A 54,220-nucleotide genomic window follows, 5' to 3' on the forward strand; every position below is an offset into this window, starting at 1 on the left:
GAAGATCAGCTCGTAGCACGGATGCGCGAGCCGGAAGCCCGAGGCCAGGGTCTCCTCGCTGAAGCGCTCCAGGCCGCAGAGCGGCCGCACGATCGAGACCGGCGCCGCCGCGTCCCGCCCGCCGCGGCGGGCCCGGCCGATCCGCCACAGGCCGATCGCCAGGCTGATGAGGTTGATCGCCGTCAGCGCGAGGCAGAGGGCGGCGAGCCAGGAGCCGGTCATGGATGTCCCGTCGGCACGAAGGCCGGTCCGCGCGCGGCGGCAGCCGGACGCAGCGCGTTCAAACCGCCGGCGTGTTTCAACCGTGTGACGGCGCGGATCGGTTGCAGGCCGGCCGCGGTCCGCGGCGCCGGGCCATCCCGCTCAACTGCGGGGATCTGGACGGCGCGCGGCGGGCGGTTAGGCTCGGGCGCGACGCCCTCTGCCGGACCCCGCCATGACCCCCACGCCCGATCCCCGCCCGACCCTCGCGGCGCCCGACGACGATCCCTACCTGTGGCTGGAGGAGATCGACGGGGCGCGGGCCCTGGCCTGGGTCGAGGCGCAGAACGCCGCCACCCTCGAGGCGCTCGCGGACGGGCGCCTCGCCGCCGACCGGGACGGGCTCAAGGCCGCCCTCGACCGGCCCGACAAGATCCCGGGCGTCACGCGGCGGGGCGGGCTGCTCTACAATCACTGGCAGGATGCCGACCATCCCCGCGGCCTGTGGCGGCGCACCACCCTCGCCTCCTACCGGGCGCCGGACACGGAGTGGGAGCTCCTCCTCGACCTCGACGCCCTCGCCCGCGAGGAGGGCGAGGACTGGGTCTGGGCCGGGGCCATCAGCCTGCCGGGATCGCACGACCGGGCGCTGCTCAAGCTCTCCCGCGGCGGCGGCGACGCCGCCGTGGTGCGCGAATTCGACCTGCCCTCCCGCGCCTTCGTGCCGGACGGCTTCGTGCTGCCGGAGGGCAAGAGCTATCCGGCCTGGCTCGACCGCGACACGGTGCTGCTGGCGAGTCCCCTCGGTGAGGGCATGGCGACCCTGTCGGGCTACGCCCGCACCGTCCGGCTCTGGACCCGCGGCGGCGATCCCCTGGCGGCGCCGGTCATCTTCGAGGCGCCGCCCGAGAGCATGGCGGTCCATGCCAGCCACGACCGGGAGGCGGCGCCCGAGCGCGTCGTCTTCGTCGAGCGCACCGGCTTCTTCGACGGCGTGACCCATCTCGGCGACCGGTCCGGCGCCAAGATCCGCCTCGACCTGCCGACCGATGCCGACGCGCAGTGGAGCCGGGGCGTCCTGGTCGTGCGGACCCGCTCGCCCTGGACCCTCGGCGGCACGACCCACCCGCCCGACACCCTGCTCGGCATCGGCCTCGACGCCTTCCTGGCCGGCGCGCGCGATCTCCGCGTGCTGTTCGAGCCCGGTCCCCGGCGGGCGCTGCAGGGCTTCTTCTGGTCCGGCCCCTTCCTCGTCCTGTCGGTGCTCGACGACCTGCGGGCGCGGTTCCCGGTCTTCCGGCCGGACGAGGACTGGGCGCGCGGCGAGGTCGGGGGCCTGCCGGAACTCGGGATGGTCGGCGTCTGGTCCCTCGACGCCGAGGAGGACGAGGCGAACGGCGACCTCCTCGCCGCCGCCAACGACCCGGTCACGCCGGCGACCCTGATGCTGACCCGGCCCGGCCCCGGCGGGCCGACGATCCTGCGGCAGGCGCCCGCCACCTTCTCGGCCGAGGGGCTGGTGGTGACCCGGCACGAGGCGGTCTCGGTCGACGGCGAGCGCATTCCCTACGTGCAGGCGGGGCCGCCGGGCGAGACCGGCGAGGCGCCGGTCCACCTCTCGGGCTACGGCGGCTTCCAGGTCTCGAACCTCGCCGGCTACTCGGCGGTGCTCGGCCGGCTCTGGCTGGAGAAGGGCGGCACCCGCGTGGTGGCCAACATCCGCGGCGGCGGCGAGTTCGGCACGACCTGGCACGAGGCCGGCCGCCGCGAGGGCAAGGCGCGCTCGCACGACGATTTCGCCGCGGTCGCGGCCGACCTCGTGCGCCGCGGCGTGACCCGGCCCGACCGGATCGCCGCCGAGGGCGGCTCGAATGGCGGCCTGCTCGTCGCCAACATGCTGACCCGCTACCCGGAGCGGTTCGGGGCGCTGCTCTGCACGATCCCCCTCATCGACATGCGCCGCTACCACCGGCTGCTCGCCGGGGCGAGCTGGGTGGCCGAGTACGGCGACCCGGACGCGGCGGAGGATTGGGCCTTCCTCCGGCACATCTCCGCCTACCACGTCGCCGCGCCCGGGCGGCCCTACCCGCCGATCCTGATCGCCACGACGCGGCGGGACGACCGCGTCCATCCGGGCCACGCCCGCAAGATGGCGGCGAAGCTGCAGGCCATGGGCTATCCGGCCCGCTTCTACGAGCCGGAGGCGGGCGGGCATTCCTACGGCAAGAACAGCCAGGAGACCGCGACCTTCGCGGCGCTCGGGGCGGCCTTCCTGCGGCGCGCCATCGGCTGGGAGCCGGAGGTGGCCTGAATCTCCTCCCGCGCCGGCCCGTCAGTGGTGGGTGCGGCGCAGGGCGGCCTCGACGGCGCCGCGATGCCACGCGCCGCCCCGCGGGCCCGGCACCCCCCGGGCGGTGAGCGCCCGGGCGATCCCCGCCACGCTGGTGATCCCCTCCGCCCGGATCGCCGCCAGGACGGGGGCGACCTCGCTCGCCCGCTGATCCGCGAGGGCGCGGGTCGTCGCCATGGCCTTCGCGGCCGAGGCCTTCCGGATCCGATTCAGGCTCATCGCCGCCTCACGACTCCCACCGCGAGAGGGGCGGCTCGCGGCCGGCGGGCCCGGGCGAACCGCGCGAGATGCCGGACCGGCTCGCCCGGCCCGGCCGGTGAGGAGTCGCGCCGGCTTGGTTAAAGGGGCGTTAACGACCGGGTCCGCTTCGGGACGGGCGAATACAAGGGCGTGTTCCTTGGAACAGTGTCGCTGACCGTGCGATTGCCCGGTCTGCGAAAAGGAGCAATCCCAGCGTTGCCCTCCACGGGCTTCCCGGTCACGCACCGGGCCAGGCTGCACGCGACCGACCCGCCGGAGTGGCGCGACGGCGAGATACCGCGGCGCACCGAGGTGATCGGCACTTCCCCGACAAGGCGGCGATCCGGCGGCGCGCGGGGGGCGCTCCTGCAGGAGCGGACCGACAAGTCGGTGGTGCGATGCCGCCGCTCCATGACCACGGAAAGCACCGACCTGATCGGCGAGAATTCTGACCGAGCCGGTCCGGCCGTTGCCCTGGTGGATGATCTACCAGCGACACCACGCTCCGGGTGACGATCGTGAGTGCGTCTGAAAGCAGGGTGTTGGCCAGATACATATGTGGAGTATATGGAATTTTTCGAGGACGTATGCTTTTTTCTTTGCCGCTCCACAATTCGGTTATACGGTCTCCATCACAGCAGGATATCTCATTGTAAATCTTGGGCGACATGGGTGCATCTTGGCTCGCTGTGCGGTTGTATTATCGATACTTTTCATATCACTCTCTATGTTTCTCGGCAGAGTTTATGCGGACGTTGGTGCAAACGCCTTGTCATCCAATTCATCATGAACAAACGCAGGAAATGGCCAAAGTTCGACTTCATATTTCCTCGTTTCAATCTCTGAAGACAGGGTGAACTGTTGTCAGTGAGCCGCACGACAATCATTCGCAATCCGCAGCGAGGAGTATTTCTGGAAGATGTTTTTTAGGACTCTTTTTTTGGCAAGATGTCTTCTCACGGAGATCGTTGGTTATGCGATTCCCGAAGTTCGAACATGCCGCCGACAAATCCTGCTGTCTGAATGGCGCGATATGATCAAATCGCTCGGATTGCTACTAACGCTTATTATTGCCGTTTTGGCTCTGTGGTTCGCAGTGCGCCCCAATTTTAGTGAGAAGACACCTTATATATCGGCACCGGTGCGCCGCGGAAATATCGCGCAGACCATTGCTGCAAGCGGTTCAATCGAACCCGTGCGCATCGTCAGTGTCGGCGCGCAGGTCTCCGGCCGTGTCGTGGCGCTCCACGTCCGGGTCGGACAGCAGATCGCCCGAGGCCAGATCATTGCAGAAATTGATTCCCTTCCCCAGATGAATGACTTGCAGCGTAGCGAGGCAGCCCTGAACGCCCTGCGGGCCCAGCGCGACCGCGCAGGGGTGATGCTGCACCAGGCCGAGCTCGCGTTCCACCGCCAGCGGGAGATCGCCGCGGGCAAGGCCGGAGCCCGTGCGGATTACGAGGCGGCCGAGGCCGCCTACGGGAGCGCCCAGGCCGACCTCGCGGCCCTCGACGCGCAGATCGAGGGGGCGGCGGTCAGCGTCCGCAGCGCCCGCACCAACCTCGCCTACACGCGGATCACCGCCCCGATCGACGGCACCGTCGTGGCGATCGTGACCAAGGAAGGACAGACCGTGATCGCGTCGCAGACCGCGCCGACGATCATCCGCCTCGCCGATCTCGGCACGATGTCGGTCAAGGCCAGGATCTCGGAGGCGGATATCGGCCGCGTCAGGCCCGGCATGCGGGTCCGTTTCACCACCCTGGCGCAACCCGAGCGACTCTACGAGACGATCCTGCAATCGGTCGATCCGGCCCCGGACCAGATCGCCGTCGAGACCAACGGCGCCGGTCAGGCCCTGGGCAGCGCCTCGGCCGCGAACGAGAACCCGGCCATCTCCTTCAACGCGCGCCTCGCGGTCGCGAACGAGGACGGCGCCCTCAAGCCCCTGATGACGGCGCTCGTCAGCATCGTGCTGGACGAGGCGCGGGACGCCGTCCTGGTGCCGGCCGCCGCGGTGACGCGGGCCGGGGCGCAGCAGGGGCGCCTGAGGATCCTGAACCCGGATGGCCGGCCCGAGGAGAGGCGGGTCCGCACCGGCCTCGCGAACGCGGGCGAGATCCAGATCCTCGACGGCGTCGCCCCCGGCGAGGCGGTGATCGTCGCAGGGCCGGAGGATGGCGCGCGCTTCGCCGCGTCGCGGGACCGGGCGCGATGATCCGGGCCGGCTCCCGCCACGGCGCCGAGACCGTCGACGGTCCGGGCGATTCGGCCCTGATCGAGCTGCGGGGCGCGCACCGCACCTACCGGATGGGCGACCAGGTCGTCCGGGCGCTCGACGGCGTCGACCTCGCGATCGCGGCCGGCGAGTTCGTGGCCATCGTCGGGCAATCCGGGTCCGGCAAGTCGACCCTGCTCAACCTTCTCGGCTGCCTCGACCGGCCGAGCCTGGGCCACTACCGCATCGACGGGCGCGACACGGCCGGGATCGACCCGGACGGGCTGGCGGCCCTGCGCCGCCACAGCTTCGGCTTCGTCTTCCAGAGCCACAACCTCCTGCCCCGCCTCTCGGCCGTGGCCAACGTCGCGCTGCCCGCGGTCTTCGCCGGGGAGGCCCCGGCGGAGCGCCGGAGGCGGGCCACCGCCCTGCTGACCGGGCTCGGGCTCGGCGAGCGCCTCGACCACCGCCCGGCCCAGCTCTCCGGCGGCCAGCAGCAGCGCGTCGGCATCGCCCGCGCGCTCATGAATGGCGGGCGGATCATCCTGGCGGACGAGCCGACCGGCGCCCTCGACAGCCGCACGAGCGCGGACCTCCTCGGCCTGCTCCGGGGCCTGTGCGACGAGGGCCATACGGTGGTGATCGTGACGCACGATCCGCAGGTCGCCGCGACGGCCGACCGCGTCGTCGAGATCGCCGACGGGCGGATCCGCTCCGATCGCCGGCAGCGGATCCGCCGGGACGCCCGTCCGTCCCTCCCCCGGGCTTCGGGCGGAACGCGCCGCCGGACCGATCAGGTCCGGGACGCGGCGACGAGCGCGGCCGCCACGCTGATGGCCCACCGCCTGCGCAACCTCCTCACCATGCTGGGGATCGTGATCGGGATCGCCGCCGTGATCCTCGCGGTGGCGATCGGCCAGGGCGCGCAGCAGGAGGTGCTGGCGCGGATGAGGGATCTCGGCAACAACCTCACGGAGGTGATGTCGCAATCGGCCTTCCTCGCCGGGCCGGCCGCGCAGAGCGGAGGGCTGCGGCAGGAGGATGTCGAGCGGCTCGCGGCTCTGCCCTTCGTCACGGGCGTCAGCCCGGACGCGCAGACATCGATCCTCCTGCGTCATCGCGGCCGCGGCGCCTACGCCTCGGTCTACGGCGTGGCGCCGGCCTTCTTTCGCCTCCACCAGCTGCCGATCACCTCCGGTCGGCCTCTGGAGGAGGCGGCGGCGCGCGGGGCCGATGTCGAGATCGTCATCGACGCGGCCGTGCGCGCGGCCTTGTTCGAGCCCGATCAGGATCCGCTCGGGGCCGTCATCCTGATCGGGACGGTTCCGGCGCGGGTCGTCGGCGTCGCCCGGGTCGCCGATTCGTCGCGGTACGGGCGCCGGCCCTTCGCGGCCCTATCCTACGCGGCCTTCGGCCAGCGCATCTCCGGCCAGCCCTCCTTCGCGAGCGTCACGCTGCAACTCGCCGAGGACGTGGATCGCGACGTCGCCCTGGCCGCCGTGGAGAAGCTGCTCTCGGCCTGGCGCGGCACCCCGGACGTCGTCCTGTTCGACAACGAGACGCAGCGCGAGACGATCCTGCGGGCCAGGACGGTCCTCGGGCTGGTGACCATCTCGATCGCGGGGATCGCCCTCGTCATCGCGAGCGTCGGCGTGATGAACATGATGCTGATCGCGGTGACCGAGCGCACCCGCGAGATCGGCCTGCTCATGGCGCTCGGGGCACGCCGCTCGGACGTGATGCTGCACTTCTTCGTCGAGGCTTTCACGCTCTGCGCCCTGGGCGGGGCGCTCGGGGCCGCGCTCGCCCTCGGGCTCGGCGAGGCGGGCCAGGCCCTCGGGCTGCCCTTCTCCCTCGTCTTCGGCTGGCGCAGCGTCGCGGCCGCGATCCTGAGCGCCGGCCTCTCGGGCCTGGTGGCCGGGCTCGTGCCGGCGCGCCGCGCCGCGCGGATCGACCCGGTCGAGGCCCTGGCCCGATGAGCCGGGCCGGTTCCGGCCTCGCCCGCATCCTCGCGCGGGCCCGCCGCCTCGCCCGGCGCGCGCACGGCCGTGGCTGGGCCGCCCTGCTCCTCTGCGGCGGCTGCGTGGCGGGGCCCGATTTCGTGCCGCCCGCCGCCCCCGTCATCCTCCGGTACGGGGAGCGGGCGCCCCCGCGCCGCCTGCCCGCGCCGGGCCCGGACGGGACGCAGGTCCTGCGGCCCGGGGCCGACGGCCCGCATGCGTGGTGGCGCCCGTTCGGCTCGCGCCGGCTCGACCGGCTCGTGCGCCGGGGGCTGGCGGCGAGCCCGACGGTCGAGCAGGCCGAGGCCGCCCTGCGCCAAGCCCGGAGCGACACCGAGGCCGCGCGGGCCAGCCTCCTGCCGAACCTGTCCCTCGACCTCGCGCGCCGGGGCGGCGGGGGCATCGGCCCGGCGGGGGGCGCGCTCTACGGGCTCTACGGCGCCAGCGTCGCGGCGAGCTACACGCCCGACCTGTTCGGCGGCATCCGCCGCGCCGTCGAGGCCCAGGAGGCCCGCGAGGCGGTGGCGGCCGCGCATCGCGACGCCGCCGCCCTGGCCCTGAGCGGCAACATCGTGGCGGGCGCGATCCAGGAGGCGATCCTGTCCGAGGAGATCGCCGTCTCCGAGGCGATCCTGCGCCAGGACCGGGACCAGCTCGCCCTGGTGAAGGTCCGCCACGCCGCCGGGTCCGAGCGCATCGTCAGCGTCCTGAACCAGGAGAGCCTGATCCGCTCGCAGGAGGCGGCTCTCATCGCGAGCCGGATGGCGCGGGTGCAGGCGCGCCACCGGCTCGCCGTGCTGATCGGCCTGCCTCCGAGCGCCTATGCGGAGCCGAGCTTCCGCCTCGGCGAGCTGACGCTGCCGCGGCGGGTCCCGCTCAGCCTGCCCTCCCGGCTGCTCGCGCGGCGGCCGGACATCCGCGCCGCCGCGGCCCAGCTGCACGCCGCCTCGGCCGAGATCGGCGTCGCGGCCGCGGACATGCTGCCGCGCGTCACCCTGACGGCGAATCTCGGCGCCAGCGCCGCGACGATCGCGGCCCTGGCGGCGTCGAGCGCCTGGGGGGCCGGGCTCGGCCTCGCGCAGCCGCTCCTCGACGGAGGCGCCCAAGCCGCCCGCCGCCAGGCCGCGGTCGAGGCCTACGCCGCCGCGGCGGCCGCCTATCGGGCGACGGTGCTGGCGGCGCTCCAGACCGTCGCGGATGCGCTGGCCGCGCTCGAAGCCGATGCGGGGATCCTGACCGCCGTGCTGGAGGCCGAGGCGCTGGCCCGCGACGCCCTCGCGGCCGCCCGGGTGCAGTACGAGGCCGGCGCGGTCACCTATGCCGACCTGCTGCTGAGCCAGACGCGCGCCGCCTCCGCGTCCCCGACGCGCATCGCCGCGCAGGGCCGGCGCCTCGTCGACACGGCCGCGCTGCAGCAGGCCCTCGGATGGGAGCGGGATGGGGGCGAGGCCGGACCCATGTCGCCGAAGGAAATTCGGGAGGGAGTCGAGGAGCCGGGCTGATCCGGGATCCGCTCGATCGAAGCGGATCCCGGATCACCAGCCTGCGCGGCGCCTGAGCGCGGCGCCTGAGCGAAGCCGACATCCGCATGGCCGAAATGGGAGACGGCGACGCCATCAATCGGATGCCGTATGACCCATCCGCGGTCCCGATCCCGCCTCGGGTTGGCTCGGCCGCGACGATTCGTCGAGGGGCGGGCGCCGCTCACCCGCGCGGGAAGTCCAGCCCCATCTCGCGGTAGCGCTCGGGATCGTCGGCCCAGTTCTCGCGCACCTTCACGTAGAGGAACAGGTGCACGGGCGCCTCCGCCGCCTCGGCGATCTCGACCCGGGCCGCCTGCCCGATCGCCTTGATGGTCTGGCCGCCCTTGCCGAGCACGATCTTGCGCTGGCTCTCGCGCTCCACGAAGATCGTCTGCTCGATCCGCACCGAGCCGTCGGGCCGCACCTGCCACTGATCGGTCTCGACGGTCGAGGAATAGGGCAGTTCCTCGTGCAGGCGGTCGTAGATCTTCTCCCGCGTGATCTCGGCCGCGAGCATGCGCAGGGGCGCGTCCGAGACCTGATCCTCCGGGTAGAGCCAGGGCCCCGGCGGCATCAGCCCGGCCAGCACCCGCCGCAGGTCCGCCACCCCGTCGCCGGTTAGCGCCGAGACCATGAAGGTGTGGTCGAAGGGCAGCCGCCCGTTCAGGGCGGCGGCGAGGTCGAGCAGCCGCTCCCGGGCGATCACGTCGATCTTGTTGAGCACCAGGATCTTGGGCCGGCGCAGCTCGGGCAGCCGGCCCAGCACCGCCTCCACCTCCGGGTCGACGCCCTTGCGGGCATCGACGAGCAGGCAGACCGCGTCCGCGTCCGCCGCCCCGCTCCAGGCCGAGGTCACCATCGCCCGGTCGAGGCGGCGCTTGGGCGCGAAGATCCCGGGCGTGTCCACGAACACGATCTGGGCCGCCCCTTCGATGGCGATGCCGCGCACCAGCGCCCGCGTCGTCTGCACCTTGCGGGAGACGATCGAGACCTTGCTGCCGACGAGGCTGTTGAGGAGGGTCGACTTGCCGGCATTCGGCACCCCGATCAGGGCGACGAAGCCCGCCCGGGTCTCGGCGGGGCCCCCGGACGGGTCGGGGGCGGGGGAAGGCGCGTGGGTCTCGGACATGGGATCACTCCGTAGCCGGCGTCCCCTCCTCGCGCCAGACGCCCTCGCGCCTCAGGAGGAGGCGCGCGGCCTCCTGCTCGGCGAGGCGCTTGGAGCCGCCGACGCCGAGGCTCGGCGCCACGCCGGCGACCCGCGCCTCGATGCGGAAGATCGGCGCGTGGTCGGGGCCCGCGCGCTCCACCACCGCGTAGGTCGGGGTCGGCAGGCCGAGACCCTGCGCCCATTCCTGCAGGGCGGATTTGGGGTCGCGCCCGCGCGGGCCCTCGGCCTCCTCCGCCGCCGCGAAGGCGCGGTCGATCACGGCCTTGGCCGCGGCGTAGCCCGCGTCGAGGAAGATCGCCCCCAGGATCGCCTCGCAGACGTCGGCCAGGATCGCCGGGTTGCGTCGGCCGCCGCCATGCACCTCGCCGGCCCCGAGCCGCAGGTGCGGCCCGACTTCCCAGGCCTGGGCCACCGCCGCGCAGCTCTCCCGGCGCACGAGGCCGGAGAGGCGGCGCGACAGGTCGCCCTCGTCGGCCCCGGGCAGCGCGCGCAGGAGCCCCTCGGCCACCGCCAGCCCGAGCACCCGGTCGCCCAGGAATTCGAGGCGCTGGTAGCTCTCCTCCCCGGCCCCCGCGCTCACGTGGGTGAGCGCCCGCGCCAGCAGGTCCTTGTCGTCGAAGGCGTGGCCGATCCGCCCCTCCAGGGCGGAGAGGTCGGGCCGCTCGGCCCTGCGCCGGCCCCGGCGGAGCGCGCCCATGGCGGCGGTCAGTGGATCGTGTGGAACAGGCGGCTCCAGCGCACCGTCCAGGGCCAGTTCCAGATCTGGAGCGGCGAGGCGCCCTCGTCGATCGAGAAGAAGATCACCTCGGCCCGCCCGACCAGGTTCTCGAAGGGCACGTAGCCGACGCTGCCGAGGTCGCGCGAATCCGTGGAATTGTCGCGGTTGTCGCCCATCATGAAGAAGTGGCCGGGCGGCACCGTGTAGACGTTGGTGTTGTCCCACAGCCCGCGGTCGCCGTCGCGCTCGATGATCTGGTGCGACACCCCGTTCGGCAGGGTCTCGACGTATTGCGGCACCTGGGTGGGCTGCCCGAACGCGTCGGTGGTGACGTAATCCTGAACCTGCTCGCGCTTCACCGGCTTGCCGTTGATGTTCAGGAGGCCGTTGATCATCTGGATCCGGTCGCCCGGCAGCCCGATCACCCGCTTGATGTAGTCGGTCGCGTTGTCCTTGGGCAGCTTGAACACCACGATGTCGCCGCGCTTCGGCTCGGCGCCCCAGATCCGGCCGTGCATCTCGAAGGGCAGGTAGTCGCTCAGCGGCAGCGAGTACTTCGAGTAGCCGAGAGAGTATTTCGAGACGAAGAGATAGTCGCCGATCAGCAGGGTCGGCACGAGGGAGCCGGAGGGGATGTTGAAGGGCTGGAACAGCAGGGTGCGCACCACGACCGCGATCAGCAGCGCCTGGAGGCCGACCTTCACGAACTCCTTGACCGACTCCCAGGGGCCCGCCTCCTTGGCGGGCTTCAGGTCCGGGTTGATGCGCACGCGATCCATATTCCTCGTCTCCGGCGGTCCGTCATCTCGCCGTGGCGACCGCCGAGACGCGGGCGAGCTAGCCGCGGTGCGCGGGGTCTAGACCAACGCCCGACCGCCCGCAACGCGCCGCGCGCCGCGGGTGAATCGCCTCAACACGATTCGTCCCGCAGGGCCTCGATCACCACGAAGGCCTGGGCGAGGGGCGGGTCGTCGGTCAGGCTGACGTGGAGCCGCGCCCGGTGCCCCGGCGGGACGAGGGCGGCGAGGCGCGCCGCCGCGCCGCCCGTGAGCCGCAGCGTGGGCGCCCCCGAGGGCAGGTTGACCACCTCCATGTCGCGCCAGAACACGCCCTGGCTCAGGCCGGTGCCGAGGGCCTTGGCGCAGGCCTCCTTGGCGGCGAAGCGCCGCGCGTAGGAGGGCGCGCGGGCCGCCCGGCGGTCGCTGCGCGCCCGCTCGCCCGGCGTGAAGACCCGTTGCGTGAAGCGCTCGCCGAACCGCTCCAGGGAGCGCTCGATGCGGCGGATGTCGCAGAGGTCGGAGCCGATGCCGACGATCACGCCGCCGCCCCGGCCCGGGCCGCGTCCATGGCGGCCCGCATCGCCCGCACCGCCTCGGCGAAGCCGACAAAGACGGATTCGGCCACGATGGCATGGCCGATGTTCAGTTCGCGCAGCTGCGGGATCGCCGCGACCGGCCCGACGCTGTCGAGGGTGAGCCCGTGCCCGGCATGGACCTCCAGGCCGAGGTCGCTGCCATGGGCCGCGGCGCGGGCGAGGCGGGCGAGTTCGCGCCGGGCCTCCGCGGCATCCCCGGCCGCGACCGCCTCGCAGTAGCGGCCGGTATGAAGTTCGACCACCGGCGCCCCGAGGCCGCGCGCCGCCTCCATGATGTGCACGTCCGGCTCGACGAAGAGCGAGACCCGGATGCCGGCCTCGCGGAGCCGCACCACCGCGGCGCGCACCGGCTCGCGGGCCGCGACGATGTCGAGCCCGCCCTCGGTGGTGCGCTCCTCGCGCCGCTCGGGCACGAGGCAGGCGGCGTGGGGGCGAAGCCCGACCGCGATCCCGACCATCTCCTCGGTGATCGCCATCTCCAGGTTCAGCGGCCGGTCGATCTCGCGCTTGAGGCGTTCCACGTCCTCGTCGCGGATGTGGCGGCGGTCCTCGCGCAGATGCGCGGTGATCCCGTCCGCCCCGGCCGCGACCGCCAGGTGGGCGGCGCGCAGGGGATCCGGGATCACGCCGCCGCGGGCGTTCCGCAGGGTGGCGATGTGGTCGATGTTGACGCCGAGGCGAAGGGGGGACGGGGACATCGGTCGCGGGCTCCCGGGATCGGCGCGGTGTAGCGGAGCGCGGGCGGCGGGGCCAGGGCTCCTCTCCCTGCCTTTCGTCTCCCGGCCCCCCGAATCCGGGCGCGCCGCCTGGACACCTCGCGAGGGCCTCGCCAAGGATGGCCGTGCGGCGGCGCGGGAGGACGGCTCATCCGAGATTCCTTCGGCGCGCGCGAGACGCCACGATGAGGCTGGGCCGGCCGCATGCCCGCCCCGGAGACGGTATCACCATGCTTGCTCGACGGCCCGGCCGCGGCGGTCGCCCGAATGCCCGGCTGCCCCGACCCCACAACTTCGCCCCGATCACCGGCTACGCACTATCCGTCGGCACCGCCGCGGAACCGAACGGAACCGTGGCGGTTGCCGGTCGAACGGCGGCCGCAGCCAGACGAGGAGCACGCGTGGTCACGATCCTGAGGATGGCCGTCCCGGCGCTCGCGGCCCTCTGGGCCGTGGCCGCTTCGGCACAGACCGGGTCAGCGCCGCAGGCCCCGCTCCCCTCGGCGCCCGCTGCCCCTGCCCAGGTGGCGCCTGCCCAGGTGGCGCCTGCCCAGGTGGCGCCTGCCCAGATGGCCCCTGCCCAGATGGCCCCTGCTCAGGTGGCCCCTGCCCCGGCTTCTCCGCCTCCGGCCGCCCAGGTCCAGGAGGCGCCCGCCCCGGCCAAGGCCCCGGAGGCCGGCCCCGGGGCGCCGTCCCCGGCCGCGCCGCCCGCGGCTCCGGCCGCGCAGGCTCCCGCCGCGCCGGTGCCGGCCCCGCCTCCGGTTCCGGCCGGGACGCCCGCGACCGTCCTCGATACCAAGGATTACGACGGCGTGCTGGGCAAGCCGGTGCGCAGCGCCGCCGGCGAGGACATGGGCCGCATCATCGACATCATCGTCGACAAGGACGGGCGTCCCCGCGCGGCGATCATCGATTTCGGCGGCTTCCTCGGCGTCGGCTCGCGCAAGATCGCGGTCGACTGGCGCGCCCTGCACTTCGCGGCCGACAACAAGCCGGGCCGCGCGGTGCTGCAGCTCACCCGCAACCAAGTGCGCGTCTCCCCCGAGTACAAGCCCGGCGATCCGATCGTGGTGCTGGGGCCGGCCTCGCCGGCGCCCGACCCCGACCAGGCCGCCGCACGCAATCCCCCCGAGAAATGACGGCGGCGCGACGATCCCAGCGCCGGGCCGCCGGCCACCGGGAGGTGCCCCGCTACGAGCCGCGGCCGGAGGCGGGCCGCGAGCCGGCGCGCGCGCCCTCGCCCGCGCCGCTCCCGGCCACGCGGCGGGAGAAGCACGCCCCCTCGGCGGCGAGCGCGCGCGGGCTCGACGCCTTCACGTTCTTCGTGGCCAACCTCCAGACCGGCTTCGGACCCTTCGTGGCCGTGCACTTCACGGCCCACCAGTGGACGCAGGCCGATATCGGCCTCGTCCTCACCATCGGCGGCCTGTTCAGCCTGCTCGGGCAGGTGCCCGGCGGCGGCTTCGTCGATTGGGTGCGCTCGAAGCGCGCCGTGGCGGCCCTCGCGGTGGGGGTGATCGGGGCGAGCGCGGCGGGCCTCGGCCTCTACCCGACCTTCCTTGTCGCGGCCCTCGCCATGGCGGCCCATTCGCTCGCCAGCTGCGTGCTCACGCCCGCCATCGCGGCGATCAGCCTCGGCCTCTCCGGCCATGCCCGGCTCGGCGAGCGCCTCGGCCGCAACGCCCGCTTCTCCTCGATCGGCAACGCCCTGGCGGCGGCCGGCATGGGGGCCTGCGGCTACTACCTGTCGAACGCCGCCGTGTTCTACGTGACCGCGGCCCTGGTCGTGCCGACGCTGGTGGCGCTCTCCACGATCCGCGCGGGCGAGATCGAGGTGGTGCGGCCGCAGGGGCGCGACGGTGCCCCGCCCCCGAGCGGATGGGCGGGCCTGCGGCTCCTCCTCACCAACCGGGCCCTGCTCTGCTTCGGCGCCTGCATCCTGCTGTTCTACGTCGCCAACGCGGCGATGCTGCCCCTGGTCGGCAGCGTGCTGACCATGCGGGCGAGCCAGACCGCCACCATCCTGATCGCCGCCTGCATCATGGCGCCCCAGATCGTCCTCGCGCTGATCGCCCCGGCGGTCGGCCGGGCGGCCCAGACCTACGGGCGGCGCCCGCTCCTCGTCCTGGGCTTCGCCGCCCTGCCCCTGCGCGGGATCCTGTTCGCCTACGCGCAGGAACCCGAGGTGCTGGTGCTGATCCAGGTGCTCGACGGCGTCTCGGCGGCGGTGATCGGCGTGATGGTCCCGCTCGTGGTCGCGGACGTGACCCGCGGCACCGGGCGCTTCAACCTCGCCCTCGGGGCGGTCGGCACCGGCATGGGGATCGGCGCGGCGCTCAGCACGACCCTGTCGGGTGCGATGGCGGACCATCTCGGCACCCATGCGGCCTTCCTGGGGCTCGCCGGCGTGGCCGTCCTGGCCCTGCTGCTGCTGCTCCTCGTGATGCCGGAGACCCGGCGCGGGCGCGGGGCCTGAGCGTCTCCGGCCGGAGGGCGCCTCGCCGGCGCCGCGTCGCCCGACCGCTGCGTGGCCCGCGCGTCACAGGAGAGCCCGGTTCGCTGCCCTGCGGCAGCGCCTCCCGCATCGCGGCGAGCCCGCTCAACTCCCGTTCATGTAGGCGCGCTATAAAACCGGACGGCCGATATTTTTTGCCTGCAACATAAGGCGACGCTTCCGCGTTGCGGCTTTGGCGGATGGCCGGGAGCGCCCGGCCCATTCCCGTCCGTTTCACGACCGGCCGCACGCGGGCGAAGAACCGGGATCGATCGTCACGATGGATGACCTCTGCGCCTACGCTGAACGGCCCTGGGCCTTCGTGGCCCGCTACCTTCGCCGCCGCGTGGTTCCCCACGCGGCCATCGTCGTGTCGGTGCTCGCCGCCGTCGCCTGCTCGGTGAGCACGCAGTACGGGCTCAAGGGCGTGGTCGATGCGCTCGGCAAGGGGCCGCAATCGGGCGAGATCTGGGGGGCGCTCGCCGTCCTGATCGCCTTCATCGGCGCCGACAACATGCTCTGGCGGGTGGCGAGCCTGATCGCGAGCTTCACCTTCGTGGCGGTGACCGGCGACATCCGCCGCGACCTGTTCCGGCACCTGACCGGCCACTCGCCCTCCTACTTCGCCGACCGGCAGCCCGGCACGCTGGCGAGCCGCATCACGGCGACCTCGAACGCGATCTTCACCGCCGAGAACATGTTCGTCTGGAACGTGATGCCGCCCTGCGCGGCCGCCTTCGGGGCGATCCTGTACGTGGGCGCGGTCTCGCTGCCGATGGCGGCGGGGCTCCTGGTGATCTGCGGCGGCGTCGTGGTGCTGATGTTCCGCATCGCCGCCGCCGGCAAGCCGCTCCACCACGAATTCGCCGAGAAGGCGGCCGCCGTCGACGGCGAGATGGTCGACCTCGTCAGCAACATGCCGCTGGTGCGCGCCTTCTCGGCCTTCAAGCGGGAATTCGTGCGCTTCGACGGCACGATCGGCACCGAGATGCGGGCGCGCCGCCGCAGCCTGCTCTACCTGGAGAAGCTGCGCATCATGCACGCGGTCATCACCGTGGTGGCGGTGCTCGGCCTTCTCTACTGGGCGGTGCGGATGTGGGAGGTGGGTTCGGCGACCGCCGGTCAGGTGGTGCTGGTCTGCACCCTCGGCATCACGATCCTGGCCGCGACCCGCGACCTCGCGGTCGCCCTGGTCGACGTCACGCAGCACACCGCGAGGCTCTCGGAGGCGCTCACCACCCTGCTGCAGCCCCACGACCTGCGCGACCACCCGGAGGCGAAGCCCCTCGTCGGCGAGGGCGCGCGGCTGGATTTCGAGCACGTCGGCTTCAGCTACCCGGACGGGCGCGAGGTCTTCAGCGACTTCAACCTCACGATCGAGCCCGGGCAGAAGGTCGGCCTGGTCGGGCGCTCGGGGGGCGGCAAATCGACGCTTTTCACCCTGCTGCAGCGCTTCTACGACCCGCAGAGCGGGCGCATCCTGATCGACGGCCAGAATATCGGCCGCGTCACGCAGGAGAGCCTGCGCGAGGCGATCACCGTGGTGCCGCAGGACATCTCGCTGTTCCACCGCTCCTTGCGCGAGAACATCCGCTACGGCCGGCCGGATGCGACGGACGAGGAGGTCTGGGCGGCGGCCGAGGCCGCGCGCTGCACGGATTTCATCAGTGACCTGCCGCAGGGCTTCGACACGATCGTGGGCGACCGCGGCGTGAAGCTCTCGGGCGGCCAGCGCCAGCGCATCGCGGTGGCCCGCGCCATCCTCAAGGACTCGCCGATCCTCCTCCTCGACGAGGCGACCTCCGCCCTCGACACCGAGTCGGAGGAGGCGATCCGCGAGGCGCTGCACAACCTGATGCAGGGCCGCACGGTGATCGCCATCGCGCACCGCCTGTCGACCCTGAAGGATTTCGACCGGATCGTGGTGCTCGACGGGGGCCAGGTGATCCAGGACGGCTCGCCCGAGCGGCTGATCCATCTCGACGGCTTCTACCGCGACCTGATCCAGCGCGAGACGCTCAAGCTGTCGCGCGAGGCGGCCTGAGCGGGGCGGCGCGAGGGCGCGCTGCGAATCGCGAGCGGCCGCAACCGGTTCGGGGGCGGTCCGCATCCGTTTGATCAATCCCGGCCCGTGACGGTCGCGTGCGCGGCCCCTTTCGCGCGCAGCGCCGGAACACCGGCGCAAGTCCTTGGCGCAAGTCCCTGGCCCAAGTCCCTGGCTCAAGTCCCCGGGCGCGTCGCGCTCCGCCCCTACGCCGCCCCGGCGAGTTCCTGCGCCAGCATTCGCACCCGGCGCAGATCGTCCACGAAACCCGCATAGGCCTCGGCCTTCGCCTCCTCGGGCAGGCGCAGCAGGTAGGAGGGGTGCACGGTGACGAAGCCCGCATAGGGTTTGCCGTCGAACCGGGCCGGGCCGCGGGCCCGGGTGATCGGGATCGCCTTGCCGGTCAGCGCCAGCACCGCCGTCGCCCCGAGCGCGACGACGAGGCGCGGATGCACGAAGCCGAGCTCCCGGTCGAGCCACCAGCGGCCATGCGCGACCTCCCCGGCGGTCGGCTTCTGGTGGATGCGCCGCTTGCCGCGCTCCTCGAACTTGAAGTGCTTGACCGCATTCGTGAGATAGCAGGAACCACGCGCGAGGCCGGCCTCCTCCATCGCCCGGGTGAGGAGCTGCCCCGCCGGGCCGACGAAGGGCCGCCCCAGCCGGTCCTCCTGGTCCCCGGGCTGCTCGCCCACGAAGGCGATCGCGGCGCCGACCGGTCCCTCGCCCAGCACCGCCTGCGTCGCCCCCGGCACCAGCGGTTCGGAGCGCCGGATCAGGGCGTTCAGGGCCTCGAGATCCTCCGGTCCCTGCGCCGCCATGGCGTCGAGGGCGCGGGTGGGCGTGCGTTTCCGCGGCATGGCGGGCTCCCTCTCGATCATCGCGGCGACGCGGCGGCGCGCGTTGCGCACGAGGTCGGGAATCGCCGCCGCCTCGGGCAGGTTGCGCCAGTACTTCTTGGGCATCTCCGCCCGCATCGCCGCGAGGTTGGTCCGGGCCGGGTTGAAGGTGCTGGCGTAATAGGCGCTCCAGCCGGCCTCGAAGGCGTCGCCGGCGGGCAGCGCCTCGCGCCGCTCGGGTGGGCCGAAGCGCAGGCGCGCGCCGTCCCAGTGGGCCGAGCCCTCGGGCGTCAGGATCAACCAGTCGAAGCCCGGGAAACGCGCCACGAAGAACGGCGCGGCCGCCTCCAGGATGTGGTGGTCGGGCTCGAACCACGCGGCGAAGCGCTCCCGCTCTCCCTCGCCGGGCACGCGCCGGAAGCGCAGGAAGGCGTGCATCTTGTGCAGGTCGCGCGCGACCGCTCGGCGCATGCGCGTCAGCCGGTGGACCAGGGGATCGCTCGCCACCTCGGGGAGGTGGCGCTCGCCCCGCCGCACCCGCCAGATCAGCTGGTAGAGCAGCGCGTAGCGCGCCTCGTCCCGGTGGGGCACGATCGCGGGCACCAGCGCCGCCACGGCCCGCGGCAGGGCGAGCGGGGGCGCCGGCCCGGCCTCCTCGGACGCGCGCGCCGCCTCGGCCCCGAACAGGCCGGGCTCGGCCCCGAACAGGCCGGGTTCGGGCCCGAACAGGCCGGGGGCCCCGCCCTGCGTGAAGGTCACCGCCTCGGGAGGGCACTCCTCCGCCGCGAGGCGGCGCACCGCGGCCCGGAACCCTTCGAGGTCGGCGCCGGGCCTCAGCGGGATGCTGCGCACGGCCTCACCCGAACAGGGAGAGCTGGCGCGGCGGCTCGGCGAGGCGCGCCCGCAGGTCGGACCGGTCGGTCAGCCGGGTCGGGGCATGGTCGGCGGCGATCAGGAAGGGCCGCGCGCGCTTCAGGCCCGAGGTCAGCCGCGCCACGTCCGCGAGGCGAAGCCGGGTGTGGCGGCGCGCCGCCACGATCCGGTCCACCGCCCGCACGCCCAGGCCCGGCACCCGCAGCAGCAAGTCCCGGTCGGCCCGGTTGACGTCGACGGGGAACCGCTCGCGGTGCTTGAGCGCCCAGGCGAGTTTGGGGTCGATGTCGAGGGCGAGCATGCCCGCCTCGGTGGCGTCCGCCACCTCCTCGGGGGCGAAGGCGTAGTACCGCAGGAGCCAATCCGCCTGGTAGAGCCGGTGCTCGCGGGCGAGGGGCGGCGCCTGCGGCGGCAGGATCGCGGAGGCGTCCGGGATCGGGCTGAAGGCCGAGTAGTAGATGCGCCGCAGGTCGTGGCTGGCGTAGAGGGCGGCGCTGCGGCGGATCAGGGCGGCGTCGGTCGAGGAATCGGCCCCGACGATGACCTGGGTCGATTGCCCGGCCGGGGCGTAGCGGCGCTTCTCCGCCCTGCCCTGCGCGATGCGCTCGCGCATCTGGCCCATCGCGGCCTCGATCGCGGCGCCGTCCTTCTCGGGGGCGAGCCGCTCCAGGCTCGCCTCGGTGGGGAGTTCGAGGTTGATCGAGAGCCGGTCGGCGTAGAGGCCCGCCTGCTCGATCAGCCAGGGGCTGGCCTCCGGGATCGTCTTGAGATGGATGTAGCCGCGGAATCCGTGCCGCTGGCGCAGGCCCTTCGCCGCCCGGATCAGCTGCTCCATCGTGTGGTCGGGCGAGCGGACGATCCCCGAGGACAGGAACAGCCCCTCGATCATGTTGCGCTTGTAGAACTCCACCGTGAGGGTGATCACCTCCTCCACCGTGAAGGCGGCCCGCCGCACGTTCGAGGAGCGCCGGTTCACGCAATAGGCGCAGTCGAACAGGCAGTAATTGGTGAGCAGGATCTTCAGCAGCGAGACGCAGCGCCCGTCCGGCGTGTAGGCGTGGCAGATCCCCGCCCCCGTCGTCGAGCCGAGTTCCCCGGCCGCGGCGCGGCGCTTCGGCGCCCCCGAGGAGGCGCAGGAGGCATCGTACTTCGCCGCGTCGGCGAGGATGGTGAGCTTCTTGGCGAGCCGGTCGTCCATGCGCCGAGACTGCGCGCTGTTCCCTGTTTGTTCAAGGCGACCTTTTGGCGCCCGCGCCGCGGGCGCGGTCGCGCGGCGCTGCGGAACCGGCCGGCCGCGGCGTCCGTTCTCTGGAAGAATTCCAATCACGGAGATGCAGATGGCGAGTTCCGAGACCGGCATGGCCTGCCAGAGCTGCCGCTACTACGACACCCGCAAGCTCAATGCGGGCCGGCCCCAGGGCGACGAGGGCCTGTGCCGCTTCAACCCGCCGGTGAGCCAGCCCGAGCCGCAGGGGCACGGCCTCTGGCCGGTCGTCTCGGCCTCCGACTGGTGCGGCCACTACTCGCCCCAGATGATGGCCGGCGAGTAGGCCGCCCGCCCGCGAAGCGGAGTTGCGCCCGGCAACTCCGCTCAGCTCTTGTTCTTGCAACATTTTTGCTGACGCGGTCCTTCGGTTCGCCGCCGAAAAGGTGACCGCTCCGGCGCATGATGCTCAGGACCGAAGGACCGCCCCCGGGCGGTCCTTCGCGCGTCCGGAGCGGCGCTCCGCGCGGCCGGAACCGCGCCCGTCGGGGGGACGTTGGCCGCCGATCCCGCAACCACCATGGCGAGCCGCATGCCGGACGACCTGACCCTCCTCTCGCGCCGAACCCTGATGCTGGCCGGGGGCGCGACGCTCGCCGCGATGGGCGGCGCGCAGGGCGCCGAAGCCCCCGTCGATACGGGGCGGGTGGAGAACGGCCGCGTCACCTTCCCGAACTGGCGCGGGCCCTCCGACCGGCCGGGCGCACCGCCGCGCGCGCCGCTGCTGCCCGCCGAGCGGGTCGGATTCGCGGTGGTCGGCCTCGGGCGACTCAGCCTGGAGGAGATCCTGCCGGCCTTCGGCGAGACCCGGAAGGCGCGGCTGGTGGCGCTGGTCTCGGGCAGCCCCGACAAGGCCAAGCTCGTCGCGGCCCAGTACGGCGTCCGGCCCGAAGCCGTCCACGGCTATGACGGGTTCGCGGCGCTGCGGGCCAATCCCGAGGTGCAGGTGGTCTACGTGGTGACGCCGAACGGGCTCCACCGCGACCACGTGCTGGCCGCCGCCGCGGCCGGCAAGCACGTCCTGTGCGAGAAGCCGATGGCGGCCTCCTCGGCCGAGGCCCGCACCATGATCGACGCCTGCGCCACGGCCGGCGTCAAGCTGATGATCGCCTATCGCTGCCAGTACGAGACCCACAACCGCGAGGTCACGCGCCTCACCCGCGGCGGCGCGCTCGGCCGGCCGAAGCTGATCGAGGCGATCAACACCCAGACCATGAGCCTGCCCGAGCAGTGGCGCCTCAGGCGGGCGCTGGCGGGCGGCGGGGCGCTGCCGGATATCGGCCTCTACTGCCTCAACGGGGTGCGGGCGCTCACCGGCGAGGAGCCGGTCTCGGTCCAGGCGCAGATCCACTCGCCGCCGGACGATCCCCTCTACCGCGAGGTCGAGGAGACGGTGGCCTTCACCCTGCGCTTCCCGTCGGGCGTGATCGCGCAATGCACGACGAGCTACGGCGCCCACGAGACCCGCCGCCTCTCGGTCCAGGGCGAAACCGGGGCGATCACCCTCGAGAACGCCTTCGCGTATGAGGGCCAGCGCCTGATCCTCCACCATCGCGAGGGCCGCGCGGAGGCCCGCGAGGAGCGCGCGCTGCCGGTCCACAACCAGTTCGCCCGCGAGATCGACCACATGGCGACCTGCGTGCGCGAGAACCGCACGCCGCACACGCCCGGGGAGGAGGGTTTGCAGGACCACCTCCTGATGGAGGCGATCTACGAGGCGGCCCGCAGCGGCGGGACGCTGACCCTGAAGCCGCCCGAGCGCCCGCTGCGCAAGGGGCCGCTCGACCTGACCCGCGGGCCGGAGCCCGACGAGGCGAGCTGAGGCGGGCGATCGCGGCTCCCCCCGTCGCCGGACCGCCGGGCGGCGGTCGCGCGCGGCCGCCCGCATGCCTATATTCCGCTCATGCTCGTCGCGCCCCCCGCCCGCCCGGTCGTCCGCCGCCTCGATCCGGTCCTCGTCGACCGCATCGCGGCCGGCGAGGTGGTCGAGCGGCCCGCTGCCGCCGTCAAGGAACTGGTCGAGAACGCCATCGATGCCGGCGCCACCAGCATCGAGGTCACGATCCAGGCCGGGGGGCGCCGCCTGATCCGGGTCGTCGACGACGGCATCGGCATGAGCGCGGAGGATCTCGCCCTCGCGGTCGAGCGCCACGCCACCTCGAAGCTGCCGGACGGCGACCTCGACCGCATCGACACGCTCGGCTTCCGCGGCGAGGCCCTGCCCTCGATCGGCGCCGTGGCGCGGCTCTCCCTGGTCTCGCGCACGGCGGAGGCCGCGAGCGGCCACGGCCTGGTGGTCGATGCGGGGATCAGGGGGCCGGTGCGGCCGGTCGCGGCCGAGCGCGGCACCCGGGTCGAGGTCACGGACCTCTTCGCCGCCACGCCGGCGCGGCTGAAATTCCTGAAATCCGACCGCGCCGAGGCCGGCGCCGTGGCGGAGATCCTGCGGCGCCTCGCCGTCGCCCACCCGCAGATCCGCTTCACCCTGCGGGGCGAGAGCGGCGGAGGCGGCTTCGTGCTGCCGGCCGAGACCGGGCCGGGCTCCTGGCTCCGGCGCCTCGCGGCCGTGCTCGGCCCGGACTTCGCCGAGAATTCCGCGCCGCTCAGCCTGGAGCGGGAGGGCTTCGCCCTCGACGGCCATGTCGGCCTGCCGACCTTCCACCGGGCGGCGGCGACCCACATGCATTTCGTGGTGAATGGCCGGCCCGTGCGCGACCGCCTGCTCCTCGGCGCCGTGCGCGGCGCCTACGCGGACGTGATGGCCTCCGACCGCCACCCGGTGCTGGCGCTCGCCCTCACCTGCGACCCGACGCAAGTCGACGTGAACGTGCACCCGGCCAAGACCGAGGTGCGCTTCCGCGAGCCGGGACTGGTGCGCGGCCTGATCGTCAACGCGATCCACGAGGCGCTGCGCCGCGAGGGCGGGCGCAGCGCCGCCAGCGTCGCGGCCAGGACCCTGGAGAGCCTGCGGCCGGCCCAGACGCCGCTGCCGATGCAAGCGCCGCTGGCGGCCCGCAGCGCGTCCCCCGACGCCCGCCGGTCGGATCCGCCGCGCGGCGGCCGGGCCGAGCCCTTCGCCCAGGACGGGCCCTTCGCCCAGGACGGGCCGGGCCCGAGCCCCGACGGTCGGGAGCCCTTCGGCGCACAGGCCGGGCCGCCGCCCGGCTTCGCGGAGGCCGCCCAGGCGAGCTTCGCCGCCGAGGCGCTGCCGCCCGCCGCCGAGGCCCGGCCGCCCGCGCCGGAGACCCCCGCCCATCCCCTCGGGGCCGCCCGGGCGCAGCTGCACGAGACCTACATCGTGGCGCAGACGAGGGACGGCATCGTCATCGTCGACCAGCACGCGGCCCATGAGCGCCTCGTGTACGAGCGCCTCAAGCGCGAGCGCGAAGCGGGCGGCATCGCCCGCCAGCTCCTGCTGATCCCCGAGGTGGTGGAACTCGACCCCGCCGAGGCCGACCGCCTCGCCGAGGCGGCCGAGGACCTCGCGGCGCTCGGCCTGGTGCTCGAGGGTTTCGGGCACGGGGCGGTGCTGGTGCGCGAGGTGCCGGCGGCTCTGGCCGGGGGCGGCGTGCGGGCGCTGCTCACCGACGTGGTCGACGTGCTGCAGGAGGGCGGCGCCGACCCGCTGGCGCGCCGCCTCGACGCGGTGCTGTCGCGGATGAGCTGCCACGGCTCGATCCGGGCCGGGCGGCGCCTGCGGCCCGAGGAGATGAACGCGCTCCTGCGCGAGATGGAGGCGACGCCCCTGTCGGGCCAGTGCAACCACGGCCGCCCGACCTACGTGGAGTTGAAGCTCCACGACATCGAGCGCTTGTTCGGGCGGCGCTGATCCGCGCGGCGCGTGAGCGACGCCGACATCCGCATGGCGACGCAATCCGTCGGATCTCGGATCACGGGATCACCCGCGCCCGCCGCAGGGCCGCGAAGAGGTCGAAGAAGGAGTCGTCGCTCGGCTGGTAGTCGAGGAAGCCGAGGCGGCGGCTCTTCGCCATGTCGGTCACGACCTCGATCGGCCGGCCGAGATCGGCATCCGTGTGCCAGGCCGAGGCCAGCCGCCCGAGATCCGGCTCGACGAGGTCGTGCCGGCGGGCGATCTCGGCCCAGAGCGGGCCCGCATCGGCGAGCTGGCGGGCGAGGGGCGTGACCTCGCCGGGGAAGGGCGCCGGCGCGATCCCGAACCAGCCGGCGATGCGCTCCCACATCCAGCTCCAGCGGAAGACGTCGCCGTTCACGACGTTGAAGGCTTGGTCGCGGGCGGCCGGGTTCGTGGCGGCCCAGGCGAGGTGACGGGCGAGCAGCCGGGCGTCGGTCACGTCGGTGAGCCCGTTCCACTGCGCGGCCGAGCCCGGGAAGACGAAGGGGCGGCCGGTCTCGCGGCAGAGCGTGGCGGTGACCGCGAGCGTCACGCCCATGTTCATGGCGTTGCCGAGGGCGAAGCCGATGATCGTGTGCGGCCGGTGCACGCTCCAGCCGAACCCGTCCCGCGCGGCGGCGGCGAAGACCTCGTCCTCCTGCGCGTAATAGAAATTCTCGACGGGAAGCCGCGGCTGCTCCTCCCGGAAGGGCGTTGGCGGCAGCCGGCCCGTCCCGTAGGACTCGAACGGGCCGAGATAGTGCTTGAGGCCGGTGACGAGGGCGACGTGCCGCAGGCCCCCCGCGGGGCGCAGCGCGTCGAGGAGGTGGCGGATCATCGCGGCGTTGACCCGGATATTCTCGGCCTCGGTCGCCTGCCGCAACCAGGTGGCGAAGAAGACGTGGCTCGGGCGCAGATCCGCCACCGCCGCCGCGAGGCCGCGCGGGTCGAGGAGGTCGGCGGCGACGGGGCGCAGCCCCGCGATCTCGCCCGGCGGATGGCGGGCGAGGCCCGCCACCGACCAGCCCTCGCCGAGGAGGTGCCGCGCGAGGTTGCTGCCGACGATGCCGCTGGCGCCGACCACCAGTGCCGAATGGGTCATGGATCCTGCCGAGCGTTCGGGGGAATGCCCCGACAACGCGGGGTGCGGCGGATGGGTGCCGGGTCCGCGGCCGGAACGGGGCCGCCCGCCTGCGGTTGCCCGTCACGACCTCACGGAGTCCCGCAGATGACGAAGCCGATCCTCGTTGCCCTCGCCGCCCTCCCCCTCCTCGCCGCGCCGGTCCTGGCGCAGGGCATCAACAACGGCTCGGGCGCCGCCCCGGCGGCGCCGAGCCACACGGGTTCGGGCATGTCGAGCCAGCCGCCGGGCAGCGGCATCGGCGGCAACAATCCGGGCAGCATGGGCTCGACCGGCACCCAGGGCGCGAGCGGCGGCAATATGGGGCCGAACAGCACCTCGGTGAGCCAGCACCCGACCGGCAGCGGTGCCCCGGGCACCGGCCCGGGCAGCGCCTCGGGCAACCCGCACAAGTAGGCGGCGGCCCGCGCGCCGCGGGGGGCTTGCCCTCCCGGCGCGGGCCTCGTCCCGGCGTGAGCGGAGCCCGCGCTCACGCAAACGCGTCCCCCCGCCGCCTCGCCGCGGCCACGGAGTCCGGCTATCTGAACCGCGGAAGGTTCCGATGCACCGTCTCCCGTCGCTGCTCCTCGCCCTCGCGGCCCTCACCCTCCCCGCCGCCGCCCAGGCGCCGCGGGCGAACCCGCGATACGCCGACCTCGTGCGGGCCGAACTCGTGGCCGAGCCGAGCGCCGTGGCGCCCGGAGAGCCCTTCACGGTGGGCGTGCGGCTCACCATGAAGCCGCACTGGCACGTCTACTGGCGCAATCCCGGGGATTCCGGCCTCGCCCCCGAGATCGCCTGGACCCTGCCGGAGGGCTTCGAGGCCGGGCCGATCGCGTGGCCGGCGCCGTCCCGCATCCCGGTCGGCGACCTCGTCAATTTCGGCTACGAGGGCGAGACCGTCCTGACCACGACCCTGACCCCGCCCGCGCGCCTCGACGGCGCCGGCGTGACGGTGCGGGCGAAGGTCTCCTACCTCGTCTGCGAGCGGGAATGCATCCCGGGCGAGGCGCTCGTCGCCGCGACCCTGCCGGTGGCCCCGCCCGGCATCAGCCCGCGGCCCGACCCGCGCCAGCGCGACCGGTTCGCGGCCGCCCGCGCCGCCCTGCCGAAACCCTCGCCCTGGCCCTCCCGCCTGACCGAGGACGGCGACGCCCTCACCCTCCACCTCGACGCGCCCGGCCTGAAGCCGGGCTCGATCCGCGACCTCGCCTTCTTCCCGTACGCGGAGGCCGCGATCACGCACGCCGCGCCCCAGAAGGTCGCGGTCGACGCGGCCGGGCTCCACGTCGCGCTGACGCGCAGCAACCTCGCGCCCGCCGGGCCTCTCGGGCGCCTCGACGGCGTGCTGACCCTGACCGAGGACGCGCCGGACGGCCCGGTCCGCCACGCCTTCGCCCTCGGGGAGGCGCCCGCCGCGCCCGTCAGCGCGGCGCCCGCAAGCGCCGGGCCCGCCCCCGCCGCCCCGCCCGAGGCGGCGCCGCGGCCCGCCGGGGAGGCGCCGGCCGGCCTCTGGCAGGCGGCCCTGCTCGCGTTCCTCGGCGGCCTCCTCCTCAACCTGATGCCCTGCGTCTTCCCGGTCCTGTCGATCAAGGTGCTCGGCCTCGTGCGGCAATCGGGCGAGAGCGCCGCGCAGCTGCGCCGGCACGGGCTCGCCTACACGGCGGGCGTGCTCGGGGCCTTCCTGGGCCTCGCCGGGCTCCTGATCGCGCTGCGGGCCGGCGGCGCGCAGATCGGCTGGGGCTTCCAGCTGCAATCGCCCCTGGTGGTGGCGGGCCTCGCCTACCTGCTCTTCGCGATGGGCCTGAGCCTGTCGGGGGCGCTGCCGATCGGCGGCGGCATCGTCGGGCTCGGCGACGGGCTGACCCGGCGGGCGGGGCTCGAAGGCTCGTTCTTCACCGGCGTCCTCGCCACGATCGTCGCCACGCCCTGCACGGCGCCGTTCATGGCGGCGGCGGTCGGCTTCGCGCTGACCCAGGGCGCCGCCCTCGGCCTCGCGATCTTCGCCGCGCTCGGCCTCGGCCTCGCCCTGCCCTTCCTGCTCCTCACCCTGTGGCCCGCCGGCCTGCGCCGCCTGCCGCGGCCCGGCGCCTGGATGGAGACCCTCAAGGGCTTCCTCGCCTTCCCGCTCTACGCGACGGTGGCGTGGCTGGTCTGGGTGCTGAGCCAGCAGGTCGGCCCGGCCGGGCTGTTCCTCGCGCTCATCGGCTTCGTGCTGATCGGCTTCTGCGCCTTCGTCCTCGATCGCGCCCGCGCCGCCGGGCCGGTCGGGCGGAGGCTGGCGCAGGCGGCGGCCCTCGTCGGCGTGGTTGCCCTCGGCATGATCGCCGCCGCCCTCGACCGGGACCGGGCGGTGGCCGCCCCGGTGACGGTCGCCGGCGGGCCGGAGCCCTTCACCCAGGCGCGGCTCGACGGGCTCCTCGCCGAGGGACGGCCGGTCTTCCTCAACGTGACGGCGGCGTGGTGCATCACCTGCCAGGTCAACGAGCGCACCTCGCTCGCCACCGCCGCCGTGCGGGAGGCCTTCCGGGCCCGGAACATCGCCTACCTGAAGGGCGACTGGACCAACCAGAACCCCGAGATCACCCGCGTGCTGGAGGCCCATGGCCGGTCGGGCGTGCCGCTCTACCTGCTCTATCGCGGCCCCGGCGACGCGCAGGTGCTGCCGCAGATCCTGACCGAATCCAGCTTGCTGGCGGCCCTCGACGGGGTCGCGCCGCCGCGGCGCGCCGCCGCCCTCGGCGCCGCCTCGCCCGCCAAGGAGTGACCCGACCGATGCAGCCGACGACCCGCTTGGCCGCCTGCGCGCCGGCCGCTTCCGCGGTGCCCGCTCTCGCGGCGGCCGCCCTGACGGCCCTGCTGACCCTGGCAGGCCCGGCCGCCGCCGCCCCGGTGGTGGACAGGCCCGCCCCCGCCTTCCAGGCGAGCGATGCCGACGGGCGCACCGTCTCCCTCGACGACTTCAAGGGCAGGACGGTCGTCCTCGAATGGACGAACCACGAATGCCCCTTCGTGCAGAAGCACTACGGGGCGAAGGCGATGCAGGCCCTGCAGAGGAAGTGGACCGGCCAGGGCGTGGTCTGGCTCGCGGTGATCTCCTCGGCCCCCGGCGAGCAGGGCGCGCTGGACGGTGCCGGCGCCAAGCGCCTGAACGCGGAGCGCGGCGCCGTCCCGACCGCCGTGCTGCTCGATCCGCAGGGGCGGATGGGGCGCGCCTACGGGGCGCAGACGACGCCCCACATGTTCGTCATCCGGGGCGACGGCGAGCTGGCCTACATGGGCGGCATCGACGACAAGCCCTCCGTGAACCCCGCCGATCTCGGGACCGCGCACAACCTCGTCGACGCGGCGCTCACCGAGATCGCGGCCGGCAAGCCGGTCACGGTGAAGTCCGCGCGGCCCTACGGCTGCTCGGTCAAGTACGCCTCCTGAGGTGACGCGCCCGCGGCGATGACGGCCTGGGTCGCGGGCGTCGACGGCTGCCCGGGCGGCTGGATCGCCGCCTTCCAGCCCCTGGCGGCCGGCGCCCCCGTGCGCCTGCGCGTGCTGCCGGATCTCGCGTCGCTCTGCGACGGGCCCGAGGCGCCCGCCATCGTCGCCATCGACATCCCGATCGGCCTGCCGGAGCGCGTCGGCGCCGGCGGCCGCCTCGCCGAGCAGCTGGTCCGGCCGCTGCTCGGGCCCCGCCGGGCCTCGGTCTTCCCGACCTCGTCCCGCGCGGTGGTCCAGGCGCCGGACTACGCGGCGGCGATCGCCCTGTCCCGGCAGGGGGATCGCCAGCCCTTCGCGCCCTCCCCGCCCGCCAACGCCCTGTTCCCGCGCATCCGCGCCGTCGACGCGCTGCTGCGGGCGCGGGCGGAGCTGCGCGAGCGCGTCCGCGAGGTGCATCCCGAACTCGCCTTCGCGGTGCTCAATGGCGCGCCCCTGCCGGAGGCGAAGCGCACGAAGGGCGGCGCGGCCCTCCGGCGGGCCCTCCTCGCCCGCGCCGGGCTGCCGGAGGCGGCGATCGCCGGCCCGCCGCCGCGGGGCGCCAGGGCCGACGACCTCCTCGACGCGCTGGCGGCGCTCGTGGTGGCGCGGGGGATCGCGCGCGGGCGCGCCCTGTCCTATCCCGATCCGCCGGAGCGCGACGCGCACGGCCTGCCCGCCGCGATCTGGACCCTCCTGCCCGACGAGCCCTCGCCATGACCCTGCCGACCCGCGACATCGCCCGCGCCCTGGTCTTCGACCCGCAGGACCGCCTGCTGCTCATCGCCTACCAGGCGGTGCGGGACGTCGATCCCGCCCGGCCCGGGGAGCGCCGCTTCTGGTTCATGCCGGGCGGCGGCATCGAGCCCGGCGAGACGCCCGAGGAGGCCTGCCGGCGGGAGCTGCACGAGGAGATCGGGGTCGAGAACGCCCCGCTCGGCCCCCTCGTCGCGCGCTGCGACGGGCCCTTCACCCTGTTCACCAAGCCGCGCATCGCCCATGAGCGCTACTTCGTGGTGCGGCTGCCGAGCGACGCGATCGACACCGCGCGCCTCGCCGAGACGGAGGACAACCCGGTGCTCGGCACCCGCTGGTGGTCCCTCGACGCGCTGGAGACGACGCGCGAGCGCGTGGAGCCCGCCGGCCTCGCGGCCCTGGCCCGCCGGATCCTGGCGGGCGAGGCGGTGACGGAAGTCCACCTCGCCTGGGGGCCGGGGGCCGCCTAGTTGGGTTTGGACAGGGAGAGATCCCTCCGCCGGGTCCCGGGGCGGCGCCCCGGGCAGGCGTGCCACTTGCATCCCCCTCTTCGACGACGAGCCCGCCCATGCTTCCCGAAATCCTCACCCAAGGCTACCGCGCCTTCCTGGACGACCGCTTCGCGCGGGAGCGGGGGCGCTACGAATCCCTCGCGGAGGGCCAGAGCCCCGAGATCATGGTGATCAGCTGCTGCGACAGCCGGGTCTCGCCCGAGGTGGTCTTCGACGCGCGCCCGGGCGAGCTGTTCGTGGTGCGCAACGTCGCCAACCTCGTGCCGCCCTTCGAGACGGGCGGCGAGTATCACGGCACCTCGGCGGCGCTCGAATACGCCGTCCAGGCCCTCAAGGTGAAGCACATCGTGGTGCTGGGGCACGCCCGCTGCGGCGGCGTGCGGGCCTTCGCGGACGACGCGGCGCCGCTCTCGCCGGGCGACTTCATCGGCCGCTGGGTGTCGCTGATCGCCCCGGCCGCCGAGCGGCTCGGTCCCGGCGACGGGGGGGATTACCTGGAGCGGCTCGAATACGCCACGGTGGCGAACAGCCTCAAGAACCTGATGACCTTCCCTTGCGTGAAGATCCTGGTCGAGCGGGGACGGCTCCAGCTGCACGGGGCGCATTTCGGCATCGCGACCGGCCAGCTGCGGGTGCGCGACCCCGAGACCGGCGCGTTCCGGCTGGCGGTGCCGGAGGCGGAGGTGAGCCCGACGCGGCTGATCCGCTGCCAGGAGACGGAGACCGGCGCCTGAGCGCAACGGCTCGCGGGGATCTGGCTGAGGCTCGCGTTCCCGCCTCAATCCTGCCGCCGGACCGGTGATCCCCTCGGCGGACGATGCTTGGCCGGCGGGGGCTGGCCGGCGGGGGCTGGCCGGCGCGGGCTGGCCGGCGCGGGCTGCCCGGCGGCGGGCCGCTCCCAGGTGTCGCGAGAGCGTTTCGGCGGAGGACCGAGCGATGCCCCAGCTTCCCGTGGCGGTGATCGGTGCCGGCTTCAGCGGCACCATGGCGGCCCTGCACCTGAGCCGGCTGCTGCCGCCGGGGCGGCAGGTGCTGCTCTGCGAGCAGTCGGCGGTCTTCGCCCGCGGCCTCGCCTACGCGACGGGCTGTCCGGACCACCTCCTCAACGTCCGCGCCGCCAACATGAGCGCCTTCCCGGACGCGCCGGAGGATTTCTCGCGCTGGCTCGAACGCTGCGGCCTCGACGACCTCGCCTGCATCCGCGCGACGCCGGCGGGGGTGTTCGCCGCGCGCGGCCTCTACGGGCGCTACCTGACCGAGCTCCTCGTCGGGGCGCTGACCGGGGAGGCGTCGCCGCGCCTGCTCCTGGAGAACGACGCGGTAGTCGACCTCGCCCCCGCCCCCGAGGGTTTCCGCCTGACCCTGGCGGCCGGGCGGGTGAGGGCCGTGAGCGGGGTCATCCTCGCCTGCGGCAAACTCCGCGGCGGCCGCGACTGGACCACGCGCTACCGCCTCGATCCCTGGGACGAGGCTCCCCTCGACGGGCTGCGGGCGGACATGCCGGTGCTCGTCGTCGGCACCGGGCTCACCATGGTGGACGCGGTGGCGGCGCTCCGGCGGCGCGGCTTCCCCGGGCCGGTCCTCGCCCTCTCCCGCCACGGCTACCTGCCGCAGGTCCACGCGCCGGCCGCGCCCTGGCCGGCCCCCGCCCTGAGCGAGGCGGAGCGGCTCTCCGCGCGGCTCCTGCTCCGCCGCCTGCGCGCCGAGGCGGCGCGGGCGGCCGCCGCGGGCAGCGACTGGCGCGGCGTGATCGACGGGCTGCGCGCCGGCAGCGTCGCGCTCTGGCGCGGCCTGCCGGAGGCGGAGCAGCGGCGCTTCCTGCGCCACCTGCGCAGCGTCTGGGACGTGCATCGCCACCGGATGGCGCCGCCCGCGGCCGAGATCATCGCGCGGGAGCGCGAAGCCGGCGGGCTGTCGATCCTGCGGGGCCGGGTCGAGGCGGTGGCGGATCAGGCCGGCTTCGCGCTGGTGCGGATTCGGGAGCGGGGCGCGCCGACGCCGCGCGACCTGGCTGTGCAGCGGATCCTCGACGCGTCGGGCGTCGCCAGCGTGGCGCGCAGCGACGACCCGCTCCTGCGCCGCCTGATGCAGCGCGGCGTCGTCCGGCCCGACGCGCACGGCCTCGGCCTCGCCGCCGCGGAGGATCTCGCGCTCATCGGGGCCGACGGCACGGCCGGGCGACCGCTCTGGACCCTGGGACCGCTCCTGCGCGGCACGCTCTGGGAATGCACCGCCGTGCCCGACATCCGCGGCCAGGCGGCGGCCCTGGCCGCGACCGTGGCGGCGCGGCTCGCGGCCGAGGCCGCGCACGAAAAACCCCTCGCCCGGGCGGGAGAGGGGTGATGCGGGATCCGCGTCGATCAAGCGGATCCCGGATCAGAACTTCAGCGTCTCCTTCGACTCCCGCAGCTGCGCGATCTGCATGTCGAAGTCGCGGCGCTTGTCGAGGTCGTCCGTGGCGTCGCGCAGGGTCTCGACGTTGGCGATCTCCGCGTCGATGCTCTCGGGCGTGAGCTCCTCCACCGGCGTCGCGCGCTCGGCGATCACGATCAGGCCGGTCGCGTTGATCTCCGCGAAGCCCCCGCGCACCAGCACGCGCTTGCCGTGCTGAGGGCCCTCGGTGATGACCAGCACGCCGGTCTTGAGGGTGGTCAGGACCGGGGCGTGGCCCGGCAGGACGGTCATCTCGCCCTCGGAACCGGGCAGCTGCACGGCGTCGACCGCGCCCGAATAGATGACCCGCTCGGGGCCGACGAGATCGAACTGGAAAGTGGCCATGGGATGAGGTCAGTTCCGGTTGGGGCGGGCCCGGGTTTCGGTCGCGGAACGGGGACCGGGCGCGAGCCCGATCCCCGTTCGGTCAGGCGAACCGTGGCGATCAGGCCGCGGCGAGGCGCTGGGCCTTCTCGACCGCCTCCTCGATCGTGCCCACCATGTAGAAGGCCGCCTCCGGCAGGTGGTCGTACTCACCCTCGACCAAGCCCTTGAAGCCCTTGATCGTGTCCTCGAGGGCCACGAGCTTGCCGGGCGAGCCGGTGAAGACCTCGGCCACGTGGAAGGGCTGGCTGAGGAAGCGCTCGATCTTGCGGGCGCGGGCCACCGTCAGCTTGTCCTCCTCGGACAGCTCGTCCATGCCCAGGATCGCGATGATGTCCTGGAGCGCCTTGTAGCGCTGCAGCACCTGCTGCACCCGGCGGGCGGTGGCGTAGTGCTCCTCGCCCAGGATGGTCGGCGAGAGCATGCGCGAGGTCGAGTCGAGCGGGTCCACCGCCGGGTAGATGCCCTTCTCGGCGATCGAGCGCGACAGCACGGTCGTGGCGTCGAGGTGGGCGAAGGAGGTGGCCGGGGCCGGGTCGGTCAGGTCGTCGGCCGGCACGTAGATCGCCTGGACCGAGGTGATCGAGCCCTTCGTCGTGGTGGTGATGCGCTCCTGCAGGGCGCCCATGTCGGTGGCGAGCGTCGGCTGATAGCCCACCGCCGAGGGGATGCGGCCGAGCAGCGCCGACACCTCGGAACCCGCCTGCGTGAAGCGGAAGATGTTGTCGACGAAGAACAGCACGTCCTGGCCCTCGTCGCGGAAATGCTCCGCGACGGTGAGGCCGGTCAGCGCGACGCGGGCGCGGGCGCCCGGGGGCTCGTTCATCTGGCCGTAGACCAGGGCGCACTTGGAGCCCTCGGCGGAGCCGTGCTCCTTCGGGTCCATGTTGACCTTGGACTCGATCATCTCGTGGTAGAGGTCGTTGCCCTCGCGGGTCCGCTCGCCCACGCCCGCGAAGACCGAGTAGCCCGAATGGGCCTTCGCGATGTTGTTGATGAGCTCCATGATCAGCACGGTCTTGCCGACGCCGGCGCCGCCGAACAGGCCGATCTTGCCGCCCTTGGCGTAGGGCGCGAGCAGGTCGACGACCTTGATGCCGGTGACCAGGATCTGCGCCTCGGTCGACTGCTCGGCGTAGCTCGGGGCCGGCTGGTGGATGGCGCGGAAGCTCTGGGCCTCGATCGCGCCGGCCTCGTCGATCGGCTCGCCGATCACGTTCATGATGCGGCCGAGCGTGTTGGCGCCGACCGGGACCTTGATCGGGGCGCCGGTGTCGATGACCTCCTGGCCGCGCACCAGACCCTCGGACGTGTCCATGGCGATGCAGCGCACGGTGCTCTCGCCGAGCTGCATCGCCACTTCGAGGACGAGGCGGTTGCCCTGGTTCTTGGTCTCGAGCGCGTTCAGGATCTCGGGCAGGTGACCCTCGAACTGCACGTCGACGACCGCGCCGATGACCTGGGTGATGTGGCCGACCTTGTTCGAGCCGACGCCGGGAGTCGCAGTGTTCGCCATCTGATGAATTCCCTGGAATGAGCGGTCAGAGCGCCTCGGCGCCGGAGATGATCTCGATCAGCTCCTTGGTGATCTGGGCCTGACGGGTCCGGTTGTAGACCAGCGTCTGCTTCTTGATCATCTCGCCGGCGTTGCGGGTCGCGTTGTCCATGGCGCTCATGCGCGCGCCCTGCTCGGAGGCGGCGTTCTCCAGGAGCGCCCGGAGGATCTGGACGGTGAGGTTCTTCGGCAGCAGCGCCGCCAGGATCTCGCCCTCGTCCGGCTCGTACTCGTAGGCGGCGTCGGTCTGCGCGGCCTCGCCGGCCGGCGGGATCTCGGCCGGGATGATCTGCTGCGCGGTCGGGATCTGCACGATCACCGACCGGAAACGCGAGTAGAACAGGGTCGCGATGTCGAACTCGCCCGCCTCGAAGCGGCCGAGCAGGTTCTGGGCGATCGTCTCGGCATTGTCGAAGCCGAGCTGGCGCACGCCGCGCAGCTCGATCAGCTCGACGATCTGGTCGCGGAACTCGCGGCGCAGGATGTCGTAGCCCTTCTTGCCGACGCAGATGATCTTGACCGTCCGGCCCTCCGCGGTGAGGCGGCGGGCGTGATCGCGCGCGAGGCGCGCGATCGAGGAGTTGAAGGCGCCGCAGAGGCCGCGCTCCGCGGTGCAGACGAGCAGCAGGTGGACCCGGTCGGCGCCCGTGCCCGACAGGAGCCGGGGCGTCTCCGCCCCGGGCGTCAGGTTCGTGGCGAGGTTGCCGAGGACGGCGGCCATCCGCTCCGCGTAGGGCCGGGCGTTCTCCGCCGCATTCTGCGCGCGGCGGAGCTTGGCCGCCGCCACCATCTGCATCGCCTTGGTGATCTTCTGGGTCGCCTTCACCGAGGCGATGCGGTTGCGCAGGTCCTTCAGACTCGGCATCGGGGGTCCCTCAGGGCTCGTGCCGGGTTACGAGAAGGACTTGGCGAAGGACTCGACCACGCCCTTCAGCTTGGCCGCCGCGTCGTCGCCGAGGTCCTTGGAGGTCCGGATCGTCTCCAGGAGGTCGGCGTGCCGGCCGCGCAGGGTCGAGAGCAGCCCGTCCTCGAAGGCGCGCACCCGGTTGACCGGGATCGCGTCGAGGTAGCCGTTCACGCCGGCGTAGATCACCGCGACCTGCTCCTCCATCTTGAGCGGCGAGAATTGCGGCTGCTTCAGGAGCTCGGTCAGGCGCGAGCCGCGGTTCAGCAGGCGCTGGGTCGCCGCGTCGAGGTCGGAGCCGAACTGCGCGAAGGCCGCCATCTCGCGGTACTGCGCGAGCTCGCCCTTGATCTTGCCGGCGACCTTCTTCATCGCCTTGGTCTGGGCCGCCGAGCCGACGCGCGAGACCGAGAGGCCGACATTCACCGCCGGGCGCACGCCCTGGTAGAACAGGTCGGTCTCCAGGAAGATCTGGCCGTCGGTGATCGAGATCACGTTGGTCGGGATGTAGGCCGAGACGTCGTTGGCCTGCGTCTCGATGACCGGCAGGGCGGTCAGCGAGCCGGCGCCGGCGGCGTCGCCCATCTTGGCGGCGCGCTCTAGCAGCCGGGAATGCAGGTAGAACACGTCGCCCGGATAGGCCTCGCGGCCCGGCGGGCGGCGCAGCAGCAGCGACATCTGGCGGTAGGCGACGGCCTGCTTGGACAGGTCGTCGTAGATGATCACGGCGTGCATGCCGTTGTCGCGGAAGAACTCGCCCATGGCGCAGCCGGAGAACGGCGCCAGGAACTGCATCGGCGCCGGGTCGGAGGCGGTGGCGGCGATCACGATCGAGTAGTCGAGCGCGCCGTTATCCTCCAGCACCTTGACGAACTGGGCGACGGTCGAGCGCTTCTGGCCCACCGCGACGTAGACGCAGTAGAGCTTGGCCTTCTCGTCGGTGCCCTCGTGGGCCGGCTTCTGGTTGAGGATGGTGTCGAGCGCGATGGCGGTCTTGCCGGTCTGACGGTCGCCGATGATCAGCTCGCGCTGGCCGCGGCCGATCGGGATCAGCGCGTCGACCGACTTCAGGCCGGTGGCCATCGGCTCGTGCACCGACTTGCGCGGGATGATGCCGGGAGCCTTGACGTCGACGCGGCGGCGCTCGGTCGAGACGATCGGGCCCTTTCCGTCGATCGGGTTGCCGAGCGCGTCGACGACGCGGCCGAGCAGGCCCTTGCCGACCGGGACGTCCACGATGGCGCCGGTGCGCTTGACGGTCTGGCCTTCCTTGATGTCGCGGTCGACGCCGAAGATGACGACGCCGACATTGTCCTGCTCGAGGTTCAGGGCCATGCCGCGCACGCCCGACTCGAACTCGACCATCTCGCCGGCCTGGACGTTGTCGAGGCCGTAGACGCGGGCGATGCCGTCGCCGACCGACAGGACCTGGCCGACCTCGGTGACCTCGGCCTCCTGGCCGAAGTTCTTGATCTGCTCCTTCAGGATCGCGGAGATCTCAGCGGCTCGGATGTCCATCGTCGGACCTTCTCTCGTTCGAGTGTGTGTCAGGGGCGGATCGCGCGGGGGCTCGGTGCCCTCAGCGCGCGTCCCGCATCGCGAGGCGGATGCTGTTGAGCCTGGTGCGCAGCGAGGCGTCGACCATGCGGCTGCCGAGCTTGACCACGATGCCGCCGATCAGGCTCGGGTCGACGCGCAGGTCGAGCTCGACCTCCGCGCGGGCGACGTCGCGCAGGGAGGCCTTGATCTCCTCCAGCACGGCGTCGGAGGGGGGTTCGGCGAGCCGCACCTCGGCCCGGACGATGCCCTTGGCCTCGCGCACCAGCACCCGGTAGGCCCGGATCATGTCGGGGAGCACGAACAGCCGGCGGTTGGCGGCCGCGAGGCGGATGAAATTGGCCGCCAGGCCGGTGATGCCGGCGCGGGCCAGCACCGCCTCGACCGCCTTGACCTGCTCCTCGGTGCTGAAGACGGGGCTGCGCACCAGGCGCTGCAGGTCGGCGCTCTCGCGCAGCAGCGCGTCGAACCGGTCGAGCCCCTCGGTGACTGCGTCCACGGCGCGCTCGTCGCGCGCCAGTTCGAACAGGGCCGAGGCGTAGCGCCCCGCGACGCCGCCCAGGGTGGAACCCGATTCCGATCCGTTCTGAGCCACCAGCGCTCTCTCTCTACCTGGGCCGCCGGGTCCCGCTTCCGCCCCTCGCCGGCTCGGCGGCGCGGCCCGTCGATGATGGGAAGGCGCCGGACCGGAAGCCCCCCTCCCCGGCGCGGCGCGGGCCTAGCATGGGTTCACGGGGGGCGCAAGGCGACGCCTGGGGCCGGGCCGGGGCGCTTCCGGCAACCGGTTCAGCGGGTTGGAGAGGGCCGGCCGGGGGCGCTCAGCCGGGACTTTCCGTGTTGCACACAACGGTGTCGCAGGTCTCGACGCTGGCCAGGATGCGGGCGAGGGTCCGCCCGCCGGGATGGCCGAGGAGCGCGGTCGTCCCCACCACGTAGGACGGGGTAGCCGAAAGGCCAAGGTCGGCGGCCAGCCGCATCTGGGTCGCGAGCGCCCGCCCGACCAGGGTCGAATCGGCCTCTTCCGCCAGGGCGGCGCGGTCGTGGCCGAGCGCGCGGGCGGCGTTGAGGGAGGCCGGCCCGTCGATCGCGCCGGGGCGGCCGAGGAGGTCCCGGTAGAGGGCGAAGGACGCGGCCGGGCCGGCCCGCCGCTGCAGGGCGAGCGCGACCTTGGCGGCCTGCGCCGAGCGCGGCGACAGGATCGGGTTCTGGACGAGGCCGATCCGCAGGGTCGGGCGGGCCCGGAGCAGGGAGTCGAGGTCGCGGGAGGCCGCCCGGCACCAGGGGCAGTTGAAGTCGAAGAACTCGTAGAGGGTGATGTCGGGCGTCGCGCTGCCGGCCAGCACGATCCCGGGCAGGGCCTCGATCTCGGAGACGAGTTCCCCGGGCAGGCGGCGGTTGGCGACCGGGCGCCCGTCATCCCCGGTGAGCGGGTACCATTGGCCCTCGCCGGCGGGGTCCTCCTGCGCCCGGGCCGGGGCGGCGGAGGCGGCGAGCGCGGCGAGGAAGGAGCGGCGGGAGAGACGCATCGGGGGAACCGGTTCGGACCAGGACGGCAGGGGTGCCGCCCCAGCTTGGCCGAAACAAGGCGCCGCGCGCCCGTCCCGGAGGGCTCCCTGCGGCTCCCGGCCCCGGATCAGGTGAAGCCCGGCGGGCGCTCCCCCACCGCCCAGGCCAGGGCCTGTTCGAGCCTGTCGTTGCCCCAGAACAGCTCGCCGTCCTCGGTGAGGAAGGTGGGCGCGCCGAAGATGCCGCGCGACTTCGCCTCCTCGCCGATGACGCGCAGCCGGCTCTTGTTCGGCTCGGCGGTCGCCGCCTTGACGATGCCCGGGCCGTCGAGGGAGAGGCCGTTCAGCAGGGCCGAGATGCTGCCGGGCTCGGCGATCGACTGGCCTCGGGCGAATTCTGCCTCGAAGACGGCGCGGGTGAAGGCGCCGATCCAGGGCTCCTCGGCCCCGTAGGTCGCCACCCGCGCCGCCGCGAGGCTGTTCTGCGGGAACTCGGCGGGCCGCCGGATCGGCGGCAGGCCGAGCCGCGCCGCCTCGCGGGCGAGGTCGCGCCACATGGCGCGGCCCTTGGCCGGGTAGAGGTTGAAGGGCGAGGTGGACCAGCCCTGGCCGGCGAAGAGCGGCCCGAGCAGGAAGGGCCGCCAGCGCAGGGAGACCCCCGCCGCCTCCGCCAGCGCCTCGATCCGCATCGCCGCGAGGTAGGAGTAGGTCGACGCGAATTCGAACCAGAATTCGAGGGTGGGCCGGCGCGCCATCAAGGCTCCTCCTGCGCATCATCCAGGCAGCTTCGCTCCGCCCCCGCCCTGCCACAAGCGCCAAGGCCGAAGCCAAGGCCGAAGCCAAGGCCGCAGCCGAGGCCGATGCCGGGCGGGGAGCGCCGCGCGGGGAAAGCGCCGGGGCGCCGCCGCGGTTGCACGCGGGCGGGCGCGGCTGATAGAGCCGCGCGTCCCTTCCTGCCGGCAGCCGAGGCCCGTTCCCATGGCACACCCAACCCAGAAGCGCGTGCAGAAGGTCGTGCTCGCCTATTCGGGCGGGCTCGACACCTCGATCATTCTCAAATGGCTCCAGACCACCTACGGCTGCGAGGTGGTGACGTTCACGGCCGACCTCGGCCAGGGCGAGGAGCTGGAGCCGGCCCGGCGCAAGGCGGAGCTGCTCGGGATCAAGCCCGAGAACATCTTCATCGAGGACCTGCGCGAGGAATTCGTCCGCGACTACGTCTTCCCGATGTTCCGGGCGAATGCCCAGTACGAGGGCGTGTACCTCCTGGGCACCTCGATCGCCCGGCCCCTGATCGCCAAGAAGCAGATCGAGATCGCCGACCGGGTCGGGGCCGACGCGGTCGCGCACGGCGCCACCGGCAAGGGCAACGACCAGGTCCGGTTCGAGCTCGGCTACTACGCCCTCAAGCCCGACGTGACGGTGATCGCCCCCTGGCGCGAGTGGGATTTCAAGAGCCGCGAGGCGCTGCTCGCCTTCGCCGAGCAGCACCAGATCCCGATCGCCAAGGACAAGCGCGGCGAGGCGCCCTTCTCGGTCGACGCGAACCTGCTGCACGCCTCCTCGGAGGGCAAGGTGCTGGAGGATCCGGCGCTGGACGTGCCGGACTACGTCTATTCCCGCACCCTCTCGCCCGAGGAGGCGCCCGACAGCCCGACCGTGATCACGATCGGCTTCGAGCGCGGCGACGCGGTCTCGCTCGACGGGGAGCCCCTGTCGCCCGCCACGCTGCTCGCGCGGCTCAACGACCTCGGCCGGGCCAACGGCATCGGCCGCCTCGACCTCGTCGAGAACCGCTTCGTCGGCATGAAGAGCCGCGGCATGTACGAGACGCCCGGCGGCACGATCCTGCTGCCGGCCCACCGGGCGATCGAGTCGATCACCCTCGACCGCGGCGCGGCCCACCTCAAGGACGAGCTGATGCCGCGCTACGCCGAGCTGATCTACAACGGCTTCTGGTTCTCGCCCGAGCGCGAGATGCTGCAGGCGCTGATCGACAAGAGCCAGGAGCTGGTGACCGGCACGGTGCGCCTGAAGCTCTACAAGGGCGGCGTCTACGTGATCGGCCGCGAGAGCCCGAACTCCCTCTACGACCAGGACCTCGTCACCTTCGAGGAGGGCGCGGTGGCCTACGACCAGCGCGACGCGGCCGGCTTCATCAAGCTCAACGCCCTGCGCCTGCGCACGCTGGGGCAGCGCAGGCGCAAGATCGGGGGTTGAGAGGGCGGGGCGCCCCCACCCCCTCACTTGATCCCGAGCGCCTCCGGGTCGCGCGACACGAACAGCACCCGCAGGTCCTCGTCCGGCACGTAGTCGCGGGCCTCCCACCGGAAGGTGGTGGGGCCGGTCTTCGTCACGCCGCTCCGGCAGAAGCTCACCAGCGTGTCGGGGCGGCCCTTGTCGATGGTCAGGGTGAAGCGGCCGATGCGGCCGGCCCAGTTCCGCGCCGTGGTCACGATGTAGGGGACCACCGCCGACGAGACGACGCCGCCCGAATTCCTTGCCCTGCCCGATCAGGCGCCGGATCCCGCCGAGCCCCGCCTCGTCGAGGCAGTAGCGGGTTCGGTACTCCCGGCGCGACGCCTCTTTGGCGTCGAGGAGGTAGGTCCCCTTCACGGGCACGTAGGCGTGCGACACGGCGACGTCCCGGCCCGGAGGAAAGGTCTGCTCCCAGTGGAACTTGGCCTCAAGCCGCCACTGCCCCCATTCGGGGCCGTCCTCGGCCGGCAGCAGGCCCTCCGCGGCGAGGCGCCGGCGCGCCTCGGGCGAGAGCGCCTTGACGGCCTTCTCCAGGTCGGCCCGGCGCAGCGGGTTGAGGGGCAGGCCGTGGCGCCTGAGGAGGTCGGTGACCTCGCGCGCGCCGAGATAGGCCCGCTCCTCCAGGGCCGGACGGATCGCCGCCCCGTCCACCGTCACGGTGAAGCCGACGAAATTCGCCCGGTCCTCGAAGGGCAGCGAGAGCGGCGAGGAGCTCAGCGCCGCCCCGTCGACCGAGGGGAGCGGGAAGGCGACCCGGAGCCGGCGCGGCGCCTCGCCCGTGTTGCGGAACACGTAGTCGACCGCGATGCGGTCGAGGCCGAGGCGCAGGTCCTCGCTCAGGAGCGCGACCGCCGGATCCTTGACGAGGGCGAGGCCGCCCGCGTCGAGTTCCGCCGCGCTGTCGTTGGCCCGGGCCGGCGCCCCGGCCAGACCCAGGAGCGCGAGGGCGATCCCGCCGCACGCCCGCAACCGACCGATCCGCATCCAGCCCCCCGCTTGCCCGAGCCCGGGAGGCCGTATCGCGAAAACCCGCCGTAAGGGAAGGCCCTCCGGCGTCCCGGCTCAGTGCTCGGCCTCGTCGTCGATGTCGATGAGGAACAGGATGTCGACGTCGTCCGGCTCCTCCTCGTCGGACGTGCCCGACGCCGCGGTCGCGCCCGAATCGTCCGGCTCCTCGTCGAACTCCTCGTCCTCCTCCATCGCCTCGTCGAAGGTGTCGACCTCGTCCTCGGTCGAGGGACGCAGCTTGAGCGCGGAATCCTCGCCCGACCAGAGCGGGCGCCCCTCGGTGGTCATGGTGCGCAGGTCGTCCTTGAACCCCTCCACGTCGAGGAGCTCGCGGGCCTGGGTCTCGGTGGCCCGGATGACGGCGACCGGGGTTCCGTTGATTTCGAGTGTGAACATGCTGCCTCCTGCGCGGCCAGGCCCGCTCTCTACGCGGGGAATGGACGGCGCGCCACCCGCGTTCCCGGGCGTCGCGCCGCAGCGTCAGGGCCGGACGCAGGCGGCGAGCGAGCCGATGCGCGCCAGGCGCGCCTGCAGGCGCCCGGCGAGCGCCCTCAAGCCCCGCGACGGGTGGGCCGGGCTGCGGGCCGCCGGGTTGGGCAGGGCGACGACGAGGAGCGCCGCCTCGCTCCGGGTGAGGTCGCGGGCGCCCTTGCCGAACCAGTGACGGGCGGCGGCCTCCGCGCCGTAGATGCCGTCCCCCCACTCGGCCACGTTGAGGTAGATCTCCATCGTCCGCCGCTTGCCCCAGACCAGGTCCGCCAGCAGCGCGAGGGGGATCTCCATCGCCTTGCGCAGGTAGGAGCGGCCGGGCCACAGGAAAACGTTCTTGACCGTCTGCATGGTGACCGTGGAGGCGCCGCGGCTCGGCCCGTCCTCGTCGCTCACCACCTCGCCGAGCGCCTCCCAGTCGACGCCCCGGTGCAGGCAGAAGCGCTGGTCCTCGGAGGCGATCACCGCCTGGACCAGGACCGGGGCGATGCCGGCGAGCGGGACGCGGTCCCGCTCGACCGGCCGGCCGGTCAGCCAGCGGCCGAGCATGAGGGTTGAGGGCGGATCGACCGCGCGATAGACGAGCGCGAGGCACAGGACGAGGATCACCGCGGTGAAAGGCAGCAGCACGAGCAGGCGCAGCGCGCGGGCGAACCGGCGCGCGGGCGCCGCGGCGGACCGGCCCGCCTCCTGCCCCGTGATCGCGCCGCGCGGCTCCTGAATCCCGTCCTCCCCCGCTTCCTCGACCGAGGCTTTCCCCATGACGTCACCGCAGGCCGGCCCGGCCGAGACACGCAAGCCCGCCGCGGCTTCCCCCGGTCCTTCGCACGGAACGGCCGGCGGCTTCTATCCGGAGGGCGCCGATTTCCCCGCCCGGCTCACAGCGGTCGCGGAGGCGGTGGAGGTCTTTCTCGACGAGCGCCTCGGCGACGCGACCGGCCCGGGCGAGATCACCCGGCCCCCGCGCCTGATGCAGGCGATGCGCCACGCGGTGCTCGGCGGCGGCAAGCGCCTGCGCCCCTTCCTGACCATCGAGACCGCCCGTCTCCTCGGCGGCCCCTATCCGGGAGCGCTGGCCGCGGGCGGGGGCATCGAACTCGTCCACTGCTACTCGCTGGTCCACGACGACCTGCCGGCCATGGACGACGACGACCTGCGCCGCGGCAAGCCCACCGTCCACAAGGCCTTCGACGAGGCGACGGCGATCCTGGCGGGCGACGCGCTGCTGACGCTCGCCTTCGAACTCTTGGCCGACCCGGCCTGGCAACCCGACGCGGGCATCCGGGCCGACCTCGTGCTCGGGCTCGCCCGGGCGGCCGGTCTCGGCGGGATGGTCGGCGGCCAGCTCCTCGACCTCGGCGCCGAGGGCCGCTTCGGCGAGGCGGCGCTCGACGTCGACGCGACCCTGCAGCTCCAGGCGATGAAGACCGGCGCGCTCCTCGCCGTCTCGGTCGAGGCCGGGGCGATCGTCGGTGGCGCCGACGCGGAGCAGCGCGCCGCCCTCCTCGCCTACGGCCGCGCCCTCGGCCAGGCCTTCCAGGTCGCCGACGACATCCTCGACCGCGAGGCCTCCGCCGAGGCGATGGGCAAGCGCACCGGCAAGGACGCGGCGGCCGGCAAGGCGACCCTGGTCGATCGCCTCGGCCTCGACGGCGCCCGCGCCGAGTGCGAGCGCCTCGTCGGCGTCTGCGAGGCCGCCCTGCGCCCCTGGGGCGAGGCCGCCGCGACGCTGCGCGAGGCGGCCCGCTTCACGGTCGCGCGCAAGACCTGAGCGGGCGCGGCGCGCCCCTCGTCCCCTCGTCCCCTCGTCCCCTCGTCCCCTCCCCGGAACCCATCCCATGGCCACGCACAAGATCCTGCTCCTTCCCGGCGACGGCATCGGCCCCGAAGTGGCGCGCGAGGTGGAGAAGGTGCTGGCCTGGCTGTCGGCCCGCGGCATCGCCGCCTTCGAGACCGAGACCGACCTCGTCGGCGGCGCGGCCCTCGACGCGCACGGCGTGCCCCTCACCGAGGCCGCGCTGGAGCGCGCCAGGGCGGCGGACGCGGTGCTGTTCGGCGCCGTCGGCGGGCCGAAATGGGCGGAGGTCGCCTACGCGAAGCGGCCCGAGGCGGGCCTCCTGCGCCTGCGCAAGGATCTCGGGCTGTTCGCGAATCTGCGCCCGGCGATCTGCTACCCGGCGCTCGCCGAGGCCTCGGCGCTCAAGCGGGAGCTGGTCGAGGGGCTCGACATCGTGATCGTCCGCGAACTGACGGGCGGCGTCTATTTCGGCGAGCCCAAGGAGATCGTCACCCTGGAGGACGGCACCAAGCGCGCCGTCGACACCCAGATCTACACGTCGGGCGAGATCGAGCGCATCGCCGCGGTGGCCTTCGACCTCGCCCGCAAGCGGCGCAACAAGGTCTCCTCGGCCGAGAAGCACAACGTGATGAAGACCGGCGTCCTCTGGAAGGAGGTGGTCGGCCGCGTGCACGCCGAGCGGTTCTCCGACGTCGCGCTGGAGCACGTGCTGGCCGACAATTGCGCGATGCAGCTGGTGCGCAACCCCAAGCAGTTCGACGTGCTCGTCACCGACAACCTGTTCGGCGACATCCTATCGGACGTGGCCGCGATGCTGACCGGCTCGCTCGGGATGCTGCCCTCGGCCTCGCTCGGCGCCGTCGAGAACGGGACGCGGCGCGCCCTCTACGAGCCGGTCCACGGCTCGGCGCCCGACATCGCCGGCCAGAACCTCGCCAACCCGATCGCCATGATCGGCTCGCTCGCCATGGCCCTGCGCTACTCCTTCGACCTCGGCGAGGCCGCCGACCTCGTCGAGGGTGCGATCACCCGGACGCTCGCCTCCGGCACCCGCACCCGCGACATCGCCGGCCCGGGGGCGAACGCGGTCGGGACGCGCGAGATGGGCGACGCGATCCTGCGCGAACTCGCGGCGCTGGCCGGCTGACGGGCGCCGGCCCGGGGGATCTCCCCCGCCCGGTGTCGGTGCGCGCCGCGCGCCCTATCTCCGCAGCCGGGTGGTTGCGGAGCGCATGCACGTCTTCGAATGGATCGTCGGCGTCCTGCTGGTCGCCGTGCTGCTGGCGGCCCTGGCACGGCGCCTCGGGGCGCCGTTCCCGGCCTTCCTGGCCCTCGGCGGGGCGGCCCTCGCCTTCGTGGACGCGGTCCCGAGCCTGCGCCTCGACCCCGACCTCGCCCTCGCCCTGTTCGTCGCGCCGGTCCTGCTCGATGCCGGCTACGACACGTCCCTGCGCGACCTGCGCGTCAACTGGCTGCCCATCGCGGGCCTCGTCCTCGGGGCGGTCGGCATCACCACGGTGGCGGTGGCCGCGACCCTGCGCTGGCTCGTGCCCGACATGCCGCTCGCGGCCTGCATCGCGCTCGGCGCGATCGTGGCGCCGCCCGACGCGGTCGCGGCCCTCTCGGTGCTGCGCCACGTGCCGCTGCCCCACCGGCTCGTCACCATCCTCAAGGGCGAGAGCCTGTTCAACGACGCCTCGGCGCTGCTGATCTACCGGCTCGCCGTGCCGGCGGCCGTGAGCGGCAGCTTCGCGGCGCGGGACGTGGTGCCGACCTTCCTGATCGGGGTGGTCGGCAGCCTCGTGGCCGGGCCGGTCCTGGCCTGGATCTACGTGCGGGCGGTGCGGGGCATCGCCGACGCGCCGAGCAGCATCGTGCTGCAATTCGTCGCCACCTTCGGGATCTGGGTCATGGCCGAGCGGGCCGGGCTCTCCGGGGTGCTGACGGTGGTGAGTTACGCCATCACCGTGGCACGGATCTCCCCGGCGACGATGCCCGCCCATCTGCGGGTCCCCTCCTACGCGGTCTGGGAGACGGCGGTCTTCGTCCTCAACGTGCTCGCCTTCGTGCTGATCGGGCTGCAGGTCGGGCCGATCCTGGAGGGGCTGACGCCAGAGGACCGCAACCGCTACGCCGTGGTGGCGGCGGCCCTGTTCCTCACCGTGGTGCTGGTGCGCCTCGCCTGGGTGATGGGCGCGGCGGCTTTCGGGCGGCTGTGGCGCCGATACGGGGGGGCGATCGGGCCCGAGCCCGCGAGCCTGTCGGGCAGCGCCACGGTGGCGTGGTGCGGCATGCGCGGCGTCGTCACGGTGGCGCTGGCGCTCGCCCTGCCGGAGGGCGGAGAGCGCGCCTTCCCGTACCGCGACCTCGTGGTGCTCACCGCCTTCGCCGTGGTGCTCGGCACGCTGGTGATCCAGGGCCTCACCCTGCGCCCGCTCCTCGCCTGGCTGGCGCTGCGCGACGACGACCCGGTCGGGCGCGAGGTCGGGCTCGCCCGCGCGGAGGCCTACCGGGCGGCGGTCGCGAGCCTGTCGCGCGAGCGCTCGCCGCACGCGGCGGCCCTGCGCCACGAATTCGCGGCGGTGCTCAACGAGGCCGAGCGCGACCGCGAGGGCCGCGCGCCGGGCAGCCTGCCCTCCGACGCGCCCCGCCGCCGGGCGATCGAGGCCGCCCGCCAGACCATCCTCGACCTGCGCGACAGGGGCGCCATCGGCGACGACGCCTTCTTCCGCCTGGAGGAGGAGCTCGACTGGGCCGAGCTCAGCGCGACGCCGCGGGAGGAGATCGACCAGATCTAGCCCGAAGGCCCCGGGCGGGGCGGGCCAGGGAGCCGCAAGGGGGTGGGCAAGGGCGCGAGCCTCGGGGTATGGCGGGCACGACGGCCCATCGCGGCGGTGCCCCCGCCGGGACGCCGCGCGAGGAAGCCCCAGAGACCACCCCAGAGGACGCCCATGAGTTCGACCCGGATGCCGTCGTCGCGGCCGCCTTCCCCGATGTCGCGGTTCTTCTCCTCGGCGCCCGCGACCTGCATCGAGGACCTGCGCGTGCTCGCCGAGCGGCGGGTGCCGCGGATGTTCTACGACTATGCCGATTCCGGCTCCTACACCGAGGGCACCTACCGGGCGAACGAGGCCGATTTCGCCGCGATCAAGCTGCGCCAGCGCGTCGCCGTCGACATGACGAACCGCACCCTCGCCAGCACCATGGTCGGCCAGCCGGTCAGCATGCCGGTGGCCCTCGCGCCGACCGGCCTCACCGGCATGCAGCACGCGGACGGCGAGATCCTGGCGGCCCGGGCCGCCGCCAAGGCCGGCGTGCCCTTCACGCTCTCGACCATGAGCATCTGCTCGATCGAGGACGTCGCCGAGAACACCGACCGGCCGTTCTGGTTCCAGCTCTACGTCATGCGCGACCGGGACTTCATCAACCGGCTGATCGACCGCGCCAAGGCGGCCGGCTGCTCGGCCCTGGTGCTCACCCTCGACCTGCAGATCCTCGGCCAGCGCCACAAGGACATCAAGAACGGGCTGTCCACCCCGCCCCGGATGACCCTGCCGAACATCCTCAACCTCGCCACCAAGCCGCGCTGGTGCCTGGACATGCTGCGCACGCAGCGCCGCACCTTCCGCAACATCGTCGGTCACGCGAAGGGGGTGAGCGACCTCTCCTCGCTCTCCTCCTGGACCGCCGAGCAGTTCGACCCGACCCTCAACTGGGACGACGTGAAGCGCATCCAGGACCGCTGGGGTGGCCCGCTCATCCTCAAGGGGATCCTCGATCCGGAGGATGCGGAGCTCGCGGCGCGCAGCGGCGCCCAGGCCCTCATCGTGTCGAACCACGGCGGGCGTCAGCTGGACGGGGCGCCCTCCTCGATCACGGCCCTGCCGGCGATCGCCGAGGCGGTCGGCAGCCGCATCGAGGTGCTGATGGACGGGGGGATCCGCTCGGGGCAGGACGTCATCAAGGCGCTGGCGCTCGGCGCCAAGGGCGTCTTCATCGGCCGCGCCTTCCTGTACGGGCTCGGGGCCGGCGGCGAGGCGGGCGTCACCCAGTGCCTCGACATCATCCGCAAGGAACTCGACACCACCATGGCGATGTGCGGCCTGCGCGACGTCAAGGCGGTGACCTCGGACATCCTGGCGACGCGCTTCGCGCCCGTCGCCGCGTGACCGGATCGCCGCGGAGCGCTCGGGGCTCCGCGGCGCGCGGCTCACATCCGGTGCATGCGGTGCATGCGGTGATGCATCATCCGGTGGCGCATCATCCGGCGGTGGTGCATCTCGCGGTGCATCATCCGGTGGCGCATCATGCGGCGCTCCGTGCGGGTCATCTGCACGTAGGCGGTCGGGGCATGGCCCAGCGCCACCTCGGCGGACGCGGCCGAGGCCGAACCGGTGCCGAGGCCGCCCAGCACCAGGGCGGCGGCCAAGCCCAGAATCGTCTTCTTCATCGTCGTCGTCTCTCCTCGGGGTCCCCTCCGGAAGCGGGGAACGGCCTCATCGACGGATGAGCGGGTGGGAAAGTTTCATCCTGCGGCGGAGGTTCCTCGCAAAAAATCGTTTCGGCCGCGATTGCATCGGGCGCGCCGACGTGCCGGGCGCGGGATCCGCCGACCGGCGGGACCTCGCGCGGCGGAGTACCGAAAGTGCGGCCGCGCTTGCGACCTTCGCGGCGGCTCGCGCGTTGTGCGCTGGAACGGCCGCGGCGAGGCTTCGCGGCCGGCAGACGGGAGGAATGCCGCGTCATGGCAGAAGGCATCCGGATCCAGGCCGACGCGGACGGCACCTTCACCCTCTACAGCGACGACCGGGTGATCCTGCGCGGCCTCACCCGCGCCAAGGCGTACCAGCTCGCGTCGCGGCTCGGCGGCCTCGCCGTCTGCTACTGAAGGGACTGCCCCGCGCCGGGCGCAGCTCTCGGGCAGGATCCTGGTCCGAAACTTGAAACCGCCTCACCGGATCGGCCCGACCGGCAAGGTGGCAGAATGCAGGCATTCCTCTTCGCGCTGGCGCTCGTCGCGCTCCTGGTCGCCCTCGGCGTCCTCGCCCGGCACGCCGACCACGCCGCTTCGGCCGCGCGCCGCGACCCTTCGGGCCGCTGAGGCACGCGCGGCTGAGGCACGCGCGGCCGGGCTCCCGGCCCCGGGGGAGGTTCCCGCGCCGCCCCTGTCCGGAGAGGCGCGGGTGTCCGAGGACGCTACTTGTCGAGGTTCTGCGCCATCTTCAGGTGCTCGGCGAGCGCCGGCTCGGTCTTGCCCGCCCAGGCCTTCAGCTCGTCGTTGTCGCCGCCCTTGGCGTAGCGCTGGAACAGGTCCACCGCGTCCTTGTGCGCCTTCACTTGGTCGCTGTGATACTGCTTGGTGAAGTCGGCCCCGTTGAGGCCCTTCAGCTTGTCGAGCATGCTCTGGTGCGAGGAGTCGAGCGCGGTCGGGATCTCGGCCTTCACCTTGCCGGACTGCACCATGGCCTTCATCTCGGTGCTGGTCTTCTGATGGTCCTCGATCATCTTGGTGGCGAACTTCTTGGTCGGCTCGTCGGCGCGCTCGGCGGCGAGCTGGCTCGACTGCATCTCGAACATGTCGCTGATCGCCGCCTCCTTGATGAAGTCGGCCGTCGAGGGTGCGGTCCCGATCAGCGAGTTGAGGCCGCTCTTCTCGCTCAGCGACTGGGCGAGGACGGGGCTGGCGAGCATCAGGCCCGCCAGGACGAGGATGGGGCGTCGCATCGTGATCTCCCTTGAGGTGGGGCAGCCGCGCGGCCGCGGCCGGCTCAGCCGGTCGCGCGGCCGGGCGGCGTCGCGCGTGTGCCGGAGGAACTGGCCGTGACCGCCGGGGTTCCGCGGCCGGGACTTGCGCGGCCGGGACTTGCGCGGCCGGGACTTGCGCCGCCGGGACTTGCGCGGCGGCGCCGGGCGCGGGAGATGTCGGGGTCGCCATCCGGGTGTCTCGCCCCCATGATCCTGTCCCGCGCCGCCCTCCTGCTCCTCCTGTCCCTCGCCGCGGCCCGGGCCGACGAGTGCGACGCCCTCGCGTCCCGGATCGCCGCGGCCACCGGCACCCGCATCGCCCACCGCGAGGGGCCGGGCGTGGACTTCCGAGGGCCGGGCGGGCTGTCGCTCGACGTGACCTGCCGGGCCGATCCGATCGTGGCCGCCCGCTCCAGCGAGCGCAGCCCCTCGGCCGCCTATTTCGAGGCCATCGCCCGCGCGGCCGCCCTCGCCATCGGCGAGAGCCCCGAGCGGCTGAGCGCCGCCTTCCGCAGCGCCTACGGCGAGGCCCAGGGCCGGCCGAATGGTGGCGTGGTGCGCGAGAACGGATGGCAGGCGAGCTGCTACGTCGATCCGCGCGGCAGCGTGCGCACCTTGTGCTCGGCCGGGCGCATCCCGCGCGAGTGACCGAGTGATCCGGCGAGTGACTCGGGTCGGAAGGCTCGGATCGCACCGCCGGCCCGGCCCTTTCCGGATCGCGGCGGCACTCTACCTCAGGTCGCCCATTGAGGAGATCACAGCCATGGCGACCAAGGCCCGTCGGCGTCCATCCTGGAAGAAGCCCAGGAATCGCAAGCCCGAGAACCGCAAGCCCGAGGCGGAGACGCGGAGCGTCGCGCGGGCGATCGCCGACACGGCCGCGCAGGTGGCCGGCAGCGTGCGGGAGGCGGTCGGGGGCGTGGTGGGCCGGGTGACGGGCTGACCGGTCAGAGCCGGTACGTCACCCCGGTCAGCGCCTCGGAGTCGCGCCAGAGCCGCGCCGCCGCCTGCGCGTCGCGGGCCTGCGCGGCGACCTGCGCCGGGGCCGGATGGCCCCGCGCCTCCCAGATCCCGTCCGGGCCGTAGTAGCGGCCGCTCTCCGCCTCCGGCGCCGTCGCCGCGTAGAGGAGCGGCCAGGCGCCCTGGGCCGCGCTCTGGCCGATCACCGCGAAGATCGCCCGGCCGGCGAATTGCTGGATCGCGCCAGCCCGGTCGCCGCGCCGGAAGATGTCGGTGCGCGCGATGCCGGGATGGACCGGGATCGCCCGCATCGGCGAGCCGGCCGCGCGCAGACGCCGGTCGAGTTCCAGCCCGAACATCAGCATGGCGAGCTTGGACTGCCGGTAGGCGTCCTGCGGGCCGTAGCCCTGCCGGCGCTGGAGGTCCTCGAAGTGGATCCTCGCCTGCCGGTGGGCGAGGCTCGCGACCGGCACGATCCGCGCGGCCGGGGCCTCCCGCAGCCAGGGCAGGAGCAGCCCGGTGAGCGCGAAATGCCCGAGATAGTTGGTGCCGAGCTGCCGCTCGAACCCGTCCGGGGTCTCCTCCCGGGTGGGCACGGCGGCGATGCCGGCGTTGAGGATGAGGCCGTCGATCCCCAGGCCCCGCGCCTGCCAGCGCTCCGCGAAGGCGCGCACGGAGGCGAGCGCGGCGGTGTCGAGGGGCTCGACGGCGAGGTCGGCGCTCGGGGCGGCGGCGCGGATCGACGCGACGGCGCGCTGCGCCTTGGCCTCGTCGCGGGCCGCCAGCACGACCCGCGCCCCGGCCCGCGCCAGGGCGAGCGCCGCCTCGTAGCCGATCCCGCTCGTCGCCCCGGTGACGACGACGAGTCGGCCGGTCTGGGGCGGGATGGCGGCGGGGGTCCAGGCATTGGCGGGCAAGGACGGCTCGGGCATGGAACTCTGAGGCATGGAACTCTGAGGCATGGCCGACCAATCCGCCGGCGCCGCGGACGTTCCGTCCGCGGGCGGCGCGCCCCGCCCGCCCCGCGCCGCGTTGTCCGCGTTGATCACCCAACTCTCAGTGGATCACCCCACGCTCAGGAGACGGCCGTGACGGACGTGCCCGACGACCACCTCGACCACTACACCCTCGGCTACTTCGCGCCGACCAAGGGCCTGAGGCGGGAGGATTGCCCCTACGCCGCCGGGACCCCGGCGAATGCCCTCTGGCTCGCGGGCTACGACGCCGCGCGGGCGGGAGAGGCCCCGCCGGAGCGCCCGGCGCCTCCGCCGGGCGAGGCCGGCGGGCGCTGACGGGGGCTCAGCCGCGCCGGGACTTCCTCGCCATCGCGCTCCGGCAGGCCGGGCTGAGGCTGCGGCGGTTCTGGCGCAGGCAGGCCGCCACGCGCTGGGGATCGCTCCCGGCCGAGCTGCACAAGCGCTGCGCATCGGGCGAGCAGGCCTGCCGCGCCGCGTCCGACTGGGCGAAGCTCTCGCTCGACGCGACGCAGGTCATCAGGGTGAAACAGGCGAAAATGGCCACTCGTCCCACGGAAAGCCTCCCTGTCTTTCGCCGAATCTGCGGCGTGATCAAGATACGCGGTGTCGTCACTGAATCCAGCGCCGAATTCGCCAAGTCACGCGGGACTCCCGGCCGGCCCGGCGGGGCCGCCGCGCGCGGCCTGGCGCTCCGCTCCGGGGCGTGCTCGGGTCCAGGCCGCCCGCCGCGCGGGTTCGGGCGCGGGTTCGGGAACGCGGGCGGCGTCCGCGCTTTGCGTCACGACGGGAGGCCGGCATGGAAGCGAAGCTCGTCAGCCTGATCAGGGCGGCCGCCGGGGCGGCGCGGGACCGGGCGCGGATGCATCCGGGCGCCCTCACGCCGGACCAGCTGCCCTGGGCGGTGATCAAGGCCTGGGACGACGACGTGCGCGGCCACGTGGAGCGGGATCCGCGGATCGAGGATGCCCGCGACCACGTGCTGATCACCGCGGTCGACTTCGCCGAGACGCCGCCCGAGACCGAGCCGGAGCGGGTCGGCCCGGCCCGCGACCGGCTCCTCGCCGCGATCGACCGGCTCGAGCGGACGGTGCTGCGCCTCGGGATCGTCAATCGCCGCGCCGCCGCCCTCGGCTACGGCGAGGCCGGGCAGCGCCTCGACGAAGGGTGAAGGGCGCCGCGTGGCGCCGCTTCGGGCTCCGCGCGTTATGCTCCCGGTTCTCTCCACCACGCGGGACACCCGATGGCGACCGGCCTGATCGCGCTCCTCGACGACATCGCCGGCCTGGCGAAGCTCGCGGCCGCCTCCCTCGACGACGCGGCCTCGCAGGCCACGCGGGCCGGCGCCAAGGCGGTGGGGGTCGTCATCGACGACACGGCCGTCACGCCCCGCTACGTCACTGGCTTCTCGGCCTCGCGCGAATTGCCGATCATCGGCAAGATCGCGCTCGGCTCGCTTCGCAACAAGCTGCTCTTCCTGCTTCCCGGCGCGCTGGCGCTGAGCTTCCTGGCGCCCTTCCTGCTCACCCCGCTGCTGATGCTGGGCGGCGCCTACCTGTGCTTCGAGGGGGCCGAGAAGGTGGTGGAAGCTCTGTGGCCCCACGGCGGGGGCGAGGAGGCCGAGCCGGCGACCCCGCGGGACGCCGGGGCGGTGGAGGACCAGAAGGTCGCGAGCGCCATCAAGACCGACTTCATCCTCTCGGCCGAGATCATGGCGCTCACCCTCGCGGGCGTGGCGGAGGCCGGGCTCGCCACCCAGGTCTTCGTGCTGGCGGCGGTGGGCATCGGCATCACCGGACTCGTCTACGGGGTGGTGGCGCTGATCGTGAAGGCGGACGATGTCGGGCTGGCCCTCGCCCGCGAGGAGCGCCCGGCCTCGACCCTGTTCGGCCTGCGCGCGCCTTCGGGGCCCGCCCCGACCCCGGGCGACCGGCGGCTTCGCCCGCTCACCCGGGCGGTCGGGCGCGGGCTGGTCCGCCTGATGCCGGCGCTGCTGCGCGGGCTCGGGATCGTCGGCACGGCGGCCATGATCTGGGTCGGCGGCGGCATCCTGGTGCACGGTCTGGAGGGGTTCGGCCTCGCCGCGCTCGGCCACGGCATCGCGCATGCCGCCGAGGCGGTCGGCGATCGGGTGCCCTTCGGCGAGGCCGTGGCCGAGTGGGTGGTGACGGCCGCGCTCTCGGGCGTGGTCGGCCTCGTCGTCGGCGCGCTGCTGATCCCGGTCGCCCGCCACCTCGTCACGCCGGCCCTCGCCAGCCTGCGGGCCTGACGGGCCGCGCCGGGCCGCCCTACGCCGGCGCGGCGCCCTCGCGTCCCTCCGTCTCGCGGGCGAGCAGGTCGACCACGGCCGCGAGGGCCGCCTCCTCGCTCGCCCCGGCGCCGCGGGCGGCCTCGTAGGCGGCCACCTGACGGTCGGCGCTCGTCCCCTGCGCCAGGATCCGCCGCGGCCCCTCCAGCGCCTCGGGGCAGCCGAGCGCCTCGGCATCCTCCGCCACCAGGGCGAGGACCGCCTCCAGGGCCTCCGCGAACGGCACCGCGGCCTCGCGCGCCTCGTCGATCAGCGCGGCCCGCGCGCCGTCCGCCTGCGCCCGCCAGAGGTTCTCCCGGGCGAGCGCGCGGGAGACGCCGTCGAGGTCCGCGTTCAGGTCGGGGCGGCGCTCGACCGCGCGCACCAGGCAGCGGTAGAGCGCCGCCACCGCGAGCGCGTCGTCGAGGCGCGGGATGCTGTCGGCGACCCGCAATTCCAGCGTCGGGTAGCGCAGGGACGGCCGCAGGTGCCACCACAGGAAGCTCGCGTCCCGGATGGCGCCCGCCCGCTCCATGATCCGAATGTAGCGCGCGTAGGCGTCCGGCCCGGCGAAGAAGTCGGGCAGCCCGGTCCGGGGCAGCTCGCCGAAGACGCTGAGCCGGTAGCCCG

The 54,220-nt window shown here is 73.6% G+C and carries 53 protein-coding genes and 1 pseudogene (2 of these 54 cut by a window edge); 28 read left to right on the top strand and 26 right to left on the bottom strand.

Features of this window, described 5'->3' with window-relative positions:
• Positions 1-222, bottom strand: the 5' end (the start) of a protein-coding gene (locus QA634_RS33360; protein ID WP_012336238.1) for a ceramide glucosyltransferase. 987 nt of this gene lie to the left of the window's left edge; 222 of the gene's 1,209 nt are visible here — the first part of the coding sequence; it begins with the start codon at positions 220-222; the stop codon falls past the left edge of the window.
• A gap of 214 nt (positions 223-436) precedes the next feature.
• Here QA634_RS33360 and QA634_RS33365 point away from each other — a divergent pair, with 214 nt between their 5' ends.
• The gene (locus tag QA634_RS33365; protein WP_012336239.1) at positions 437-2,512 is read left to right on the top strand and encodes a prolyl oligopeptidase family serine peptidase; all 2,076 of its coding nucleotides are present in this window, start codon (positions 437-439) and stop codon (positions 2,510-2,512) included.
• Positions 2,513-2,533: 21 nt separating this feature from the next.
• Here QA634_RS33365 and QA634_RS33370 read toward each other — a convergent pair whose 3' ends face one another.
• Positions 2,534-2,770 (bottom strand): hypothetical protein, encoded by a 237-nt coding sequence (locus QA634_RS33370; protein ID WP_018263218.1) that lies wholly within the window; start codon positions 2,768-2,770, stop codon positions 2,534-2,536.
• 1,054 nt (positions 2,771-3,824) lie between these two features.
• Between QA634_RS33370 and QA634_RS33375 the strand changes: the two genes are divergently transcribed.
• The 3 genes from QA634_RS33375 to QA634_RS33385 are packed head-to-tail and all read left to right on the top strand — an operon-like array spanning position 3,825 to position 8,511.
• Positions 3,825-5,009 (top strand): efflux RND transporter periplasmic adaptor subunit, encoded by a 1,185-nt coding sequence (locus QA634_RS33375; RefSeq protein WP_012336240.1) that lies wholly within the window; start codon positions 3,825-3,827, stop codon positions 5,007-5,009.
• On the top strand, positions 5,006-6,988 hold the full coding sequence (locus QA634_RS33380) for a MacB family efflux pump subunit (protein ID WP_012336241.1): 1,983 nt from the start codon (positions 5,006-5,008) through the stop codon (positions 6,986-6,988). Before QA634_RS33375 ends, QA634_RS33380 begins: the two co-directional genes overlap by 4 nt.
• The gene (locus QA634_RS33385) at positions 6,985-8,511 is read left to right on the top strand and encodes an efflux transporter outer membrane subunit (protein WP_012336242.1); all 1,527 of its coding nucleotides are present in this window, start codon (positions 6,985-6,987) and stop codon (positions 8,509-8,511) included. Before QA634_RS33380 ends, QA634_RS33385 begins: the two co-directional genes overlap by 4 nt.
• 202 nt (positions 8,512-8,713) lie before the next feature.
• Here QA634_RS33385 and era read toward each other — a convergent pair whose 3' ends face one another.
• From era to QA634_RS33410, 5 genes are all read right to left on the bottom strand, one after another.
• Entirely contained in the window at positions 8,714-9,661 is a 948-nt protein-coding gene (gene era / locus QA634_RS33390; RefSeq protein WP_012336243.1) for a GTPase Era, read from the bottom strand.
• A 4-nt stretch (positions 9,662-9,665) separates the two neighbouring features.
• Positions 9,666-10,400, bottom strand: a complete 735-nt coding sequence (rnc, locus tag QA634_RS33395) for a ribonuclease III (protein WP_012336244.1) — start codon at positions 10,398-10,400, stop codon at positions 9,666-9,668.
• Between the two features lie 8 nt (positions 10,401-10,408).
• Positions 10,409-11,200: a signal peptidase I gene (gene lepB / locus QA634_RS33400; protein ID WP_012336245.1), complete on the bottom strand. Its 792-nt coding sequence runs from the start codon at positions 11,198-11,200 to the stop codon at positions 10,409-10,411.
• A gap of 131 nt (positions 11,201-11,331) precedes the next feature.
• Positions 11,332-11,739: a holo-ACP synthase gene (acpS, locus tag QA634_RS33405; protein WP_012336246.1), complete on the bottom strand. Its 408-nt coding sequence runs from the start codon at positions 11,737-11,739 to the stop codon at positions 11,332-11,334.
• Complete coding sequence (locus tag QA634_RS33410) at positions 11,736-12,494, bottom strand: pyridoxine 5'-phosphate synthase (RefSeq protein WP_012336247.1); 759 nt, start codon at positions 12,492-12,494, stop codon at positions 11,736-11,738. The genes acpS and QA634_RS33410 overlap by 4 nt, the downstream gene beginning before the upstream one ends.
• Positions 12,495-13,081: 587 nt before the next feature.
• Here QA634_RS33410 and QA634_RS33415 point away from each other — a divergent pair.
• From QA634_RS33415 to QA634_RS33425, 3 genes are all read left to right on the top strand, one after another.
• Positions 13,082-13,651, top strand: a complete 570-nt coding sequence (locus QA634_RS33415) for a PRC-barrel domain-containing protein (protein WP_150108774.1) — start codon at positions 13,082-13,084, stop codon at positions 13,649-13,651.
• Positions 13,648-14,988 carry an MFS transporter gene (locus QA634_RS33420; protein WP_012336249.1) on the top strand — a complete coding sequence of 447 codons (1,341 nt, stop codon included), beginning with the start codon at positions 13,648-13,650 and terminating at the stop codon, positions 14,986-14,988. The genes QA634_RS33415 and QA634_RS33420 overlap by 4 nt, the downstream gene beginning before the upstream one ends.
• Before the next feature lie 298 nt (positions 14,989-15,286).
• A complete protein-coding gene (locus QA634_RS33425; RefSeq protein ID WP_012336250.1) occupies positions 15,287-17,050 on the top strand; it encodes an ABC transporter ATP-binding protein in 1,764 nt (587 codons plus the stop codon).
• Between the two features lie 206 nt (positions 17,051-17,256).
• Here QA634_RS33425 and QA634_RS33430 read toward each other — a convergent pair whose 3' ends face one another.
• Together QA634_RS33430 and QA634_RS33435 are read right to left on the bottom strand one after the other, a co-directional pair.
• Positions 17,257-18,738, bottom strand: a complete 1,482-nt coding sequence (locus QA634_RS33430) for a UdgX family uracil-DNA binding protein (RefSeq protein WP_012336251.1) — start codon at positions 18,736-18,738, stop codon at positions 17,257-17,259.
• A 4-nt stretch (positions 18,739-18,742) separates the two neighbouring features.
• Positions 18,743-19,957, bottom strand: coding sequence for a putative DNA modification/repair radical SAM protein (locus tag QA634_RS33435; RefSeq protein WP_012336252.1), 1,215 nt, complete (start codon positions 19,955-19,957; stop codon positions 18,743-18,745).
• A 139-nt stretch (positions 19,958-20,096) separates the two neighbouring features.
• On the opposite strand from QA634_RS33435, the gene QA634_RS33440 reads away from it, so the two are divergent.
• From QA634_RS33440 to mutL, 3 genes are all read left to right on the top strand, one after another.
• Positions 20,097-20,309, top strand: a complete 213-nt coding sequence (locus QA634_RS33440) for a hypothetical protein (protein WP_012336253.1) — start codon at positions 20,097-20,099, stop codon at positions 20,307-20,309.
• 234 nt (positions 20,310-20,543) lie between these two features.
• Positions 20,544-21,845: a Gfo/Idh/MocA family protein gene (locus QA634_RS33445; protein WP_012336254.1), complete on the top strand. Its 1,302-nt coding sequence runs from the start codon at positions 20,544-20,546 to the stop codon at positions 21,843-21,845.
• A gap of 81 nt (positions 21,846-21,926) precedes the next feature.
• Positions 21,927-23,852 carry a DNA mismatch repair endonuclease MutL gene (gene mutL / locus QA634_RS33450; RefSeq protein ID WP_012336255.1) on the top strand — a complete coding sequence of 642 codons (1,926 nt, stop codon included), beginning with the start codon at positions 21,927-21,929 and terminating at the stop codon, positions 23,850-23,852.
• Between the two features lie 61 nt (positions 23,853-23,913).
• Here mutL and QA634_RS33455 read toward each other — a convergent pair whose 3' ends face one another.
• On the bottom strand, positions 23,914-24,978 hold the full coding sequence (locus tag QA634_RS33455; protein WP_012336256.1) for an SDR family oxidoreductase: 1,065 nt from the start codon (positions 24,976-24,978) through the stop codon (positions 23,914-23,916).
• Between the two features lie 126 nt (positions 24,979-25,104).
• Between QA634_RS33455 and QA634_RS33460 the strand changes: the two genes are divergently transcribed.
• The 7 genes from QA634_RS33460 (at position 25,105) to QA634_RS33490 (ending at position 32,075) form a co-directional block, all read left to right on the top strand.
• Positions 25,105-25,413, top strand: a complete 309-nt coding sequence (locus QA634_RS33460) for a hypothetical protein (protein WP_012336257.1) — start codon at positions 25,105-25,107, stop codon at positions 25,411-25,413.
• A gap of 145 nt (positions 25,414-25,558) precedes the next feature.
• A complete protein-coding gene (locus tag QA634_RS33465; protein WP_012336258.1) occupies positions 25,559-27,763 on the top strand; it encodes a protein-disulfide reductase DsbD family protein in 2,205 nt (734 codons plus the stop codon).
• Positions 27,764-27,771: 8 nt separating this feature from the next.
• Positions 27,772-28,428 carry a thioredoxin family protein gene (locus QA634_RS33470; RefSeq protein WP_012336259.1) on the top strand — a complete coding sequence of 219 codons (657 nt, stop codon included), beginning with the start codon at positions 27,772-27,774 and terminating at the stop codon, positions 28,426-28,428.
• A gap of 18 nt (positions 28,429-28,446) precedes the next feature.
• Positions 28,447-29,184, top strand: a complete 738-nt coding sequence (locus QA634_RS33475) for a DUF429 domain-containing protein (protein ID WP_012336260.1) — start codon at positions 28,447-28,449, stop codon at positions 29,182-29,184.
• Complete coding sequence (locus QA634_RS33480; protein WP_012336261.1) at positions 29,181-29,690, top strand: NUDIX hydrolase; 510 nt, start codon at positions 29,181-29,183, stop codon at positions 29,688-29,690. The genes QA634_RS33475 and QA634_RS33480 overlap by 4 nt, the downstream gene beginning before the upstream one ends.
• A 98-nt stretch (positions 29,691-29,788) precedes the next feature.
• Complete coding sequence (locus QA634_RS33485) at positions 29,789-30,466, top strand: carbonic anhydrase (protein ID WP_012336262.1); 678 nt, start codon at positions 29,789-29,791, stop codon at positions 30,464-30,466.
• A gap of 202 nt (positions 30,467-30,668) precedes the next feature.
• Complete coding sequence (locus QA634_RS33490; protein ID WP_012336263.1) at positions 30,669-32,075, top strand: FAD/NAD(P)-binding protein; 1,407 nt, start codon at positions 30,669-30,671, stop codon at positions 32,073-32,075.
• A 33-nt stretch (positions 32,076-32,108) separates the two neighbouring features.
• Here the strand turns inward: QA634_RS33490 and atpC are convergent, their stop codons facing one another.
• The 7 genes from atpC to QA634_RS33525 form a co-directional block, all read right to left on the bottom strand.
• Positions 32,109-32,510: an ATP synthase F1 subunit epsilon gene (gene atpC / locus QA634_RS33495; RefSeq protein WP_012336264.1), complete on the bottom strand. Its 402-nt coding sequence runs from the start codon at positions 32,508-32,510 to the stop codon at positions 32,109-32,111.
• Positions 32,511-32,610: 100 nt separating this feature from the next.
• Positions 32,611-34,065, bottom strand: coding sequence for a F0F1 ATP synthase subunit beta (gene atpD, locus QA634_RS33500; RefSeq protein WP_012336265.1), 1,455 nt, complete (start codon positions 34,063-34,065; stop codon positions 32,611-32,613).
• 25 nt (positions 34,066-34,090) lie between these two features.
• Positions 34,091-34,969: a F0F1 ATP synthase subunit gamma gene (locus QA634_RS33505; RefSeq protein ID WP_012336266.1), complete on the bottom strand. Its 879-nt coding sequence runs from the start codon at positions 34,967-34,969 to the stop codon at positions 34,091-34,093.
• A gap of 27 nt (positions 34,970-34,996) precedes the next feature.
• Positions 34,997-36,526: a F0F1 ATP synthase subunit alpha gene (gene atpA, locus QA634_RS33510; RefSeq protein ID WP_012336267.1), complete on the bottom strand. Its 1,530-nt coding sequence runs from the start codon at positions 36,524-36,526 to the stop codon at positions 34,997-34,999.
• A 61-nt stretch (positions 36,527-36,587) separates the two neighbouring features.
• Positions 36,588-37,160 carry a F0F1 ATP synthase subunit delta gene (locus QA634_RS33515; protein ID WP_012336268.1) on the bottom strand — a complete coding sequence of 191 codons (573 nt, stop codon included), beginning with the start codon at positions 37,158-37,160 and terminating at the stop codon, positions 36,588-36,590.
• A 223-nt stretch (positions 37,161-37,383) separates the two neighbouring features.
• The gene (locus QA634_RS33520) at positions 37,384-38,091 is read right to left on the bottom strand and encodes a DsbA family protein (protein WP_012336269.1); all 708 of its coding nucleotides are present in this window, start codon (positions 38,089-38,091) and stop codon (positions 37,384-37,386) included.
• A gap of 107 nt (positions 38,092-38,198) precedes the next feature.
• Positions 38,199-38,825, bottom strand: a complete 627-nt coding sequence (locus QA634_RS33525) for a 2-hydroxychromene-2-carboxylate isomerase (protein ID WP_012336270.1) — start codon at positions 38,823-38,825, stop codon at positions 38,199-38,201.
• A 223-nt stretch (positions 38,826-39,048) separates the two neighbouring features.
• Here QA634_RS33525 and QA634_RS33530 point away from each other — a divergent pair, with 223 nt between their 5' ends.
• Positions 39,049-40,290: an argininosuccinate synthase gene (locus QA634_RS33530; protein WP_012336271.1), complete on the top strand. Its 1,242-nt coding sequence runs from the start codon at positions 39,049-39,051 to the stop codon at positions 40,288-40,290.
• Between the two features lie 23 nt (positions 40,291-40,313).
• On the opposite strand, the gene QA634_RS33535 is transcribed toward QA634_RS33530, so the two are convergent.
• From QA634_RS33535 to QA634_RS33550, 4 genes and pseudogenes are all read right to left on the bottom strand, one after another.
• On the bottom strand, positions 40,314-40,526 hold the full coding sequence (locus QA634_RS33535; RefSeq protein WP_265576479.1) for a DUF4424 family protein: 213 nt from the start codon (positions 40,524-40,526) through the stop codon (positions 40,314-40,316).
• Between the two features lie 118 nt (positions 40,527-40,644).
• Positions 40,645-41,313 (bottom strand): annotated as a pseudogene (locus tag QA634_RS33540) (DUF4424 family protein); the annotation flags it as partial.
• A gap of 78 nt (positions 41,314-41,391) precedes the next feature.
• Positions 41,392-41,733, bottom strand: a complete 342-nt coding sequence (locus QA634_RS33545; RefSeq protein ID WP_012336272.1) for a hypothetical protein — start codon at positions 41,731-41,733, stop codon at positions 41,392-41,394.
• 84 nt (positions 41,734-41,817) lie between these two features.
• Positions 41,818-42,588: a transglycosylase domain-containing protein gene (locus QA634_RS33550; protein WP_012336273.1), complete on the bottom strand. Its 771-nt coding sequence runs from the start codon at positions 42,586-42,588 to the stop codon at positions 41,818-41,820.
• On the opposite strand from QA634_RS33550, the gene QA634_RS33555 reads away from it, so the two are divergent.
• The 4 genes from QA634_RS33555 to QA634_RS33570 all read left to right on the top strand — a co-directional run bounded on the left by QA634_RS33555 (position 42,587) and on the right by QA634_RS33570 (position 47,793).
• Positions 42,587-43,597, top strand: a complete 1,011-nt coding sequence (locus tag QA634_RS33555) for a polyprenyl synthetase family protein (RefSeq protein ID WP_210161167.1) — start codon at positions 42,587-42,589, stop codon at positions 43,595-43,597. The genes QA634_RS33550 and QA634_RS33555 overlap by 2 nt on opposite strands.
• 67 nt (positions 43,598-43,664) lie before the next feature.
• Positions 43,665-44,771, top strand: a complete 1,107-nt coding sequence (gene leuB, locus QA634_RS33560) for a 3-isopropylmalate dehydrogenase (protein ID WP_012336275.1) — start codon at positions 43,665-43,667, stop codon at positions 44,769-44,771.
• A gap of 85 nt (positions 44,772-44,856) precedes the next feature.
• Entirely contained in the window at positions 44,857-46,422 is a 1,566-nt protein-coding gene (locus tag QA634_RS33565; protein ID WP_012336276.1) for a cation:proton antiporter, read from the top strand.
• A gap of 195 nt (positions 46,423-46,617) precedes the next feature.
• Positions 46,618-47,793, top strand: a complete 1,176-nt coding sequence (locus QA634_RS33570) for an alpha-hydroxy acid oxidase (protein ID WP_012336277.1) — start codon at positions 46,618-46,620, stop codon at positions 47,791-47,793.
• Positions 47,794-47,834: 41 nt separating this feature from the next.
• On the opposite strand, the gene QA634_RS33575 is transcribed toward QA634_RS33570, so the two are convergent.
• Complete coding sequence (locus tag QA634_RS33575; protein WP_012336278.1) at positions 47,835-48,074, bottom strand: hypothetical protein; 240 nt, start codon at positions 48,072-48,074, stop codon at positions 47,835-47,837.
• Positions 48,075-48,368: 294 nt separating this feature from the next.
• On the opposite strand from QA634_RS33575, the gene QA634_RS33580 reads away from it, so the two are divergent.
• Positions 48,369-48,512, top strand: a complete 144-nt coding sequence (locus QA634_RS33580; RefSeq protein ID WP_012336279.1) for a hypothetical protein — start codon at positions 48,369-48,371, stop codon at positions 48,510-48,512.
• 308 nt (positions 48,513-48,820) lie between these two features.
• Here the strand turns inward: QA634_RS33580 and QA634_RS33585 are convergent, their stop codons facing one another.
• Positions 48,821-49,348: a DUF4142 domain-containing protein gene (locus QA634_RS33585; RefSeq protein ID WP_012336281.1), complete on the bottom strand. Its 528-nt coding sequence runs from the start codon at positions 49,346-49,348 to the stop codon at positions 48,821-48,823.
• Between the two features lie 228 nt (positions 49,349-49,576).
• Between QA634_RS33585 and QA634_RS33590 the strand changes: the two genes are divergently transcribed.
• Together QA634_RS33590 and QA634_RS33595 are read left to right on the top strand one after the other, a co-directional pair.
• A complete protein-coding gene (locus QA634_RS33590) occupies positions 49,577-50,017 on the top strand; it encodes a hypothetical protein (protein ID WP_012336282.1) in 441 nt (146 codons plus the stop codon).
• 115 nt (positions 50,018-50,132) lie between these two features.
• Positions 50,133-50,312, top strand: a complete 180-nt coding sequence (locus QA634_RS33595; protein WP_012336283.1) for a hypothetical protein — start codon at positions 50,133-50,135, stop codon at positions 50,310-50,312.
• A 4-nt stretch (positions 50,313-50,316) separates the two neighbouring features.
• Here the strand turns inward: QA634_RS33595 and QA634_RS33600 are convergent, their stop codons facing one another.
• Complete coding sequence (locus tag QA634_RS33600; protein ID WP_012336284.1) at positions 50,317-51,261, bottom strand: oxidoreductase; 945 nt, start codon at positions 51,259-51,261, stop codon at positions 50,317-50,319.
• A gap of 156 nt (positions 51,262-51,417) precedes the next feature.
• Between QA634_RS33600 and QA634_RS33605 the strand changes: the two genes are divergently transcribed.
• The gene (locus QA634_RS33605; RefSeq protein WP_043701867.1) at positions 51,418-51,621 is read left to right on the top strand and encodes a ribosome modulation factor; all 204 of its coding nucleotides are present in this window, start codon (positions 51,418-51,420) and stop codon (positions 51,619-51,621) included.
• A gap of 7 nt (positions 51,622-51,628) precedes the next feature.
• On the opposite strand, the gene QA634_RS33610 is transcribed toward QA634_RS33605, so the two are convergent.
• Positions 51,629-51,859, bottom strand: coding sequence for a cysteine rich repeat-containing protein (locus QA634_RS33610; RefSeq protein WP_150108775.1), 231 nt, complete (start codon positions 51,857-51,859; stop codon positions 51,629-51,631).
• Positions 51,860-52,102: 243 nt separating this feature from the next.
• Here QA634_RS33610 and QA634_RS33615 point away from each other — a divergent pair, with 243 nt between their 5' ends.
• Positions 52,103-52,474, top strand: a complete 372-nt coding sequence (locus QA634_RS33615) for a hypothetical protein (protein WP_012336285.1) — start codon at positions 52,103-52,105, stop codon at positions 52,472-52,474.
• Between the two features lie 72 nt (positions 52,475-52,546).
• Entirely contained in the window at positions 52,547-53,572 is a 1,026-nt protein-coding gene (locus QA634_RS33620; RefSeq protein ID WP_012336286.1) for a DUF808 domain-containing protein, read from the top strand.
• A gap of 19 nt (positions 53,573-53,591) precedes the next feature.
• Here QA634_RS33620 and QA634_RS33625 read toward each other — a convergent pair whose 3' ends face one another.
• Positions 53,592-54,220: the 3' portion of a carboxylate-amine ligase gene (locus QA634_RS33625; RefSeq protein ID WP_012336287.1), read on the bottom strand. It continues 514 nt past the right edge of the window; the window shows 629 of its 1,143 coding nt (coding positions 515-1,143); the start codon falls outside the window, past its right edge; the stop codon is at positions 53,592-53,594.

Origin of the sequence: Methylobacterium sp. CB376 (assembly GCF_029714205.1) — a bacterium.
In the GTDB taxonomy this organism is placed as follows: Bacteria; Pseudomonadota; Alphaproteobacteria; order Rhizobiales; family Beijerinckiaceae; genus Methylobacterium.

Excerpts from the sequence above, each read along its gene's own strand:
- QA634_RS33365 (WP_012336239.1), top strand. The coding sequence starts at position 437 with ATGACCCCCACGCCCGATCCCCGCCCGACCCTCGCGGCGCCCGACGAC.
- QA634_RS33370 (WP_018263218.1), bottom strand. The coding sequence starts at position 2,770 with ATGAGCCTGAATCGGATCCGGAAGGCCTCGGCCGCGAAGGCCATGGCG.
- QA634_RS33375 (WP_012336240.1), top strand. The coding sequence starts at position 3,825 with ATGATCAAATCGCTCGGATTGCTACTAACGCTTATTATTGCCGTTTTG.
- QA634_RS33380 (WP_012336241.1), top strand. The coding sequence starts at position 5,006 with ATGATCCGGGCCGGCTCCCGCCACGGCGCCGAGACCGTCGACGGTCCG.
- QA634_RS33385 (WP_012336242.1), top strand. The coding sequence starts at position 6,985 with ATGAGCCGGGCCGGTTCCGGCCTCGCCCGCATCCTCGCGCGGGCCCGC.
- era (WP_012336243.1), bottom strand. The coding sequence starts at position 9,661 with ATGTCCGAGACCCACGCGCCTTCCCCCGCCCCCGACCCGTCCGGGGGC.
- rnc (WP_012336244.1), bottom strand. The coding sequence starts at position 10,400 with ATGGGCGCGCTCCGCCGGGGCCGGCGCAGGGCCGAGCGGCCCGACCTC.
- lepB (WP_012336245.1), bottom strand. The coding sequence starts at position 11,200 with ATGGATCGCGTGCGCATCAACCCGGACCTGAAGCCCGCCAAGGAGGCG.
- QA634_RS33410 (WP_012336247.1), bottom strand. The coding sequence starts at position 12,494 with ATGTCCCCGTCCCCCCTTCGCCTCGGCGTCAACATCGACCACATCGCC.
- QA634_RS33415 (WP_150108774.1), top strand. The coding sequence starts at position 13,082 with ATGGCCCCTGCCCAGATGGCCCCTGCTCAGGTGGCCCCTGCCCCGGCT.
- QA634_RS33420 (WP_012336249.1), top strand. The coding sequence starts at position 13,648 with ATGACGGCGGCGCGACGATCCCAGCGCCGGGCCGCCGGCCACCGGGAG.
- QA634_RS33425 (WP_012336250.1), top strand. The coding sequence starts at position 15,287 with ATGGATGACCTCTGCGCCTACGCTGAACGGCCCTGGGCCTTCGTGGCC.
- QA634_RS33435 (WP_012336252.1), bottom strand. The coding sequence starts at position 19,957 with ATGGACGACCGGCTCGCCAAGAAGCTCACCATCCTCGCCGACGCGGCG.
- QA634_RS33440 (WP_012336253.1), top strand. The coding sequence starts at position 20,097 with ATGGCGAGTTCCGAGACCGGCATGGCCTGCCAGAGCTGCCGCTACTAC.
- QA634_RS33445 (WP_012336254.1), top strand. The coding sequence starts at position 20,544 with ATGGCGAGCCGCATGCCGGACGACCTGACCCTCCTCTCGCGCCGAACC.
- mutL (WP_012336255.1), top strand. The coding sequence starts at position 21,927 with ATGCTCGTCGCGCCCCCCGCCCGCCCGGTCGTCCGCCGCCTCGATCCG.
- QA634_RS33455 (WP_012336256.1), bottom strand. The coding sequence starts at position 24,978 with ATGACCCATTCGGCACTGGTGGTCGGCGCCAGCGGCATCGTCGGCAGC.
- QA634_RS33460 (WP_012336257.1), top strand. The coding sequence starts at position 25,105 with ATGACGAAGCCGATCCTCGTTGCCCTCGCCGCCCTCCCCCTCCTCGCC.
- QA634_RS33465 (WP_012336258.1), top strand. The coding sequence starts at position 25,559 with ATGCACCGTCTCCCGTCGCTGCTCCTCGCCCTCGCGGCCCTCACCCTC.
- QA634_RS33470 (WP_012336259.1), top strand. The coding sequence starts at position 27,772 with ATGCAGCCGACGACCCGCTTGGCCGCCTGCGCGCCGGCCGCTTCCGCG.
- QA634_RS33475 (WP_012336260.1), top strand. The coding sequence starts at position 28,447 with ATGACGGCCTGGGTCGCGGGCGTCGACGGCTGCCCGGGCGGCTGGATC.
- QA634_RS33480 (WP_012336261.1), top strand. The coding sequence starts at position 29,181 with ATGACCCTGCCGACCCGCGACATCGCCCGCGCCCTGGTCTTCGACCCG.
- QA634_RS33485 (WP_012336262.1), top strand. The coding sequence starts at position 29,789 with ATGCTTCCCGAAATCCTCACCCAAGGCTACCGCGCCTTCCTGGACGAC.
- QA634_RS33490 (WP_012336263.1), top strand. The coding sequence starts at position 30,669 with ATGCCCCAGCTTCCCGTGGCGGTGATCGGTGCCGGCTTCAGCGGCACC.
- atpC (WP_012336264.1), bottom strand. The coding sequence starts at position 32,510 with ATGGCCACTTTCCAGTTCGATCTCGTCGGCCCCGAGCGGGTCATCTAT.
- atpD (WP_012336265.1), bottom strand. The coding sequence starts at position 34,065 with ATGGCGAACACTGCGACTCCCGGCGTCGGCTCGAACAAGGTCGGCCAC.
- QA634_RS33505 (WP_012336266.1), bottom strand. The coding sequence starts at position 34,969 with ATGCCGAGTCTGAAGGACCTGCGCAACCGCATCGCCTCGGTGAAGGCG.
- atpA (WP_012336267.1), bottom strand. The coding sequence starts at position 36,526 with ATGGACATCCGAGCCGCTGAGATCTCCGCGATCCTGAAGGAGCAGATC.
- QA634_RS33520 (WP_012336269.1), bottom strand. The coding sequence starts at position 38,091 with ATGCGTCTCTCCCGCCGCTCCTTCCTCGCCGCGCTCGCCGCCTCCGCC.
- QA634_RS33525 (WP_012336270.1), bottom strand. The coding sequence starts at position 38,825 with ATGGCGCGCCGGCCCACCCTCGAATTCTGGTTCGAATTCGCGTCGACC.
- QA634_RS33530 (WP_012336271.1), top strand. The coding sequence starts at position 39,049 with ATGGCACACCCAACCCAGAAGCGCGTGCAGAAGGTCGTGCTCGCCTAT.
- QA634_RS33545 (WP_012336272.1), bottom strand. The coding sequence starts at position 41,733 with ATGTTCACACTCGAAATCAACGGAACCCCGGTCGCCGTCATCCGGGCC.
- QA634_RS33555 (WP_210161167.1), top strand. The coding sequence starts at position 42,587 with ATGACGTCACCGCAGGCCGGCCCGGCCGAGACACGCAAGCCCGCCGCG.
- QA634_RS33550 (WP_012336273.1), bottom strand. The coding sequence starts at position 42,588 with ATGGGGAAAGCCTCGGTCGAGGAAGCGGGGGAGGACGGGATTCAGGAG.
- leuB (WP_012336275.1), top strand. The coding sequence starts at position 43,665 with ATGGCCACGCACAAGATCCTGCTCCTTCCCGGCGACGGCATCGGCCCC.
- QA634_RS33565 (WP_012336276.1), top strand. The coding sequence starts at position 44,857 with ATGCACGTCTTCGAATGGATCGTCGGCGTCCTGCTGGTCGCCGTGCTG.
- QA634_RS33570 (WP_012336277.1), top strand. The coding sequence starts at position 46,618 with ATGTCGCGGTTCTTCTCCTCGGCGCCCGCGACCTGCATCGAGGACCTG.
- QA634_RS33575 (WP_012336278.1), bottom strand. The coding sequence starts at position 48,074 with ATGAAGAAGACGATTCTGGGCTTGGCCGCCGCCCTGGTGCTGGGCGGC.
- QA634_RS33580 (WP_012336279.1), top strand. The coding sequence starts at position 48,369 with ATGGCAGAAGGCATCCGGATCCAGGCCGACGCGGACGGCACCTTCACC.
- QA634_RS33585 (WP_012336281.1), bottom strand. The coding sequence starts at position 49,348 with ATGCGACGCCCCATCCTCGTCCTGGCGGGCCTGATGCTCGCCAGCCCC.
- QA634_RS33590 (WP_012336282.1), top strand. The coding sequence starts at position 49,577 with ATGATCCTGTCCCGCGCCGCCCTCCTGCTCCTCCTGTCCCTCGCCGCG.
- QA634_RS33595 (WP_012336283.1), top strand. The coding sequence starts at position 50,133 with ATGGCGACCAAGGCCCGTCGGCGTCCATCCTGGAAGAAGCCCAGGAAT.
- QA634_RS33600 (WP_012336284.1), bottom strand. The coding sequence starts at position 51,261 with ATGCCCGAGCCGTCCTTGCCCGCCAATGCCTGGACCCCCGCCGCCATC.
- QA634_RS33615 (WP_012336285.1), top strand. The coding sequence starts at position 52,103 with ATGGAAGCGAAGCTCGTCAGCCTGATCAGGGCGGCCGCCGGGGCGGCG.
- QA634_RS33620 (WP_012336286.1), top strand. The coding sequence starts at position 52,547 with ATGGCGACCGGCCTGATCGCGCTCCTCGACGACATCGCCGGCCTGGCG.